Raw genomic sequence first — 57,671 nt, forward strand, 5'->3', positions numbered from 1 at the left:
GCCAACCGTAGCGACCACGGCGATGCGTTCGCGAACGTCGACTCCTTCGGCCAGCTAGAGAACCAGATCGAGGACGCCGGCGTCGACGACCGGGATATCAGGTTCGGGGCTCGACGCCGACGAAATCGACGCGGCCGCCGAGCAGTTCGACGACCGGGGCGGGAGTTCCCAGACCCGGAAGGAAACGGTTCTGAGGCATTGCGAACGCTCGACGCACCGACTGAGGACGAGGTTGTCGAGTACGCCGCAGAACGCGACGTTCCGGCGGAGTACGTGACGACGAGTCTGGAGAAACTGGCCCAGCGGGGACGTGTCTCGGAGAGTCGGGGCGTGTACCGGCTGATGCAGACGCTCGAACGTACCCGGGCGTCGTCCTGGGCCGGGACGACGAGCCGAACCGAGCCATTCAGGGAGCCACGGCTACAAACTCCGGTATGATCGAAGGAGAGCCCCGTGACGGTGGTGACCGATGAGCGCGAACAGCAATGAGGCCGATTACGGACTGGTCGCAAAGGCCATTGCCATCGTTGCGGCGGGAGTCGTAATACCCGGAATCATCGCCCGGTTTCTCAACGCCGCCGGCTACAGCATTATCGGGACGTTCGTGTTCGGGATGAGTTTCTTCGGGATGGTCGTGCTGGTCTGGTACGTCTGGATCCGACCGCTCGACCTCGCCGGCCCGATGGGATAAGAGATGACCCGCGGAGTAACGGAACTTTAATCATCCGCACGGTAGCAATATCGGATAACCAATGAACGCGCTTCCACTGCAACTGCTGGACACGTTCCTGCTCGACTACCACATCGGGCACGTGCTGGCACTGACGTTCGTTCTGGTGATGCTGGGATCGCCCCTCCGGTCGCGCAAGATACTGGCCCTGAACGCGATTCTGTTCGGCGTCATCTTCATCGCGGTCCCGTTTTCGATGACCGAGAACATTATGTACCGGCTCGTCGGCTTCGCGCTGGTCATCGTCGCACCGATCCTCTATACGACCGCAGAGTAGCTCACACCAGATCTTCGTAGCGCGCCCCGGTCTGTTTCAGCGTCTCCGTCGAGTACAGCCGTTCGTGATCGTACGGCAGGTGCTCGGCCGCCAGTTCGTCTATCTTCTCGTCGACGGCATCAGGATCCCGTCCATGAATCATCGTGAAGAGGTTGTACTCCCAGTCGAGTTCGGGACGGCGTGGACGGTGATAACACAGCGTCACGTACGGGAGTTCGCCGACTGCAACGCCGCGCTCGTCGAGTTCCTCGTCGTCGACGTCCCAGACGACCATGCAGTTGTTGTCGAAACCGGTCACGACGTGGTTGACCACGCAGCCGATCCGCTTGATACAGCCGGTCTCAGCAGGCGATTGATCGCCCTAATGACGTCCGAGACGTCGGCGTCAAGCGCCTCGGCGATGTCCGCGTACGGAGTCGCCGAGAGCGGAAAGCCCGCCTGAATCTCCAGCAGCAGTTCGCCCTCGAACTGCGAGAGGTCGCCCGCAGCATCCTCGCTGATCCGCGTCGCGCTGGCATCCGTCGAACCCTCGCTGGCCAACCCCTCGCGGGCGAACCGATCGGCGTTGACGACGGGGAACTCCAGATTGATGTAGAAGTCCGTTAGCATCGGTAGAACCAGCACGGTACAGCCAGTTCGCTCTTCGATTTCGGCGAGAATCTGGTCGCGGCGCTCCCGGGAACCGGCCGTGACGACGAACCACATGTTCCACTCGTGATCCCGGCGGTAGTTGTGGTTGATCTGCTGGTAGCCGTTGATCACGTCGGCGATCTCTCCGAACCGTTCGTCGGGAGCCTGCACCGCCGCGAGGGCCGAACTACCGATGACGGGGGTTGAGGACCGCGCCGAACCGGCGGAAAATACCCTGCTCGTACAGCCGCGTAACACGCTCTATCGCCTCCGCCTCGCTGACACCGACCGCCTCTCCGACGGCACGGAACGGCCGCGCTTCGATCGGGAAGCCGCTCTGGAAACCGTCGATAATCGACGCGTCGACGTCGTCGATAGACTCGCGCCAGTCGGTCGACCGGGAGTTCATTGTCCCGGAGTTGGACGGCGTAAACCTACGTCTTTCGGGTCGATACGGAGCAGCCGTCACTTTCGGGCAGTCCACACGTTTTTGAGTGATCCCGCGGCACGGCCCCGCATGCTCTGACCGACCGCTCCGGGGCGGTTCGCGGGTGTGCGGCACGCCGCTCCGGCGATACGACCTGCCGCCTGTTAGCTATGCAGTGGGTTGCAGTCACCTGCGGGAAACGGGACGTTTTTGCGCGTGCTCCTCTAACGCGCAGTTATGACCCAGACGTCTCAGAAGTACGGCGAGTGGCCGCTCAAACGCTTGATGACCGCAGTCGTCGGCTCCGGTCCGAAGTCGGCCGACGACATGTCCCGGGAGCAGGCCCGCGAGGCCTTTCAGCGCATCCTCGGTGGCGAACCGGACCACACGACGCTCGGTGCGTTCTGGCTGGCAAACCGCTGGAAACGCAACACGCCCGAGGAACTGGCCGCATACGTCGATGTGATGGCCGAGGAGTCGACAGTTGTCGCCGAACCGGACGCCGACCCGGTCGACTGTGGCGCGAACTACGACGGGAAACACCGGTCAGCACTGCTCGGCGTCGCCGCGGGAATCGTCGCCGCGGGAGCAGGAACGCCCATCGTCACCCACAGCGGCGACCGCGTCCCGACCCAGAAGGAGACGGCGTACAAGCACGTCCTCGACGAACTCGGCGTTCGGACCGAACTCGGCGTCGAAGAGAGCGCCGAGATGGTCGACGAGACCGGCTTTGGCTTCTACTACCAGCCCGAATTCAACCCCGAGATCGACGACCTGTTCGATCGACGGGATATGATGGGTGTCCGGACGTTCGTAAACACCATCGAGACGCTCGCGAACCCGGCCAACGCCGACGTCCACCTCGGAAGCTTCTATCATCTCTCCTTTGCCAAGAAGGTCGTCGACACGTTCCGACAGACCGAGCAGGTCTCGCCCGGGAAGGTGATCATGTTCCAGGGCATGGAAGGCTACGACGATATCCGACCCGGCTACACGAAAGTCGCCGAGTGGCAGGCGGACGGCACCGACGAGGGCGAGTTCGAGGATTACGAGATCGAGACGCCGGAGTACGGCATGGATTTCGAGGAGGAAGACCTCCACGTCGACGACGTCCGGACGGACTCGTCGACGATTACCGAGGAGGTCGTCGCAGGGGAGCGTGAGGATCACTTCGCGGACGCCGTGGCACTGAACGCTGCGTTCCGGATCTACGCCGGCGGCGACGCCGAAACCCTCGACGAAGGGCTCGAGGCCGCACGAGCGGCAATCGACGACGGCAGCGCAGCGGCAGTTCTCGACGACCTGCGAGCGTTCAGGGCTATCCAACGTTTATCGAGCTATCAACCCCGTGAGCATTATATCGCCGGCGCTCCAACATCTACCCGTATGTTCGGATCGAAACTGCGAAAGATCGGCTACGGGTGGATGGCGTTACAGGGACTGCTCTCACTACTGCTGCCGAGACAGTCGCTCAAACTAAACCTGAAGTTGCTGGGAAGTGGGTTCGAGAACCCAACCGAACTACAGCCACGGGACTGGTACGTCAGACAAACCCGAGCGCTGGGGGCGGGGCTGGTCGTCGCCGGTCTCACTGGACTGCTGTTGGAGGATCGTGGAGACGGATCGGAGAACGATAACGTCTCCGTCGAGAAAGTCGAGTAGTCCGCCCGCTATCGAACGACTGTCACTGGGACCGTGGACCGGCGCATCACCGTTTCGGCGACGCTCCCGAGCAGGATCCGGCTCATGCCAGTCCGTCCGTGACTGCCCATGACGATGTGATCGATGTCGTGTTCTTCGGCGTATCTGACGATCGTGTTCGCCGGTCGGCCGATCGCTCGCCTTTTTGAGGTCGGCTCCAGCCGATTTTGCATGTTCTTCGGCCTCTTCGAGCACGGAGTTTGCGTCCTCTTCTGCTGTCTCGTACCAGCTTGACGGGAACTCGGCGGCGGCACCCTCGACGGCGTAGCCGGCCTCGCCCGGATCGATCACGGTCAACCCGATTAGTTCAGCGTCGGGAAACTCGGCGATGGCGTGATCGAGAGCGTCGTCCGACTGTGGCGATCCGTCGATCGCGATCAGTACTGTCTTGCTCATACAATAGTTCCAGGCGGCATCCTCAAAAATCCACCCCCGGGAACGGGTGTTGGGACAGACTATCTAGTTGTGTCTGGTCAGACAGTTCGAGAGCCCGATTATTTCGACCGGTTCGGAGTTGTCCGGCGAGTAGACGACCATCTGGCCTTTCTCCATGTACGGCACCTTGCTCTCCAGGTTCGATGGGATGTTGACGCTCTTGATAGCGTCTTCGTCACCGAGGTTCAGGACGACAGTCGTGTTGATCTGCTTGAATACGGGGTCGGCGATGTCCTGTGGATCCTGCGTGATGAGGAAGAGCCCCAGTCGCTCTTTTCGACCCTGTTTGGCGGCGTCGGTGAACTTGCCGATCACTCGACGGGCCTGTGCGCTCTCGGCATCGGTCAGGAAGTTGTGTGCCTCGTCCATCCCCAGCACGACCGGCGTCTCCTTGATACGGTCGTAGTTCGGGTCATTCGAGAGCTTCTGATCGACGAGCAGGCTCGACACCGCGAGGACGATGGTCTCGGCCGCCCGTGTATCGTTGATGTGATACGTCGGCACGACCGTTAGCCCGCCGGGCCGGACGAAGCGGTTGATCTGCTCGGTGATCGGCCGGGCGTCCTGATCAAACACCGACCCGAACCCGCGAACGCGTCGGTTGACCGCGTCGAACGTCGCCTCGTGGACGCGCCCGGACTCGTTGAGTTCCTCGCGGAGCGCCGGGTCGTCCATGAACGTCTGGAACTGATCGTAGGTTCCACTGGCACCGTATTCGCGGAAGAACCGGTCGAGCAGATGGCGGAGCCCGTTGTACTGGTTGTCGTTGAGGCCACCCCCGGCGACCAGCCACTCGTTGTCCCGCACCATCGAGAAGGGGATGGTGAACTCGACCTGCTCGGCGCGGTGGTCGTCGGTGGCGTAGGTCGCGTTGCCGACTTTCGGGACGAACGCGATGGTGTCATCGTGGCCGCCGTGAACGACGCCCTCGCGCTCGTAGCGGCGGGCAGTCTCCCGATCCAGCGACTCGTTGTCGTCGTGCATCTGGGCGTACTCGTCCTGCGGGTCGAACTGGACGACCGCCGGCGTCACCGAACGCCCGTCGTCCATCCGGTAGGTGCGTTCGTCCGCGAGGAACTGCCGGAGAACGTTCTTGGCGCTGTGGGTCTTGCCTGACCCGGTGCCGCCCGCGATCAGGGTGTGCCGGAAGACGAGGGGGTCGCCGTCCTCGTAGTCGTCGTTGAGCCGGTAATCGATCGTCGGTGGCTGGGCGCTCGTCCGAACCTTCTCGCCGCCGACGGCGAGGTGGCCGAGGAAGACGCCGTCCTCGGGGATCTTGAGGCCGGTCTTGATCTCGGACGTATCGTCGGCTTCCTGATCGTGGTCTGGGGTTTGGGAACCCGGTCGGTCATTCGGCGCTTGAGGTCGCCGTCAGTACTGTACAGAACGGCCAATGGCTCCAGATCCGCGAGGAACTTGTAGTCGGCCTCGTCGATACCGTCCTGCGCCATCGCGCGCCGTGCGTGGATCTCCGTTGCGTCGTCGGCGTGGAACTCCTGGGCGTACTCCAGTCCCGCGATCCGGCAGAACAGCGTCTCGCCGTCCGGATACGGCGCGAGCAGATACTTGCCGATCCGGACCGAGGACCGGTTCCCCTTCGTGACGTAGGCCCGGACCGTCGAATCCTCCTCGTCCTCGTGGATCCGAAGCCCCTGCGAGACGGCGATAGTCCCGATGCCCTCTTCGGCCGTTGCAGGCGCCGTCTCGACGGTCTCGAACTCGTCGTCGGCATCGCTCTCGGCGGTGGACGCGCCGTCACCCGTCCCACCATCGTCCCCGCCGTACTCGTCGAAATCGTTCAGATCGGCCATGCTCAGGGAATGTAGCCCATCAGTGAAACGCGTTTCCCTGAACGTACGGACTGGAAAAAACGAAAGAGCGTCGAAAAGCGGGACCGCGCCGCGAACGAAGTGTTAGTCTGCTACCTGTTCAGCCGTCTGGGTCTCCTCCGTCTCGACGTAGATATCGGAGCCATAACGAGGACGGTTGAGCGCAATCACGCCCTGCAATGGCCTTTTCACTGCTGGCGCCCCTGGTAGAATATGCTACTGGTGCGCGGGCAGGCGGGCGGAACGGCCTGACGGGCACGCTGTACGAGCGGGGCGAATCGGCACCGACGTTCAAGGGCGCGCCCGACGAGGACGCCGCCTATGTCTGGGTCTGTGACGCGTTTTACGAGGTCGAGAGCGGCGGGGGCGAACAAAAAATCGACGGCGAACCGATCAACGTGGCCTTCGAGTCGCCGATGCCGCGCGGGTTCGACACGCGCGAGCAGGCGGTCGAAGCGGCCAAAGAACACGTCCGGACGCAGTTCGCTCGCGTCGGCGTCGCCGCCGCTGACGTCGATGTCGAACTCGAAAAGACGGAACCGGACGTTCCGGCCTAGAACTCCTCGCCGCCCCACCGGCGGTCATCGTAGCTATGCATGCGGTCAGTGTTGAACGTCGCTTCTACCTGAGCGTAGCGAATCCGTCCCCTCGGCACTGATCCGGGCGAGTTCGTCCGCTTTCTGGACCGAGAGCGGCGGGCCGCGCTCGGCGGCGACGTCTGCGAGCAACTGCATCGCGAGGCGCTCGCGGCAGTCGGCCGACTTCGTGAAGGCGTAGGGGGCCTCGATCCGGTAGAGCAGGTCGTCGCGGGGGTCGTAGATCGGAAAAAACGTAACCTCGTAATCTTCCGGATCGAGAGAGCGCTCGACGCCGAAGGCATCGCCGTCCGCACTGAGGAAGCGATCCGCACCGCCGCGCGAGCGGAACCAGTTAGTGAACGTGAGTACGTCGGTCGCGCGGGTGCGTTCACGGCTGGAGTCGCCGTTTGGCCCCTCTCGCTCGGCGAACTCGACCTGTTCGAGCACCCGAGTAAAGAAGGCGGTATCGTTGACCCACGGCGCTTCCTGACCGGTCTCTCGAAGCGTCCGGGTGATGGCTTTTGTCGTCGGGTTCTTCACGAAGCCGACCAGCGGCACCTCCCGCTCGACGAACGTCTCGACGAGTTCGACGTAGTTCGCGATGACGTCGCGAGGCTCCTGTTCGTCCTGAAGGAGGTCGGCGAGTTCGGGTGCCCGGTCGGTCCAGTTCAACATCCCTTTCGGATAGATGGGCCCGTCGAGCACGAACAGGTCGTCGACGGCGTCGGCGTGTTCGAGCGCATGGTGGCTCTCCGCGAGATACAGGCCGAGTTCGTGGACGACGCTCTCCTCGAACCGGGAGACGCGTGGGGCCTGGAGGATCCGCCGGTCGGTGTTGCCCTCGTCCCACTGTGTCCAGTCCGTCGAGACGTCTTTCGACATCTTGTCGCTGACGTGGGCCGTCACGACCACGGTGCGATCCCTGTGGAGATCGAGATCCGAGGGACTCGACGCCATCGCGGCCTGCGCGACGTCGAGAACGAGTCCGTTTTTGAACGACGTGGGGTTGATCGTCCCCGAGTCGAGTCCGTGACTGCTCTGGAACTCCGGATCCTGCAGGGCGACGTCGTCGATAGCGACCTCACAGCGGCGTTGCTCGCCGAGTGGCTCCAGAACCACCCGACCGTCGTCGGCCAGCGGATCGAGAAACTCCTCCCAGACGGTCCGGACGAACTGCTGTTGGTCGGTCTCGTCGACCGACTGATTGATCCGTCTCGCGAGTTGGGTGATCCCCTCGAACTGTACCGGATCCAGCGTCACGTGCTCACCACTCGGCGGCGGAGCGATAAAACCAGCGGGTTCTCGTGGTTCCCGGCCGTCAGGCCGCCTCGGTCTCGGCGAGCAGTTCGTCGAACAGGTCGTCGACACGCCCGGCAATCTCGTCTCTGATCTCTCGGACAGCGTCGAGACCCTGCCCGTCCGGATCGTCGAGCCCCCAGTCGCGGTTCTCGCCGTTCCAGGTCGCCGGACAGACGTCCTGGGCCGAACAGCCCATCGTAATGACGTAGTCGACTGCCTGGAGTTCGTCTGGCGTGATGTCCTTTGGCGTCTTTTCGCGCAGATCGAACCCCTCCTCGTCCATCACGGTCACGACCTCCTCGTGGACGTGCTCTGCGGGATGAGTACCCCCGGTCAGGATCTCGATCTCGTCGACGACGCCCCGGTGCTTCCGTTCGCGCTGGGCGAAGGCTGTGGCCATCTGACTCCGGCCGGCGTTCTGGACGCAGACGAAGGCGACGCGGGTCATGTCTGTAGATCCGGTCATCACTGTCGAGTTGCGGCAGTAGGGGCATAAGCGTTGTTTTCAGCAGATACGTCCGAGTATATAGCGGTACTGAGGGATGGATAGGCGACCGTAGTGGACCCCGTTCCGAACGGGCACCGCGCCCTCGTCCTGTCGAACCGGCACTGCGCTCCGCAGACTGTCGACAGGGCGGCGGATGCTCCGGCCGATCACTCCCCGTCCGTCCGATCCGGCATGGAGAGCACCGGAACGTCGGCCAGACGGGTGACCGTCTCGGTGACGCTCCCGATCAGGTACCGTTCGAGACCGGACCGGCCGTGCGTGCCCATCACGACCAGGTCAATATCGTGATCGTCGGTGTAGTCCAGAATGCTTCGGGCGGGCGACCCGCTGAGCACCGACGCCTGGACGGAGCGGACCTCCGCCCCGTTCGCCCGGTCGATGACGTCGTCGACGGCCTTTTTCCCGGCGTCCTCCAGTCCTGCGAGGACGGCGGCGCTCTCGCCCAGTGGTGAGGTCGCGGCGACGTCGACGACGTGAACGACGTGCAGTGCGGCGTCGTGACGCTCGGCGAGGCTGATCGCGTGGTCGGCGGCGGCGTTCGCGACATCGCTTCCGTCAGTCGGTACGAGGATCGTCTCGAAGTCGGGGTCGAGGACCGCTCCCTCGTGCATGGTCAGGACCGGGACAGGCGACGCGCGGAGCGTCCGTTCAGTGGTGCTCCCGAGCAATCGCTGGTCGATCCCCCTGCGGCCGCGGGTCCCCATGACGATCAGATCGGCGTCGTGGTTCTCGGCGTACTCGACGATTTCCTGGTGGACCGACCGATCCGTTTCGACGGCCTCCGTGGTCGGCGTCACCCCGACCTGATCCCCCGCGCTGACGACCGACGCCAGCAACTGATCGGCGTCCTGAGAGAGTTCTTCGGCCGCCTCGGAGGCGACCTCGGTGGGGAACTCGCCGAGTTCTATGACGTGAATAACGTGCAGTGCGGCGTCGTGACGTTCGGCGAGGGCAACCGCGCCGTCGACTGCCGCCTCCGCTACCTCGCTTCCGTCAGTCGGCACGAGAATCGTGTCGTACATATCCGTCACTACGAGTAGATACGAGCGGATGGACTGTCAACTGGGTGTCCAGCACACCTCCGGCATCCTGTCGAGGGCACCGAACTCCGCGCCGGCAAACGAAGAGTAGTTACAGGATAAGCGTCTCTGTTGAGCCATGGATGCTGCACTGGTCATCCTCGACGGCTGGGGTATCGGCGAACACGACCGCCGCGACGCAGTAAAGGCCGCCGACACACCAAATTTCGAGCGGCTGGCTGATACAGGCGCGTACGGCACGCTGGAGGTCGCTGGACGCCGCGTCGGACTCCCGGATGGACAGATGGGCAACAGCGAGGTCGGTCACCTCAACATCGGTGCGGGCCGCGTCGTCTACCAGGAGTACACCCGGATCAACGACGCCATCAACGACAGTTCGTTCCAGAGTAACGACGCGATCCAGACTGCCTTCGACCACGCCGAGGCAAACGACGGGCGGGTCCACTTCATGGGACTGGTCAGCGACGGCGGGGTCCACTCCTCGCAGGAACATCTCCACGCGCTGATCGAGATGGCCGCCGAACACGGCGTCGAAGCGACCACGCACGCCTTCATGGACGGCCGCGACACCGCACCCCACGGCGGCGAGGGCTACCTCGAAGACCTCGAAGCCGCCGTCGAACGCCACGGCACCGGCGAAATCGCCACCGTCACCGGCCGCTACTACGCGATGGATCGGGACCAGAACTGGGAGCGCACCCGCCGCGCCTACGACGCAATCGTCAACCGCGAGGGCGACCACACCGCCGAGTCCGCCGTCGAGGCCGTCAGGCAGTCCTACGACCGCGACACCACCGACGAGTTCGTCGAACCGACCACGATCGAGGGCGGCGAAGCGCTCGACGACGGCGATAGCGTCGTCTTCTTCAATTTCCGCTCGGATCGTGCCCGACAGCTTACCCGGATGCTCGCGGACATCCGCCCCGAGTGGGAGTTCGAGACATCGCCACCGGATATCACGGTCACGACGATGACCCAGTACGACAAGACGTTCGACGTCCCCGTTGCCTTCCCGCCGGACCAGCCAGAGGACGTCCTCGGCGAGGTGCTCGCGAACACCGGCAAAACGCAGTTACGACTCGCCGAATCGGAGAAGTACGCCCACGTCACCTACTTCCTCAACGGCGGCCGCGAGGTCGAGTTCGAGGGCGAGATCCGGGAGATCGTCGAGAGCCCGGACGTGCCGACCTACGACCTCCAGCCGGAGATGAGCGCGCCCGAGGTGACCGACACCGCCATCGACGTCCTCGGGAGCGACGACCCGGACGCGATGGTGCTCAACTACGCCAACGCCGACATGGTTGGCCACACGGGCGACTTCGAGGCCGCCACCGAGGCCGTCGAAGCGGTCGACGAACAGCTCGGCCGGCTCGCCGACGCGCTGGAGGAGTACGACGCCAACGTCCTCGTCACCGCCGACCATGGCAACGCCGACGACATGGGCACCGAAGACGACCCACACACCGCCCACACCTACAACCTCGTCCCCTTCCTCTACATCAGCCCCGACGGCGACGACGACGGGAAGACGATCCGCGAGGGCGGTTCGCTCTGTGACCTCGCGCCCACGATGCTCGACCTGATGGATATCGACCAGCCCGAAGTCATGACCGGCGAGAACCTGCTGGAGTAAGGTCGAGCACTTCTTGCAGTAGCTATCAGGGCGGCTTTTCCCGGGTTTTTCAGCGTCTCAGTCGGCGAGCGGGTTGCTTCGAGAGTCGTAAAAACCGCCGCAGAGGGTGCGCCCGAGGCGGAGTGTACTGAGCAAAGCGAAGTACACGCCGACTGACAGCGACAGTCGAGACTGAGCGAACGCAGGGCGTTCGCGAAGGTCGGATTGCCGCTCCGGAATTTGAACCCGTGCAAGACTCGCTCCGCTCGTCTTGCGTAGTTCAAATCCCATAGAGGGTATTTACGGCTCACGGAGTGACGAGCACACGCTGCGCGGTGCTCGTCGATGTTGTTCGCCGTGGCGCCGCCGACGCCACGAGGTGTCACTCACGGGTTCGTGAAACCGCCGCAAAAGTACGCCCGAGGCGGGATTGTGAACTGCCGGAACTTCGCTCACGATGTTCGCTCGTTCCGTCGTTCAAATTCCGCAGTACGGCGTTCTGCTCACAGACGTCCGAGCGACACGCAACGCGGTCGCTCGTGGATATTGGTTCGCAGAAAGCGCCCGAGGCGGGATTTGAACCCGCGTCACGACCGTGACAGGGTCATATGATAGGCCACTACACCACCCGGGCTGACTACACCTACGCTTTCCCGGGGACTAACTTAAGCCCCTCGCATTGGAGCCGCCCTGCGAACCGTTCTCCCGCGGCCGATCCATGCCCGGGTATAACACACAAGTTCCAAGCGGTACAAGCACCGGTATGGCCGCGATTCCATCAGAGTACCACGACCTATTCGAGCGATCGACAATCGCACACATCGCGACGAAGCTCCCCAACGGCTTCCCCCACGTCACACCGGTCTGGATCGACTACGACGTCGAGGAGGAGCTACTGCTGGTCAACACCGAGCGCGACCGCCGGAAGGAGCGGAACGTCCGGGAGGACCCGAAGGTGGGCGTTAGTATGACCGATCCCGACAATCCCTACCGGCGCGTCTCGGTGTATGGCGAAGTCGTCGAACACACGACCGAGGATGCACGCGAGCATATCGACGAACTCTCAGAGCGCTACACTGGTCAGGAGTACACCGAATCGAACGAGATCGTCACCGAACGCGTGCTGCTGAAGATCAGCCCGAATCATGTGTTTTGAGCAGTCCAAGACGGCACTCACAGGCAGGTATTTTCCTTCGTGATCCCTAGAACAGGTATGACCGAGACACCCGACGTCACCGCAGAACGGCCCGACAGCCCGATTCAGCAGCCGGCACCGACCACATCTCCGTCATCGGTAGCAACGAAGCGGACACCGTCGAGTTCTATCGCGACCTGCTCGGCATGCCGCTAGTGCTTCGCCAGCCCAACCTCGACGACCCCAACCAGACGCACCTCTTCTTCGACACCGGCGACGGCCGCATTCTCACGTTCTTCGTCACCGACGAGCGCGACTCGGATCCCCGGCCCCAGCGCCACAGCGTCGGCTCCGTCCACCATCTCTCCTTCTCGGTCGACCCCGAGCAGTTCGTCGCAACACGCGAGGCGCTCGACGACGCCGGCCACGGCTACAACGAGTTCGACCGGGGCATCTTCCACTCGCTGTACACCCGCGATCACAACGGCCTCACCATCGAACTCGCGACCGACAAGTTCGACGTGCCCGACGAGCGCCGCGGAGAGGTGCTTGCGACCGCCCAGCGTCTGCGCGTCGAAGACGGCGCGGAGTACGCCGAGGAACGTCACCTCGAAGCCGCGCTGGAAGAACTGGGTATCGAGAGCGAGACGTACGAACTGCCGGACGCCGACAGCGGCACCGGCCTCTAGAACGGGTCGATCAGTTCCAACAGATCGAGCGCACGGTCGACGTACGAGTCGTACTTTCCGCCCTCATCGTCCTCCGACTCCTCGTCCTGCTGGCGCTCGGCCATACTCGATTCGTCATTGGGGAGTCTCATGAGTGTTGTGCCAGTGACAGATAGCGCAGGAAATGCAGAACTGAGGTTTGAACCCGAGGCAAACCTCCGTCCGTTCGGTTTGCGTAGTTCAAATCCCTTAGAGGGTATTTACGGCTCACGGAGTGACGAGCACACGCTGCGCGGTGCTCGTCGATGTTGTTCGCCGTGGCGCCGCCGACGCCACGAGGTGTCACTCACGGGTTCGTGAAACCGCCGCAAAAGTACGCCCGAGGCGGGACTGAGCGAACGCAGGGCGTTCGCGAAGGTCGGAGCGGCAATGCCGCTCCGGGATTTGAACCCCGGTCACAGCAAAGCTGTTCCCTGCTTCAAATCCCTTCTATCGGCGTTTCGCTGACGCAGTGGCTCGCTGCGCTCGCCAATTTGCGTCAGCAGAAAGCGCCCGAGGCGGGATTTGAACCCGCGTCACGACCGTGACAGGGTCATATGATAGGCCACTACACCACCCGGGCTTTGAACGCATCCTATCGTTGCCCAGTCTCGTTCTTAAGGCTTTCCAAATAAAGAGCGTATGGCACCGGGAGACAGCCGTGCCACGACGCCACAAACCCTATAAACATCGCTCTTGTAGCGACAGATACTGACAGTCGACAGATCCGTGTGCGTTGACCCGAGTTTGCCCGCTCCTTCTGGGGCCCGATAGCTGTAAATCCCAACGTACTTGGTAAGCCTTAATAGCCCTGCGTCTTTACGGGCCTGTAGTATCTCGTGATAGCAGTTTCTCTCTCCGATCAGACCCACAACACATGGTAGACGTAAGCCAACACGAACTCGTCCCCGAGCACTCAGTCGTCGAGGAAGACGTTCTCGACGAACTGCTCGAGGAGTACGACATCGGACGCACAGACCTGCCGAAAATCAAACGGGCGGACCCGGCACTGCCCGATGACGCGGAGGTCGGCGACGTAATCAAGATCGTTCGGGACTCGCGGACGACCGATCGAGCCGTCACCTATCGAATGGTGGTTGAATAATGAATCAGGAAGATAGACGTACGATCTCGCGGGAGTATTTTGGAAAGGAACGACTCGCAGAACACCACTACCGTTCGTTCAACTCCTTCCTCAATCGAGGGATGCAGCAGGTCGTCGACGAGAAGGAGACGATCGACACCGACATCGGTGACAAGGAGGGCGAAGAGCCTGTCCACGTCGAACTCGGCGACGTCCGCGTCGTGACGCCGCGGGTTCGCGAGGCCGACGGTAGCGAAGAACTGCTCTACCCGCAGGAAGCGCGCCTGCGCAACATCACCTACTCCGCGCCGGTCTTCATGGAGATGGAGATCGTGAAAGGCGATCCGGAAGAGGGCGAAGAGCGCGTCGTCGACAGCACCGAGACGAAAGTCGGTCGGATGCCCGTCATGGTCGGCTCCGAGAAGTGTAACATCGCCGGCTTCAGCGACGAGGAACTGATCGAGATCGGCGAGGACCCCGCCGACCCCGGTGGCTACTTCATCGTCAACGGCTCCGAGCGCGTACTGATGACGAGCGAGGACCTCGCGCCGAACAAGATCCTCGCCGAGTACGACACCAAGTACGGCGACGAGATCCAGGTCGCCAAAACGTTCAGCCAGCGCCGTGGCTACCGCGCTCTCGTGCTCACCGAGCGTACCCGTGACGGCCTGCTCGAAGTCTCGTTCCCGTCCGTGTCGGGGAGCGTCAACTTCGTCACGCTCGTTCGCGCGCTCGGACTCGAATCCGACGAGGAGATCGTCCACCGCGTCTCCGACGACCCGGAGATCGTGAAGTTCATGCTCGAAAACCTGGAGGCCGCCGACGTCCAGACGACCGAAGGGGCAATCGAGACGCTGGGCGAGCGCGTCGCCTCCGGCCAGGGCAAGAACTACCAGCTCAAACGCGCCAACTACGTTATCGACCGCTACCTGCTTCCGCACCTCCACGAGGAGGGCGTCGAGGAGGAGGACGTCCGTATCAACAAGGCCTATTACCTCTGCCGGATGGCGGAGGCCTGCTTCGAGCTGCGCTTGGCCGCCGCGAATCCGACGACAAGGACCACTACGCCAACAAGCGTCTGAAGGTCAGCGGCGACCTGATGAAAGACCTGTTCCGGACCGCGCTGAACAAGCTCGCACGGGACGTCAAATACCAGCTCGAACGCGCCAACATGCGGAATCGTCAGCTCTCCGTGAACACGGTCGTCCGCTCTGACGTGCTGACCGAGCGGCTCGAACACCCGATTGCGACCGGGAACTGGGTCGGAGGCCGCTCCGGCGTCTCACAGTTGGTCGATCGGACCGACTTCATGGGCGTGCTCTCTCACCTCCGCCGACTGCGCTCGCCGCTCTCGCGCAGTCAGCCACACTTCGAGGCGCGGGACCTGCACGCCACGCAGTGGGGCCGTATCTGTCCCTCCGAGACCCCCGAGGGACCGAACTGTGGGCTGGTGAAGAACTTCGCGCAAGCGATGGAACTCTCACAGGACGTCGAGGACGAAAAGGAACTGAAACGAGAACTCGCCTCTATGGGTGTCGAGGGGATCCCCGGCATCGAGGGCGTCGACAGACGAGTGGAGAGTGACTGATATGAGCCAACAACAAGAACGCGAAGCGAAGGTGTACGTCAACGGAAGTCTGGTCGGAACACATCCCGAGCCCGAACGGCTCGCGGATCAGATCCGAGAGGCCCGCCGCCGCGGCGAGGTCAGCGAGATGGTCAACGTCTCGGTCGACCAGCGAACCCGGGAAGTGATCGTCAACGCGGACGCGGGCCGTGCCCGTCGCCCGCTGCTCGTCGTCACCGACGGCGACACGCTCGTCTCCGACGAGGAGATAGAGGCCCTCGAAGAGGGCGAACTCGAGTTCGAGGATCTCGTCGAGATGGGCTACGTCGAGTTCATCGACGCCGAGGAGGAAGAGGACATCTACGTCGCCGTCGACGAGGACGATGTGACCGAGGATCACACCCACATGGAGATCGACCCGCAACTGATCTTCGGGATCGGTGCAGGGATGATCCCCTACCCCGAGCACAACGCCAGCCCGCGAATTACGATGGGCGCAGGGATGATCAAGCAGTCGCTCGGTCTCCCCTCCGCGAACTACCGGATCCGACCGGACACGCGCCAGCACCTCCTGCACTACCCGCAGCTATCGATGGTCAAGACCCAGACCACCGAGCAGATCGGCTACGACGACCGACCGGCGGCACAGAACTTCGTCGTCGCCGTCATGTCGTATGAAGGGTTCAACATCGAGGACGCACTGGTGATGAATCAGGGATCGGTCGACCGCGCACTCGCCCGCTCGCACTTCTTCCGAACCTACGAGGGCGAAGAACGGCGCTATCCCGGCGGTCAGGAGGACCGCTTCGAGATTCCCGACGATGACGTCCGCGGCGCACGTGGCGAGGACGCCTACACGCATCTGGACGAGGACGGCCTCGTCAACCCCGAGACGCGCGTCGACGAGAACTCCGTGCTGCTCGGCAAGACGAGTCCACCGCGATTCCTCGAAGAGCCGGACGACATGGGCGGTCTCAGCCCGCAGAAACGCCGCGAAACCAGCGTCACCATGCGCTCGGGCGAGGATGGTGTCGTCGACACTGTCACGCTGATGGAGGGCGAGGACGGGTCCAAACTCTCGAAGGTCTCGGTTCGGGACGAGCGGATTCCCGAACTCGGCGACAAGTTCGCGAGCCGACACGGTCAGAAAGGTGTCGTCGGCCATCTCGCGCCCCAGGAGGACATGCCGTTCACCGAGGAGGGCGTCGTCCCGGACCTGCTCGTCAATCCGCACGCACTGCCGTCGCGGATGACGGTCGGGCACATCCTGGAGATGATCGGCGGCAAGGTCGGTTCGATGGAGGGCCGCCGTGTCGACGGGACGCCGTTTACCGGCGAGGACGAGAGCGAACTCCGCGGGATGCTCGAAGAACACGGCTTCCAGTCCTCTGGCAAAGAGACCATGTACTCCGGCATCTCCGGTGAGAAGATCGAGGCCGAGATCTTCGTCGGCACCATCTTCTACCAGAAACTCTACCACATGGTGTCGAACAAACTGCACGCCCGCTCGCGCGGGCCGGTGCAGGTCCTGACTCGGCAGCCAACCGAGGGACGTGCCCGCGAAGGCGGACTCCGTATCGGAGAGATGGAACGGGACGTCTTCATCGGTCACGGCGCGGCAATGACGCTCAAGGAACGACTCCTCGACGAGTCCGACCGCGAAGAGGTGTACATCTCCGCCGAGACGGGGATGGTCGCCGTCAACGACGTCAACCAGAACCGCGTATACGACCAGCTTACCGGGGACGAAAGCGACATTCACAAGATCGAGATCAGCTATGCGTTCAAACTGCTGCTCGACGAGATGATGGCGCTTGGCATCCGGCCCCGACTCAAACTGGAGGATGCAGTCTAACATGAACGTAGAAACACCAAAAGAGCTCGGCGGCATCGAGTTCGGGCTCATGGATCCGGAGACGTACCGCGATATGTCCGTCACGAAGGTCATCACGGCGGACACCTACGACGACGACGGGTTCCCCATCGACATGGGGCTGATGGACCCGCGACTCGGCGTAATCGACCCCGGACTCGAATGTCCGAGCTGTGGCCAGCATTCGGGCTCGTGCCCGGGTCACTTCGGTCACATCGAACTCGCCGCCCCGGTCATCCACGTCGGCTTCACGAAGCTCATCCGACGTCTACTGCGTGGGACCTGTCGTGACTGCTCGAAGCTACTGCTGACCGAGGACGAGAAAGAGGAGTTCCACGACGAACTGGAGACCACGAAGAAGCTGAGCAACGACGTCAACGACGTCACCAAGGCCGGGATCCGCCAGGCTCGCAAGAAGGATGTCTGCCCCCACTGTGGCGAGCAGCAGTACGACATCAACCACGAGAAACCGACGACCTACTACGAGGTCCAGCAGGTGCTCACCAGCGAGTACCCACAGCTGATCTCCGCGGCAATGCAGGGAGACGAAGAAGAGGACCGCGATCCGATGCCGCCCCAGGATCTGGCCGACAAGACCGGCATCGACCTCTCCCGAGTCAACGACATTCTCGGCGGCGAGTTCCGGCCGCGCGAAGACGACCGGAAAGCCATCGAGAAAGCACTCGACCTCGACCTGACCGAGGAGGACATGAACAAGCTAATGCCCAGCGACATCCGGGACTGGTTCGAGGCTATCCCGGACGAGGACATCGAGGTACTGGGAATCAACTCCGAGCGCTCGCGCCCGGAATGGATGATTCTCACTGTGCTGCCAGTGCCGCCGGTGACCGCACGCCCCTCGATTACCCTGGACAACGGTCAGCGTAGCGAGGACGACCTGACCCACAAACTGGTCGACATCATCCGCATCAACCAGCGGTTCATGGAGAACCGTGAGGCGGGTGCACCGCAGTTGATTATCGAGGACCTCTGGGAACTGCTCCAGTACCACGTCACCACGTTCATGGACAACGAGATCAGCGGGACGCCGCCGGCGCGACACCGCTCCGGTCGCCCGCTGAAGACGCTTTCACAGCGACTCAAAGGGAAGGAGGGTCGCTTCCGAGGCAGCCTCTCCGGGAAGCGCGTGAACTTCTCGGCCCGAACCGTCATCTCGCCGGACCCGACGCTCAGCCTCAACGAAGTCGGCGTCCCGGACCACGTCGCAAAGGAGATGACCCAGACGATGAACGTCACCGAGCGCAACCTCCGGCAGGCCCGACAGTACGTCTCGAACGGGCCCGAAGGCCACCCCGGTGCGAACTACGTCAAGCGACCTGACGGTCGCCGACTGAAGGTGACCGAGAAGAACTGCGAGGAACTCGCCGAGAAGGTCGAGTCCGGTTGGGAGGTCAACCGTCACCTGGTCGACGGCGACATCATCATCTTCAACCGACAGCCGTCGCTACACCGGATGTCCATCATGGCGCACGAAGTCGTCGTGATGCCGTACAAGACGTTCCGACTGAACACCGTTGTCTGTCCGCCGTACAACGCTGACTTTGACGGCGACGAGATGAACATGCACGCCCTCCAGAACGAGGAGGCCCGTGCGGAGGCACGCGTCCTGATGCGGGTTCAGGAACAGATCCTCAGCCCGCGCTTCGGTGAGAACATCATCGGCGCGATTCAGGACCACATCTCCGGAACGTACCTGCTGACGAACGATAACCCACACTTCAACGAGACGCAGGCACTGGACCTGCTTCGTGCGACACACGTCGACGAACTGCCGCCCGAGGACGGCGTCGAGGACGGCAAACCGTACTGGACGGGTCGACAGCTGTTCTCCGAACTGCTGCCCGATGACCTCAACCTCGAGTTCATGTCCTCGGCGGGCGACGACGTGCTCATCGAGAACGGCCAACTCGTCAAGGGAACGATCGACGAGGACGGCGTCGGCGCGTTCGGCGGCGAAATCGTCGACACCGTCACGAAGGTCCACGGCGAGACACGAGCCCGACAGCTGATCAACGAGATCGCCGCGCTCGCGATGCGCTCGATCATGCACTTCGGGTTCTCGATTGCGATCGACGACGAGACGGTCTCCTACGACGCGCGCGAGCGGATCAGCGAGACGATTGACGACGCCTACGACCGCGTCGAAGAGCTGATCGAGACCTACGAGGCGGGCGAACTCGAATCCCTGCCCGGTCGAACGGTCCACGAGACCCTCGAGATGAAGATCATGCAGACGCTGGGCAAGGCGCGTGACAACGCCGGAGACATCGCCGAAGAGCACTTCGACGACGACAATCCGGCCGTCATCATGGCCGAGTCCGGTGCGCGTGGGTCGATGCTGAACCTGACCCAGATGGCCGGCTGTGTCGGCCAGCAGGCAGTTCGTGGCGAGCGGATCAACCGCGGCTACGAGGACCGGACGCTCTCTCACTACAAGCCAAACGACCTCTCGGCGGACGCACACGGCTTCGTCGAGCACTCGTACACGGAAGGCCTGGACCCGCGGGAGTTCTTCTTCCACGCGATGGGTGGCCGTGAGGGCCTGGTCGACACGGCAGTCCGGACGTCCAAGTCCGGCTACCTCCAGCGCCGGCTGATCAACGCTCTCTCCGAACTCGAAACGCAGTACGACGGCACTGTCCGGGACACCTCGGACACCATCGTCCAGTTCGAGTTCGGCGAGGACGGCACCAGTCCGGTGAAGGTCTCCTCACACGCGGATAACGAGATCGATGTCGAGGATATCGCCGACCAGATCGTCGAGGCGGAGTTCGCCGACGACACCGAGAAAGAACAGTTCATGGGCCGCGAGGAACCGCCGACGAACCTCTCGGAACACTCCGACGCGCGGCGCATCCAGCCGCCGATGACGGAGCCGGAGAGTGAGCCTGAACCGGCAGCCACGGAGGTGGACGATGACTGAGCGACTGGAGTTCGACATCAGCAACGACGAGGAGGCGATCGTCGAGGACACCGACCTGCCCCGCCGACTCAAGAACAAGGTCTACGAGACGCTCGAAGAGCGCGACCTGAGCATCGAAGAGGCAAACGACATCGTCACCGTCGTCGAGAACCGATATCTCGACACGCGGATCGATCCGCTCGACCCCGTCGGGACCGTCAGCGCCCAGTCGATCGGGGAGCCCGGAACGCAGATGACCATGAACACGTTCCACTACGCGGGTGTCGCGGAGATCGACGTGACGCAGGGACTGCCGCGACTGATCGAACTCGTCGACGCGCGGAAAGAGCCCGATACGCCGACGATGACGGTCCACCTCGAGGACGAGTACGCGGAGGACCGCGAGAAAGCCCACGAGGTCGTCTGGAACCTCGAAGCGACGAAGATCCTCGCGCTCGGTGACGTCTCGACGAACGTCGCGGACATGCGCGTGCGGATCGACCTCAACGAGGACACGCTCGAAGAGCGAATGATCGAGCCCGAAGGCATCGCCGATACGATCGAGGCGAACCTCGGCGTCGAGACGATCCAGGACGGATCGGTCATCCAGTTCGGCCCGAAAGAGCCCAGCTATCGTGACCTGCTCCAGCTCGTCGAGGAGCTTCGCGAGATCACGTTCAAGGGGATCGAGGAGATCTCCCGGGTCGTCATCCGGAAGGAGGAAACCGAGGACGGCGAGGAGTTCGTCCTCTACACCGAGGGATCGGCCTTCGGCGACGCACTCGCCATCGAGGGCGTCGATTCCTCTCGCGTGACGACCAACAACATCCACGAAGTGAATCGGAACCTCGGCATCGAGGCCACTCGCGAGGCCATCATCAACGAGACGATGGACACGCTCGAAGAGCAGGGTCTGGACGACGTGAACGTCCGGCATCTGATGCTGGTCGCCGACATGATGACGAACCCCGGGACGGTCGAGTCGATCGGCCGACACGGCATCTCCGGCAACAAGGACAGCGTGCTCGCTCGCGCGGCGTTCGAGGTGACGGTGAACCACCTGCTCGACGCCGCGATCCATGGCGAGGTCGACGACCTCGACGGCGTCACGGAGAACGTCATCGTCGGGAAGCCGATCAAACTCGGCACCGGCGACGTCGACCTCCGGATGGGTTCGTTTAGCCCGGACGTCGAGACGAGTTCCGACTGATGACGGTCACCCTGTCGGACGCGGCGCGGCAGTATCTGGTCGCCTTCGAGGACGCGACAGGTGCCGAAGCCCGCGATTGTGTGGTCGACGAGGAGGAGGACCGACTCCTGATTCTCGTCGCCACCGGCGACATGGCCCAGGCAATCGGCCCCGGCGGGGAGAACGTCAGAAAGGCGGAAGAGCGGATCGGCAAGGACGTCAAACTGGTCGAGGACGCGCCGACCGCCGAGGAGTTCGTCGCGAACGCGCTCGCTCCCGCCGCGGTGTACAACGTAACGATCAGCGAAAACGACGGACTGGTCGCGTATGCCGAAGTCGCAGAGGAAGACACCGGCGTCGCCATCGGGGAGGGCGGATCGAACATTGACGCCGCCCGCCTGCTGGCCGAGCGACATTTCGATATCGAAGACGTGCAGTTGACGTAGCGGCACTGTTTTTCGTCTCGACGTAGCTGATCGAAGCGTTAGCTGGCGGTCACTCCGAAGACTGTGCCCAATCGTCGAGTAGCGGCGCTGAGGCGAGCTGTATCGCCGAAAACGCTGCCAGCCCCTGGGAGGTATCCCCGGCAGTCCGACGCTCGGCGTGTGCTTCGGCCATCTCGTCGGCTGCCGCGACCGGGACGTATTCGATCACCGTTCCGTTCGGCCCGATGTCGACCAGCACGTACCCCTGAGGGTAGCTGCAGGTAGCCGGGACCGTCAGTTCACGAACCGTCCCCGTCTCGGCTACCCCGGGAATGTGTAGATGGCCGCTGAGCACCAGCGGCACGTCGTGTTGCTGGAGCGTCTCGACGAGTCGGTCGGGCTCGCGCATCGTCGGCGGCATCCCCATCTCGGGATGGGCGGCCTCAGCGTACGAACGGAGCTGTTCGTACATCTGGGGCGTGTTGTGATGCATGAGGACCACCGCGGAGTCCAGTTCCGCGAGCCTGTCGTCGAGCCACTTTAGCTGCTCGGGAGAGACCGTTCCGTCGTGTGATGTCGATAGCTCGCCATCCGGCGTCGAAGCCGAGTTCAGGCCGAGCAGGTCGATGTCACCAAGTCGGAGATGAAACGGTAGCTCTCCGGTCGTATACTGTGCGACGAACCGATCGATCGGCGGGGTCTCGTGTTCGTCGCCGTGCTGGTAGACGTCAGTCGACGCTTTGGGCGCGTCGTGGTTTCCGGGAACTGAAAAGAAGGGGACGCTCAGGTCGTCGAGACACTCGTCGAACTGGGTGTATTCGTCGGGTGCACCGTCTTTCGTCAGGTCGCCGACCGAGAGCACCGCGTCGATGTCGCGGGTTTCGGCGTCGGCGAAGGCGCGTCGGAGTCGGCCGACACCCTGGTGGTAGAGCTTTGGCGTTCCCGCAGCATCAGGAGAGACGTGCGGGTCGGCGACGACGGCAAACCGGGTTCGCTTCTCGGATGTCGGGCGGTCGAGGCGGGCGAGGGTCAACAGTGCCTCGCTCGCACCGCCAGAGCGGCGTGTCCCGGCGCGTGTCGACCGCTCGAGTTCGGCTTCGATACGAGCGGAGTCGTCAGTGCTGAGACTCCGGGTGCATCAGTTCGGCAAGTTCAGACAGCGATGTGAGGTCGTAGGTCGGTTCGATTTCAGCGGTTTCGGGGGAATCCCCGTTTCGGCACAGAAGGGCGCTATCGATTCCCGCCAACTGTGCCGCGTGGATGTCTGAAAGGCTATCTCCGACGAACAACGCTGTCTCGGCGTCGAGTTCGTCGAGCATCGCTTCGATGTAACAGGGTGCTGGCTTCGCGCGACGGAGCCCCTCAACCGTCGGGTCGAGCCCCGACCAGGCGTCGAACTGGCTATCGAGACCGTTCCGGCTAACGATTGCGTCGACGGTTCGTTGCTGATTATTGCTGACGACACCGACCGCAACCTCGACCGAACGCAACGTCACGACGTCGTCGTACACCCGTTTTCCGCCCTCATCGAGGGTTGCTATCTGCCGGTCGGCGGCGATCCGTTCACGCATTCGCCAGAGGGTCTCGGTATCGACGTCGTAGGTGCGACCGACTCGGTCGACCGTCTGCGGCGTGGCGGCAGACAGCGAGCGAAGGACCTCGTACGCCTCGGGATCCGGGTCATCGACGTCGAACGCCTCGAACGTCGCAGAAACGGCACTGTCGAGAACGGGTCCGGGCGTGGGTTCGACCAGCACGCCGTCCATGTCCAGCAACAACGCGTCATACTCGGTGGGTCCGGTACTGTCCGACATCACGAATCAGCGCTCGCAATCGGCTGTTGGCGCTCCTCGTGGTTCGACCGGGTATCGGCGTGGTCCGAGTGATACACGGCGTCGCCGGCCCGGCCCCCATCGCTCTGTGTTGGGCTCTGTTCGCCCTGACCTCGGCATCCGGCCGGCCCGCCACTGGTCAGGGGCCCACCGGTTCCAGCGAGAAAGGATCGTCGACAAACCGTGCGTATCGGCCGTTCCGATGGGTTCGAGGCCATCATGACGGTAGAGAGGTCACTACCTCATGAAACTTAATAATTTTTATATATCGTATGGGGTAGATGTACGAGTCTCTATCGCGGTCACCAGACTGGAACGTACGGCTATAGTTCGAGATGGGTGGTTCGTTGCCGCTGCGGGGAGGCAAGCCGCTCGTATCTGCACGAGTTCTGATAAAGAAGCTTCGGGGCGACCTCACCCGAGCGAGATGAGCAGGATACCGAAGACGGCGAGTCCCGCCGCAGTCAGCCTGACCCGGACCCGTGATTCACCCAGCAGGAGACTCCCGAGGACCACCGCAACGACGGCCTGCGTGTTTACGACCGGCGAAACGACACTTGCCGGCAGCGTCTCGAACGCCATCGCAACGACGTGTTGTCCGACGACGAGGACCAGACCGGCGACAGCCAGTTTCCGGCGGTCTCCCCACCAGTCGACTGCGTGGCGGTTACCGACGGCCGCCGGCGAGAGCAACAGGGGGACCAGCACGAGCATGGTGAGGACGAACCCTTCGGGCGGAATACCGAGTTCCTGCATACTGACGCGCTTTCCGATGTCGACGACGCCGAACGCGGCCGCGCTCGCGAGCGCAGCAGAGCCGCCTTGCTGTGGACGAGTCGTCGAACCGGCGCAAACAGCGAGCCGCTGCGATAGTTCGCTACGTAGACTGCGAACGTTGCGACGACGACGCCCGCGACCTGCAGGACCGAAAGGTACTGCCCGAGCAACACCACCTCCAGTGGCAGAACAAACACCGGAACAATCTTGCTAATCGGTGCAACGTAGGAGACGTCGCCGAGCGTGAGCGCCCTGTAGAACGTAAATAGCGCAAGCGCGGTGAAGCCGGCCGTTCCGAGCAGGACGATGCCGCCACGTGGCCCGACAACGGGGACGACCGCAGCGACGGGGGTCGTCAGTAATACTATCGGGAGATACCACGTAACGCCGACAGCGTAGGTCGCTCCGACGAACAGCGTCGGCGGGTAGTGGTCGAAGTATCGTTTGACTGCTACGACATAGCTACCCAGTATCACGGCTCCGGCGACGGACAGCGCAAGGCCGTTGCTCACGATATCGGCCTCGGGACTATCGGGCCAGCGGCCAGCGGGTAGCAGCCTGCGTCAGTCGACAGCACAGACTACCGCAACCCCTGTGCAGCATCGAGTAACTGCTCGTGCACTGCACCGTTCGAGACGACCATACTATCACTATCCGCGGTCCACCGGTCGCCGTCGAGGTCAGTAACGACGCCGCCGGCCTGACGAACCAGGTGTGCTCCGGCGAGACTGTCCCAAGGGTTCGGTCGCTGTGGCGTTACCGCGGCGTCGAGACTCCCGTCTGCGATCAGCGCGAACGTCGCCTGCGCGCTACAGAGCCGGAGTGTCGTCCCGAACCGTTCGAAGACCGCTCCCAGCCCCTCGACGTACGTCTCGCGCTCACCGTAGGACGGAGGAATAATCGGGGCGACTGTCGCGGATCGTTCGTCCGACTGCTCGCTGACGGTGATCGGCTCGTCGTCGCGATGCGCGCCCGTTTCCTCCGCGTGATACGTCGTTCCAATCGCGGGGAGTACGCTGCAAGCGGCTACTGGCTCGCCGTCGACAGTCGCCGCGACGCTTGTCGTCCAGTAGTGGAGGCCCCGGACGAAATTGAACGTGCCATCGATCGGATCGATTACCCACGCCCGCCCCGTCGATGGGACCGTTTTGACGGCGTCGTTTTCCTCGCCGACGATGGTCGCCGCGGGATCCCGGTCGGTCAGAACCTCGACGACGTGGCGCTGTGCTTCCCGGTCGGTTTCGGTGACGACATCCGCCGGGCCGACCGGGCCCTCGCCATTACCTTTGATATCGACGTCGAGGTCGGCCTCGAAACCGGCAGCCGCGACCTGTGCGCCGGCCGCTGCCGCGGCGGTCGCCACGGCCCCGATATCGACGCGTTCAGACATCGCCGTTCCCCGTTAGGATCGGGACTGGCTTCAGATCGATCGACTGTCCGAGCAGTGGTTGGTCCATGGCGAAGGAGAGTCCCCCGCGGGTACAAATATCTTACAATGAGCTGATAGTACTCGAACGTACTCGAACGTATCGGGACTGACGGGTCAGTTCTACTACGTTACAGTTCGGGGAGGGTTACACGTCCGACCAGGGCTTCGACGCCGAAGCCACTAAGTCGCCGTAAGGCGGCCGATCCGAGACTCGCTTGTGATCGGATAGCCCCGACAGGAACCGTTTCGTTTCACGACCGAGGCGAACCGCTACGACCATACAACGGTCTCAGATCGCTTTATCACACCCTGTCGAGGCACCTCACGCCGTAACTCCGGAGATAAAAGGGGATGCTTAAGTGGTTCCATCGGGTAGTCGGGTGTACTATGGCAAACGGCAAATACGCCGCGCGGAAGATAAAGAAAGACCGCCAGAGCGCACGGTGGTCCGACTCGGAGTACGCGCGACGCGAGCGCGGCCTCGGCGAGAAGTCCGACCCACTGGAGGGCGCTCCACAGGGTCGAGGTATCGTTCTGGAGAAAGTGGGCATCGAAGCGAAACAGCCCAACTCTGCGATCCGGAAATGCGTCCGTGTCCAGCTGATCAAGAACGGCAAACAGGTCACGGCCTTCTGTCCCGGCGACGGCGCAATCTCCTTTATCGACGAACACGACGAAGTTACCATCGCCGGGATCGGCGGTGCGAAAGGTCGTGCGATGGGTGACCTCTCCGGCGTTAACTACAAGGTCGAGAAAGTCAACGGCGTCTCGATGATCGAACTCGTGCGCGGAAACGCGGAGAAACCGGTTCGATAATCATGGCGGCAGAAGACCAATCCGACGCCGACGAGTCAATCGAGACCGAGGACGAAAGCGCAGTCGCCAAACTGTTCGGCGAGTGGGACGTGACGGGGATCAGCTACTCCGACCCCAGCACCGAACGGTACATCACGGTCACGCCGGTCGCCCACACGATGGGTCGACACGCCGGCAAGCAGTTCCAGAAATCCGAGATCTCGATCGTCGAGCGACTCATCAACCGTCTGATGCAGACCGACGAGAACACGGGCAAGAAGACGCAGGCTCTCAACATCACCCGAGAGGCCTTCGAGATGATCCACGAGCGCACCGAGGAGAACCCGATCCAGGTGCTCGTGCAGGCCGTCGAGAACGCCGCCCCGCGTGAGGAGACCGTCCGCCTGAAGTACGGTGGCATCTCCGTCCCCAAGGCCGTCGACGTCGCGCCCCAGCGCCGCGTCGATCAGGCCCTGAAGGTCATCGCAGAAGGCGTCTACGGCTCCTCGTTCAAGACGACGATCGACGTCGAGGAGGCGCTCGCGAACCAGCTTATCGGCGCCGCAAACAACGACGTCAACACGTACGCAGTCAGTCAGAAAGAAGAGAAGGAACGCGTCGCCGCCGCCGCAAGGTAACTCTACTCTCGCTTCTTCGTTTTTGTTCGTTCGCTACTGGCAAGACTCAGTCGGCGGCCTGGTCGCTCCCGGCCGCGTAGGCCCGCGTGGCGTCGACGAGATGTTTCCGGTAGTCACTTGGGTCCGGGTCGTCCTGCAGGTCCTTGAATCGGCGTTTGAACCCCTCCAGTTCGATTCCGGGCGCGTCCCGGGCCGCCGCGTACGCGAGGTCGTAGAGGCGATGGTCGGCCTCGACGAGGTCGTGGCGCTCCAGCAGCGCAAGCGCGAAGGCGGCGTTGACGACGGTCATCTCCGTATCCGACGCCGCGGTGAGTCGTCGCGCTGGTTCGCGGTGACCGTCGAAGCGCACCTCGGGGGTTGCAGGGGCGGCCCCTGGCTGGTCGGCGAGCGCGGCGGCGAGTTTCGACTCGAAGAAGGCGACGAGTTTGTTCGTCGGGCCGACGGAGAGGGTGATGTCATCGGCGTAGATATCCTTCATGTGGTTGGCGATCTGATAGCAGTGCGTGAGCGTCCGCTGCTCGACGCTCTGTCCTGCGAGCGCGAGAAAGAGCACTTCCTCGGTCGATTGGACGTGAGATGGGTGGCCCTCCTCGTGGCGTAACATGTGGGAGAGTTCGTGGAGAGCGAGTTCGCGAGCCATCGTGCTCGTCGCCGCCTGCTCGGAGATGTTCAGGACGTGGTGGTCGTCGTAGTGGGAGGTCCACGTTCGCTCGTCGGGGTTCGAGCGGACGTACACCTCGACCGGTCGGGCGAGATCGTGTTCGGTCTCGAACAGGTCCTGTGCCCCGAGAAACGGGGCGGCCGAGGCGGCTCCCTGTACGTTCAGTTCCATGTCTACTTCTAGCACGGAACGGAGCGGTATGAGGCTGTTGGCGAGGTCGGAGCAGTCCGGAGCAGTAATCCGTTCGAGTACCGGAGAGACCGTGCCTGTCAGGAGCATTTACAATCGGGCGGCCCTACCCACCGAGTATGCAACCTCTATCGGGACAGTCTGTCGCCGTAATCGGAAGCGGGTTCGGCGGCCTCTCCACTGCCTGTTACCTCGCTGATGCCGGTGCGGATGTCACCGTCTTCGAGAAGAACGAGCAACTCGGGGGCCGAGCAAGCCGTATGGACCGCGACGGCTTCCACTTCGATATGGGCCCGTCGTGGTATTTGATGCCCGATGCCTTCGAGCGGTTCTTCGGCTACTTTGATCGGGAGCCAGAGGAGTTCTACGAACTCGAACGGCTCGACCCCCATTACCGGATCTTCTTCAAGGACGACGGCGAGACCTCACTCTCCGGTTCCAAGAGCGTCGAGGACGTCCCCAACCGCCACCAGCGCGAGAGCGGCGAGGTCATCGACCTCGTCCCCGACATCGAACAGAACAAGGCGCTGTTCGAGTCCTACGAACCCGGCGCTGGCGAGGCGCTGGACCGATATCTCGACCAGTCACGCGAGAACTACCGTGTCGGAATGGACGGGTTCGTCTACACCGACCGTAGCCGGTTCCGCGACTGGATCGACATGGATGTCCTGCGCAACGCGCGCGGCCTCTCGCTGATCGGATCGATGCAGGACCACGTCGAGAACTACTTCGACCATCCGAAACTGCAACAGATCGTCCAGTACACGCTCGTCTTCCTCGGCGGGTCGCCGACCAACACGCCTGCGCTGTACAACCTGATGAGCCACGTCGACTTCAACCTCGGCGTCTGGTACCCCGAAAACGGGATCGGCGGCGTCGTCGACGGGATCATCGAACTGGGTGACGACCTCGGCGTCGAGTACCGGACCGGCGAGGCAGCCACGGAGATCAAGGGCCGCGCGGGCGGCTTCCGTGTCGAGACGGAGACGGGCGGCGAAGAGGTCGACTACGTGGTCAGCGACGCCGACATGCCCTACACCGAGCAGGAGCTACTACCGCCCGAGAAGCGCCAGTACAGCGAGGAGTACTGGGAGTCGAAGACCTACGCTCCCTCCGCCTTTCTCATGTATCTCGGCGTCGAGGGCGACGTACCCGAACTCGAACACCACACGCTCGTACTGCCATCGCAGTGGGACGAGCATTTCGAGCAGATCTTCGACGAACCGGCGTGGCCCGACGACCCCGCCTACTACCTCTGTGTCCCCTCGAAGACCGACGATACCGTCGCGCCGGAGGGTCACAGCAACCTCTTTGCGCTCGTGCCCATCGCGCCCGGCCTCGACGACGACGAGGAGACTCGCGAGTGGTACCGGGACCGCATCCTCGACGATATCGCCGAGAACACCGGGACGGAACTCAGAGATCGAATCGTCGTCGAGGAGATATTCTCCGTCTCCGATTTCGCCGGGCGGTACAACAGCTACGACGGGACGGCACTGGGGATGGCCCACACGCTCACCCAGACCGCGGTCTTCCGGCCGAACCACCGTTCCAGCAAGGTCGACGGCCTCTACTTCGCGGGATCGTACACCAACCCCGGTATCGGCGTGCCGATGTGTCTGATCAGCGGCGAACACGCCGCGAACAAACTGATCGAGGATTACGGCGACGCGACTAAGTGATCCGAAACACGTGACTCAGACGACGTGATTCCGACCACGACCACTGGCGGTGCGGCGAACCAGCAGACGCCCGGCGAGCGGTTACGCTACCTGTTCGTGCTGTCGCGGCCGCGGTTCTGGCTCTATCTGGCCGGGCCGGTCGCCGTCGGCGGCGTCTACGGGGCGTCGGAACTGTCCGCACTCGTATCGCCCGTGCTGGTCGCCCTCTTTGCGTACTTTCTCGTGCCCGCGAACGTCTTCCTCTACGGCATCAACGACGTCTACGACGCCGAAATCGACGCCGAAAACCCCAAGAAAGACGATGGCGGCCGCGAGGCGCGCTGGGGCGGCCAGCGTTTCGTCGTCTACGCCGTTTTGCTCTGTGGCGTGCTGCGATTCCGACCGCCCTGCTGTTGCCAGCGGCGGCCTGGCCCTGGATCGGCCTGTTCGTCCTGCTCGGCGCGGAGTACAGCGCTCCCCGGCGAGATTCAAGACGACGCCGCTGCTCGACTCGCTCTCGAACGGGCTCTACGTCGTCCCCGCGATGGCGGCGTACGCGACGGTTGCAGGGAGCCAGCCGCCCGTAATCGCCGTTATCGGGGCGTGGCTCTGGGCGATGGCGATGCATACGTTCTCGGCGATTCCCGACATCGAACCCGATAGACGCGCCGGTATCCAGACGACGGCAACGCTACTCGGCGAGCGGACGACCTACGGCTACTGTACCGTCGTCTGGGGACTGGCCGCAGTCGCCTTTGGACTGCTGGATCCCCGACTCGGTGCCGTCTTCGCCGTCTATCCGGTGCTCGTCGCCGCTATCGGGCTTTCGTCGGTCCCCGTCGACCGCGCATACTGGTGGTATCCGGTGATCAACACTGCCGTCGGCGCGGTGCTGACGATGGGGAAACTCTGGGAAATCGCACCGCCGATGTAGGGCGCGCCGAAGCGGTTCGTTGATGTGTCATGCAACCGGAGTACGGGGTAATGGAGCGACGCGCTGTCGAAGGGAGACTGGATTCGCTGATCCGGGACAACCGTGTGACGATAGCGATCACCTTCCCCCTCGTCGGGACCGTTCTGCTGATCGCTGCGGCCGAAGGCGTGGTGCCGCGGTCGCTGGCGTTCAATCCGTTTCTCCTGCTGGGCGCGGTGATGGTGATGCGACTCCCGCTGATCGGCGGGCTTGCACCGCTGATCAATCGACGGGTCGCTACCGGGCTCTCGGGGCTGGTCGGGTTTAGCTGGGGGATCGAACTTCTCGGGGTGACTACCGGATTCCCCTACGGCGATTTCGAGTACCTGATCGAACTCGGGCCGATGCTACTGACGCCGTCCCAATCGCGCTGCCGGTGTTTTATTTCCCCATCCTGCTCAACAGCTATCTGCTCTGTACGCTGATGCTCGGCGACCGGATGGAGTCGCTACCGATCCGGTTCCTGTCGGTCCTGCTCGTCGTCATCACGATGGATCTCGTGCTCGACCCCGGTGCGGTCGCGCTCGGCTTCTGGGGCTGGGACGCCGGCGGCGCGTACTACGACGTGCCGGTGCAGAACTACGTCGGGTGGCTTATCTCCGGCATCGTCGCGGTCGGCGTGCTCACGCTATCGTTCGACGCCGACGCCCTGGACCGACGTCTCGACCGATGTGAGTACGTACTCGACGATCTGATCAGTTTCGGCATTCTCTGGGGACTGGTCAATCTCTACTTCGGCAACCTCGTTCCGGTCGCGCTGGCCGCAGCACTGCTGGTGGCACTGTTCCGCGCGGACTGGTTCGACTTTGCCGGCCTGACGAGAACGACGCCCCAACAACCGATCGAACAGTAGCTACTGCGCTGGCGTGGTGTCCGGCCGATCCGGGTCGTGTCGCGGCGTGTCGGTTGCCGAAATAGAGCTGACACGCTGGAAGACGGCTTCCGGATCACGGTTCCACTGCCAGTGCCAGCGGGTCCGCGCCGCGAGCCAGAGCTTTCGGGCCATACTCAGGTCCGGTTCGTTCGAGACCGTATCGAAGCCACACTTGCGGATGAGTCGGTGGTGGTCGGCGTACAGAACTGCCGACAGCAGGACGGGGAACTGGCAGTCCTCGGGGAGATACTTGATTCCGGCGACCCCCTCCTGATAGAGCGCCTCGGTCCGGGCCATCTCGGACTGGATCGCACTCCCGATTTCGGGCGTGAACTCCAGGTTTTCGACGTCCTCGACCGACGCGTCGTGCTCTTCGAGCGTCTCTAACGGGAGGTAGATGCGGTCCCGGTCGATCACGTCCTCGCGAACGTCCCGGAGGAAGTTCGTCAACTGGAACGCCTCCCCGAGCGCGACGGCATGCGGGAGCGCGGCCTCTGGCTGATCGAGATCCATTATCTCGGTCATCATCACGCCGACGGCGGCAGCCGACCCGCGCATGTACTCTTCGAGTTCCGCGTAGGTTTCGTAGCGACTCTTGTAGATATCCGTCTTCATCGCGTCGATGAAGTCGTCTATCTCGCTCTCGGAGATGTCGTGTTCGACGGCGATGTCACGGAACGCTTCGAGTACTGGCCCCTCCGGTTCGCTCTCGCCGAGTGCCTGTTCGCGAAACGCTTCTGCTGTGCGGCCTGCTCTTCTGCCGGTGTATCTCCGGCATCGTCGACCACTTCGTCGGCCACCCGGAAGAACGCGTAGAGGACGTACGTTGGATGTCGCGCGTGCTCGGGCAGAAATCGCGTTGCGACATGGAACGTCCGCCCGGTTCGGCGCTGGATGGCCTTCGTTCGTTCAATCTGTTTGCTATCGACCATATTACGTGGGAGACCTGACGGCTACGACGTTGAGATCATCGAGTCGGGCGAACATGTTAGATTCGTGTAACCCGCTAGGAGCGATGGCGTATAATTATTTGTGTGGCGCGACGATCAAAAATGGCCCGTTCCCGGGGAATATATCGGCGGGTTTAGGAACGAGGAGCGTGTCCCTGTCACACATGCGTTATCTTCTCGGGACGGACTCGGTACACACGACCGCAAGCGCCTGCGACTACCTCGAAGGGCGGGCCGGAGCGGGCGATACTGTCGTGGCGGTTCACGTTCAGTCGGCCGACGACGACGCGCGGGACGGCCGCGAGGCACTCAACGTCGCAACGGTCCGCCTCGGTGCCATCGCGGACGTCGAGACGGAGCAACGGACCGGCGACCCCGTCGAGGAGTTGCTCGCGAGCGCCGGGGACCACGACGTCGACGAACTGGTCATCGGCCCGCGGAGCGGCGAACCCGGTGCCGACCAGGGCATGGGTTCGGTCGCCTCTGAGTTGCTCGGCCAGTCCTCGCGGCCCGTCGTCGTGGTCCCGCTGGAGGAGTTGTAGCGTCGCGACCCACCGCCGGCGCCAGTGCCGATATCTTCTTTCCGACGCGCCCCAACTCACCCAGTATGCTTCACGTCTGTCCGGCCTGCCGGGTGCAGCGCGCCGATATGACCGTTCGATCGGACGAGTCGCTCGTCGTCTGTCCCGAGTGTGGCCACGAGCGGTCCTTCGTCCAGCCACCCCTCTGTATCGTCACCGGCGCGGCCGGGACGGGCAAGTCGACGATCCGTCGCATGCTTGCTGGGCGGGTCGATGCCGTGTTGCTGGAGGACGACGGTATCGCGCACGAGGACTGCGCGTTCGAGGAGGCCACGTTCAACGAGTACGTGCTCCGACTCTGCCGGACAGTCGCACAGTCGGGCGTTCCACCGGTGCTGTTCACAACGGGGCTTGGCGTCCCCGAGAACGTCGAGGGGTTAACCAACAGACGTTACTTCGGCGACTCTCACTATCTGGCGCTGGTCTGTGAGGATGCCGTGCAGGCCGAGCGCCTCCGAGACCGGGCAGGCTGGGAGGGCGATAGTTACTGGGCCGATGTGGACAAACAGGCCGAGTTCAACCAGTGGTTCCGGAAGAACGCGGACGAGGCGGGTATCGAGTTGGTGGATACGACCGGGGCGACGGTCGAGGAGACGGCCACGGCCGTCGAGCAGTGGCTCGACGCACGACTCGACGAGTTCGAGACGGCCAGAGCGGTCTATCCGACCAGAACGTCGGATTCGTCCCGATACCGGCTACAGCTTTCGGCGATCCACGCCCGGAGTTCGGGGGCGCGGCTTACGAGCAGCGCGCCCGGTTCGCCGGTAGCATCGAACGCACAGAGGACGGCGACGTCGTCCAGCAACAGGAGGCCGATGGGGGCGTCGCCGTCGTGACCGTAGAGCGTAACGTCCTCGCCGGCCAGGCGTGATTCGACGAGCGAGAGGGCAGGCCCGTCGAGGCGCTCGCGGGCCGCACCGGTGACGACGAGCGCGGCCCGCAGGCCGTCGAAACCGTCCGCCCCGTCGAGCAGTGACATCGGAAGGGTTGGCAGGACGCCGGTCGCCGAGTCGGCGTCGGCGACGAGCGAGAGCAGTTGCCGGCCTGGCGTCGGGTCCTGCCCCGTAACCGTCGCCGTCGCATCGAGGTCGTCGATGCTCATGTCGAGGACGCGCTCGACGAACGTCGCGAGGGCCGCCGCTGGTTTCTCGGCATCCGTTTCGGGCGATGCGTCGGTTGGGGAGTCGGCCGCGTCGGATGGCGCAGTCTCGGCAGGATCAGTAGGAGGCATTGATACCGAGTAGCCGTCCCACGCAGTTGAAGTTGTGGCGTCACGCGATTTGGCATGTCGCCGCGCTCACGGGGCAACGATATCGACCAGAAACGCGCTGACGCGATCCGCGACCGTGGTGTGCTGGCCGACGAAGAAGTGGTCCGCGGCGAGTTCGTCAGTCCGGTGATCCAGTTCCAGGGCGCGCTCGACGACCGGTTCCCAGTCGACGGTCGCGTCGCGAGCACCGTAGACGACCTGCACCGGCGCGTCGATGGCGTCGAGTGCCGGTACAGCATCGAGGTCGGGTGCAAGCGAAGCCGTGGGGGCGAGAGCGGAGACTGCCCCAGGGTTGGCTTCGACGGCCGCGAGTAGCGCGATGGTCGCGCCGAAGCTATAGCCGAACAGGCCAACGCGCTCGTAGCGCTCGCGCGCCCAGGCGACCGCGTTGTGGGCGTCTTCTCGCTCGCCGTGGCCCTCGTCCCACGCCCCGTAATCGAAGCGCAGGCAGTCGATTCCGGCACCAGTGAGCGCGTCCGAGACCGCCGTCAGTCTGGCGTCGTGACGCGTCCCCCCATGCTCGGGATGGGGTGGGCAGGCAACGACGACGGCGTCGCTTCCCGTACCGGCCTGATCGAGCGACCCGCGGACGTCGCGCTGGCCGGGAACGAGTACCGATTCTGGCATGCATTTCGGTTACGTCGGTGATGTTTTTAATCACGCGGTACACAGGAAAGGTATGGGAGTGCTCTCGCGCGCAAGTTACGTAATCCGATCGAAAGTAAACGCCCTGCTCAACAGGGCCGAAGATCCCAGCGAGACGCTGGACTACTCGTACGAGCAACTTCGTGACGAACTACAGGACGTCAAGAAGGGAATCGCCGATCTGACGACCCAGAAGAAGCGATTGGAGATGCAAAAACGCAAACTCGAGGACAACGTCGAGAAACACAACGAGCAGGCCCGACAGGCGGTCAAGCAGGACCGCGAGGACCTCGCCCGGCGTGCCCTCGAGAAGAAGAAGACGAAGATGACCCAGATCGAGGAGCTGAGGGCCAGATCGCCGATCTACAGAATACACAGGACCAACTCGTCGAGCAGAAAGAGACCCTCCAGCAACGCATCGAGGAGTTCCGAACAAAAAAGGAGACGATCAAGGCCCGCCACGAGGCCGCGGAGGCCAGCGCCCGCGTTTCCGAAGCCGTGACGGGCGCGGGCGACCAGTTCGGCGACGTCGGCCGAGCAATCGAGCGAGCCGAGGAGAACACCGAAGAACTCGAAGCGCGCTCGGCCGCCCTGGACGAACTCCAGGACGAGGGCGTCCTCGAGGATCAGCTTTCGGACAAGAACGATCTGGAGCGGGAACTGGAAGACGTCCACACGCAGGGAACCGTCGACTCGGAGCTAGAGACGCTCAAATCCGATATGGGCAAGGAGACCGAGGAGGCCGAAGAGACGACGCAGGAGGAGCCACAGTCGGTGGCGGAGCCTGATCTCGAAACCGAACTCGAAGAGGACGTCGACGTTGAGGCCGAAATCGCCGATTCCGAGATCGACGACGAACTAGAGCAACTCCGCGACGACGAGGAGTAAGCGACCTCCAGACGGGGGAGACGCCTCAACCGATCCCGTACCGACCAGTTCCTACATCGGTTCGATAGAAGTCCCGGCCAGTACGGCGGCGCAGTCGGTCGGGGCGTGCACGAGTCGTCTGGTCGAACGGCCACTCCGTTCCGAGTTCGCCCACAAACATTTATAACTATTAATAATAAATTTGCAGCCATGGGTGGACACGATCAGACATTGTCGCCGTTCCTGTGGCGTGCCGAGCACATCTATCCGGACCACGAAATAGTCGCTCGAACCCCGGAGGGCGTGACCCGATACACGTACGACGAGTACGCCGACCGGACGAAACAACTGGCGAACGCACTCGACGAGTTTGGCATCTCGAAGGGTGACCGGGTCGGGACCTTCTGCTGGAACACGGCGAGACACTTCGAGACGTACTTCGGCGTCCCGAACATGGGGGCACAGCTCCACACGATCAACCCCCTGCTTCCGGACGGTCACATCCAGCATATCGTCGAGGATGCCGACGACAGAATCCTCTTCGTGGACCCGTCACTCGCGGAGAAACTCGCCGGGGCGTACGACCCCGAGGCCTTCGAGAGCGTCGAGCAGTTCGTGATCATGGGCGAGGCGGTGCCGGACGTCGACCTCGGCCCGATGGTCGATTACGAGTCGTTCGTTGGGGACCAGCCCGCGGCCTACGAGTGGCCCGACCTCGACGGCGAGCGCCGTGCTGGGATGTGTTATACCTCCGGGACGACCGGTATGCCGAAAGGCGTCGAGTACACCCAGCAGATGATGTGGTCACACACGATGGCGATGTTGACGCCCCAGGCGCTGGGCGTCGACGATTCGGACGTCATCATGCCGGTCGTACCGATGTTCCACGTCAACGCCTGGGGGATGCCCTACGCGGCGGCCGCCGCCGGCGCGAAACAGGTGTTCCCCGGTCCGGCACCCGAGCCCGCGGATCTGGCAGGGCTCATCGAGGAGGAAGGGGTGACGATGGCAGCGGGAGTGCCGACGGTCTGGCTCGATCTGCTGGAGTACGTCGAGGACAACGACGTGGACCTCTCGACGCTCGAGTACATCATCATCGGCGGTGCGGCCCCACCGAAGGCGGTCATCGAGCAGTTCGGCGAACTCGGCGTCGACGTCCTCCACGCCTGGGGGATGACCGAGATGTCGCCGGTCGGGACCGTCGCGACCATCAAGCACGACCTGGCGGACGCGTCGGCCGAGACCAAACTCGAGAAACGGGCGAAACAGGGACTCATCGTCCCCGGCCTGGAGTTCAGAGTCGTCGGCGACGACGGCGAGGAGATCGTGTGGGACGGCGAGGCCTTCGGCGAGTTGTACGTGCGCGGCCCGTGGATCACGACCGAATACTACAACCGACCCAGAGCGAACGAGACGGACTTCGAGGGCGAGTGGCTGCGAACCGGGGATATCGTAACCGTCGACGAGGACGGGTACATCGAGATCGTCGATCGGGCCGACGACGTGATCAAATCCGGCGGGGAGTGGATCTCCTCGCAGGAACTCGAAAACGCGATCATGGCGCACGACGACGTGAGCGAAGCCGCCGTCATCGGCGTGCCACACGAGCGCTGGCAGGAGCGTCCCGTCGCGATGGTCGTCACCGCGTCGGACGTCTCGCGTGATCGTCTCGTCGAAGAGCTACGATCGATGCTCGAAGCGGAGTATCCGAAGTGGTGGCTCCCGGACGGGTTCAAGTTCATCGACGAGATTCCGAAGACTGCGACCGGAAAGTTCTCGAAGAAAGACCTCCGCGAGGGGTTCGAGAGCGAGGAACTCCTCGAAGGAGAGCCGCCCGAGGAGGCCGCCCCCGACCAGGACGACTGACGCCCGCCGAGAACGGGGCCGTTTCCGCTGCAGGTTCCGCCATCTCTCAAAGCGCCACACAGACTTACTACTGCGGGCGTCGTGGTTTGCGCATGGGCCATGGTCAGGTTTTCAACGATACTCATCGGTCTTGGACTCGTCCTCGCAATTGTTCCGCTGCCATTTCCGTTCCCCGGCGCCGGTGTCGTCGCTGGAATCCTGTTGATACTGATCGGACTGGTGATACGACTGTTCGGTGGGTGACTCGAACCGGGACGGCCGAATGCTTCTCGCACTGTCCATTTTTGGATTCAGCAACCGACACTCACCACGATAGATGAGTTCGGAACCAAGCGACACGATGCACGAGCGAGTCAGTGGCAGCGGTGTCGGGTTCTGGATCCTCCTCAGGGTACAGCGGTGGGCGCTGGTCGGTGCGATCCTGGTGATCGTCTACGTCGCACTGGTCGCGCTGAGTACTATCGGATTCAGCCCGCTCCGGACGGTCGTAGCGAGCGCCAACGCGAACCACTGGATCTTCTCGGCGTTCATCGGAGCGATCATCACCGGGACGTCGATCGTCGTCACGATCAACCAACTCGTGCTTTCACAGGAACTGGGCGCAGTCGGCGATCAGCGCGAGCGCATGAGCGAGGCAATGGCGTTTCGTCAGGACGTCGAAGCGGCGATCCAGGACGGCACGAGTCCGGCGGAGCCGTCCGCGTTCCTCTACGTGTTACTCGACAGTATCGAGGAGCGGGCAAACGGACTCAAAGAGCAGATCGAAGACGAGCGCGACGAGACACTCGAAGAAACGATCGACGAGTACGCAGACAACGTCATTCGGAACGCCCAGTCCGTGAAAGCGAACCTCAAGGGGGCAGAGTTCGGTACCTTCGAGGTGATCTGGAGCGCGCTCGATTTTAACTACTCCTGGAAGATCAGCAGAGCACGACAGCTCCGTTCCAAGCACGCCGAATCGCTGTCTGACGAGGCGACCGAGGAAATGGACGAGATGATCGAGGTGCTGAAGTTCTTCGGGCCGGCCCGCGAGCACTTCAAGACGTTGTACTTCCAGTGGGAACTGATCAACCTCTCGCGCGCGCTGCTGTACATCGCGATTCCCGCACTGACCGTGATGGGGACGATGCTCATGTACGTCGATGCGAGCACGCTACCCGGAGCCACGCTCGGTATCGACAATCTCGTCTGGCTCATCAGTGCGGGCTTCGTCGTCGGTATCGCCCCGTTCGTCGTGTTCATCGCCTTCGTCCTCCGGATCACGACCGTCGCAAAGCGAACACTAGCCATCGGGACGTTCATCCTCCGGGAGACCGATCGCGAGTACGAGTTCGACGAGTGACGTCACGAAGAGCGACGCCGACCTGATCGGTCAGTCCGGTTCCGGGGATCCGATGCCGAGGGGCTCCGGCAAACCGCGGGGGACTGCTGTGCCCGGAGGATCCGGGCGCTTTTTTCCGGCGGTCCCATACACGCTGACGTGTCAACTACGTACCCGGACGAACTCGATGACCGGCTCGACGGCGACGAACCGTTCGTCCTCGACATCCGCCCTCGCGACGCTTACCAATCGGGCTCGATAGCGGGCAGTTATAACGTGCCGGTGTACAACGACCTCCGGAGCGGCGACGAGTCGTCGTTCCGCGCGGAGTTGGACGAACTACCGGACGACGAGGAGATAGTCGTCGTCTGCAAGATGGGCATCGTCGCCAAGCGGGCGACGGGGCTCCTGAACGACGAGGGGTACTCGGCAAGCACGCTTGCCGGTGGAATGAGCGGCTGGAACGGCTATCAGACGGGCTCTATCGGCTACAAGCTACGGTCGCTGCTCTGGCGACTGCGCCGATAGCGGGTCGGCACGCTTTTTCCTCGACAGCCGAGCTATCGGTATGCGACTGCTCGCCGTCCACGTCGAATCGCTCTCCTCTGTGCCGGTCCACTCGCGGGCGGACACCGAGCCCGACGAGCATCCCGAGCGCCTGACCGTCGAGCAGTGCGTCGGCGCGTTCGTCGGCGTCGAGGCGAGCGATAGCGCGCGACTCGAGTCAGTCGTCGCGGCGGCGGCAGAGGAGCTACGCGCGGCGAGCGAGCAACTCAACACCGACCGGATCGCACTCGTCCCGACACCGCATCTGGTCGACGATCCGGCCGATCCCGCCATCGTCGAGGACGTCTTCGACGGTATCGCGGCAGCGGTCGCTGGACTCGACGTCCAGCGCGTGCCTGCGGGCTGGCATCTCGAACTCGACGTCCGGACGAAGGGGCATCCGTACTCGGTTCGCTCCCGACGGCTCACCGGCGAGGAGCGGGCGGCAGCGACGGCGTGCGAGAGCGAGTGGTTCGTCGTCGACGGGGGGCGGACGGTGGAGACGTGCTGCATCCGATGGCCGATGACACCGACATCCCACCACGACTCGAACCGATCGTCGCGGACGGGAGACGGGGGCACGGCGCGGCAGTCGGGTCGAGCGCGTCCTGGTCGAGCAGGAAGTGGCAGCCGAGGACGGCATCGCCGCGAACGGCGAACTCCGGTGGAACCAGCGCGGTGTGACGATGCGTGCGTGCGTCCGGGCGCTGCTCGACGACCAGTTCGAGGGGGTGGGAGCGACGCCGATCCGGACGCCGGAGAGCTACGATCCGGCAGTGAAAGCGGTTCGCGAGCATCTCGCGGCGGAGGGCTGGAGGACGGGCGGGGAGACGGTGCGCCGACGAGCGCTCTGTCCCGGCCATCTCTGGGCGTTCGCGGACACCTCGCTCGATGCCGACGCACTACCGGCGACCCTCTGGGAGGTCGGGACGTGTACGCGAGACGGGCCGTCGGGACCGCGAACCGCGACGCTCCCGGAGGCCCACACTGCGGTCGGTGATATCGACGCCGCGCTCTCGACCGTGGAGGACCGACTCTCGCTCGTCGACGCGCTCGATTCGACGCTCGGACTCGACCGGGTGCCGGTCGTGCGCGTCACCGGCGCGTTCTACGACCAGCACGGCACCTGGGTCGACGCCGTCGTCGAGGGGCTGACGCGCCGGTCGCCGTCGAGCGCGGTGCCGTCGGCTCTCCGTTCACCGTCGAGTTCGTGACGGACGCGGGAGACGGCATCGTCGACGCTGGCTGGGTGCGACTCGACGTTGACGGCCCGGCGCGGTTCGGCGTCGAGAGCCGCGGGGAGACGCCCGTCGTCGTCCACACCGCGCCGGTCGGGACGGTCGAGGCACTGTTGGCGGCACTTCTCGGCGGGGACGCGCCGGTTCCGACCTGGCTTGTGCCGACGCAGGTCAGACTCGTACCGGTCGCCGACCGGCATCTCGACCGCTGTCGGTCAGTCGCGGCGACGCTGGCAGAGCGCGGCGTTCGCGTCGATGTCGACGACAGGAAGCGGACGGTCGGCGAGCGCATCGACGCGGCTGGCGACGACTTCGTCGCCCAGTATGCCATCGTGGGCGACCGGGGCGACGAGCGCGACGAACTACGGCTGACCGACGCGCGGGACGGGACGACGCGAGAGACGACCGCCGAGGACGTCGCCGACCGGATCCGCTCGTCGACACCGCTTTCGCGGGCAGTTCCGCGCCGCGGCCCGTTACTACTGAGCGAACGACTGGCCATCGGCCGGATAGACGACTAGCGTACGGCGGGACGCGAGCGGCGGCCTACCAGCGGTGGTGGACGTGGTCGTGGACGTACTCCTCGTAGACGTCCCGGACGGCACCGTGCTGGGTGTTCGTGAGCGGGTCAGCCTCCGAGACGGCGGCGTTCTGCTGGACGTGGTCGGCCGAGGTCGACCCTGGAATCACTGCGGAGACGGCGTCGTGGTCGATGATCCAGCGGAGCGTGAACTGTGCCATCGTCAGGTCCTCGGAGACGTACGGGCGGAGCGCATCGACGGCCTCGAGGCCCGTCTCGTAGGGAACGCCGGCGAACGTCTCGCCGACGTCGAAGGCGTCGCCCTCGCGGTTGTAGTTTCGGTGGTCGTCCTCCGGGAACTCGGTGTCGCGGTCGAGTTTGCCGGTCAGCAGTCCCGAGGCGAGCGGGACGCGGACGATGACGCCGATGTCGCGGCGTTTCGCCTCGCGGAAGAACAGTTCCGCCGGGCGCTGGCGGAAGGGGTTGAAGATGATCTGGATCGTCTCGACGCCGGGATACTCGATAGCTTTGAGCGCTTCCTCGACGCGCTCGACGCTGACGCCGTAGTGATCGATCTTGCCCGCGTCTTCGAGGGCGGCCAGTGCGTCCCAGGGTTCGGGCCGATAGTACGCGTCAGTCGGCGGGCAGTGCAGTTGCAGGAGGTCGAGCGTCTCCCTGCCGAGGTTCTCACGGCTCCGGTCGACAAAGTCTTCCAGATGCTCGTGGTCGTAGTCCTCGGCGACGTGCGGGTCGAGTCGCCGCCCGGCCTTGGTTGCGACGGTCACCTCGTCGTGAGCGTCTCGCTCGTCGAGCACCTCGCGGATCAGGCGCTCGCTCCGGCCGTCGCCGTAGACGTCGGCGGTGTCGATGAAGTCGACCCCGGAGTCGAGCGCCGTTCGGATAGCCTCGCGGCCTTCTTCTGCCGGAACCTCGCCCCAATCAGAGCCGATGTTCCAGGTGCCGAGACCGATCTCAGAGACGTGAAAGCCAGTGCTGCCGAGTCGTCGATTGTTCATACTCACGAGTATCGTCGCCACCCACCTAACGGTTCGTCCGGCGGCAGACTGGACGGTCGGGATCGGATTCGCCGACACCGGGGCAAGATTCACGTACAATTGTGGAGAATATCGACAGGAGATGTACGACGACATCCTCGTGCCGACCGACGGAAGCGACGGGACCGAGCAGACCCTCGATCACGCCATCGAGATCGCACAGAACCACGACGCCACCGTGCACGCGATCTCTGTGATGGACCAGCGGGTCTATCTGGCGGCCGAGGACGACGAACGACCGGAGATCAAGGAACGACTGGAGGGCGACGCGAAGGAGGCAATCGAGGAACTCACCGAGCGACTCGCGGATACAGGTCTGGAACTCGAAACCGCTATCGTCGATGGCACGCCGTACAAGGAGATCCTGAACTACGCCGACGGCCACGACATCGACCTGGTCACGATCGGAACCCACGGCCGGACGGGCCGTGATCGGCTAGAGAACCTCGGGAGCGTCACCGAGCGAGTCGTGAGAGAAGCCGACCGGACGGTGCTGGTCGTGAGCATCGGCGAGTAATCGCGGAGAAAACGTTTCCTGACCGGAGTCCAAAACGGTGCCATGACCGAGACGACGCTGTACGGGCGACTCGGCGGCGAGGAAGCGATCGGTGCGGTCGTCGAGGAGTTCTACGACCGCGTGCTCGCGGACGACCAGTTGGCACCGTACTTCGAGGAGGTCGACATGGAACGCCAGCGCGCACACCAGACTGCGTTCATCTCCGCCGTAGCTGGCGGTCCTGACAGGTACGAGGGTGAAAACATGCGTCGGGCCCACGAGCATCTCGCAATCGACGAGGGGGAGTTCGCGGCGGTGGCGGGCCATCTCGACGATGCACTGGGCGAGTTCGACATCGCCGACGAGGACCGAAAAGCGGTGATGGCGGCCGTCGCCGAAACGAAAGGCGACATTCTGGGAAAATAACCTACGGATCGTCCGAGCGAAGCGCCGACTGGAGACCCGTCTCGGCGATGTTCGCGCCGTACTCGGCGATCCGCTCGATACTGTCGAGGACACTCGCGAGCAGTTGTGGCTCCGGAACTTCCTCGTCGTAGAGCGAGCGGTCCAGCGTTCGTACGTCCTCGACGACCGTATCGCGGTCGACCAGTACCTCCTGTAAATCCGATATCGAACCGCCATCCAGCGTGGCGTCTAGCGAGGCCCGCAGCAGGTCGCGCGACTGATCGCCGAGCGCCACGAGTTCCTCGTGGAATCGCTCGGGCGGGGCGTCGTGTTGGCGCGTCGCCACGACCGCGGTTTTCTCGGCGTGATCGCCAACCCGCTCCAGTTGTCTGGCGATCCGATAGTGAGCAAACGCTGTCTGTCGGTCCACGTCGAGTTGGGCGATCTCGCGGAACTCCGCGAGGCCGCGGTGGAACTGACGACTCACCAGGGCGAACAGGCGGTCGACATCGTCGTCCTGGTCGACGACGCGGCGTGCCAGTTCTGCGTCGTCTTCGACGATTGCCAGGATCGCATCCTCGTGCATCGAGAGCGCGGTCAGTTGCATCTGTACGACGGTCTGGCGGAGCGATACCTCCGTACTGTCGAGCAGGCTGTGGACGAGCAGGGACTCCTCGGTGACCGACTGGATCTCGACGCCGACGAGGCCGTTGACGGCCGATCGGGCCGCGCGGCGCTGCTCGGGCGTGAGCGAGGTGGACGACTGGAGCGTGATCTCGTCGTAGCCCGTGACGTAGGCGGTTTCGAGGGTCTTCTTCAGCGCCTCGGGGTCGACGTCGCGGATGTCGATAGTAATCGCATCAGCCCCGGTCTGTGCCGTCCGTTTGAGCGCCACGAGACGGTCGTCGCTCGGATACAGGACGAGCGGCGTGCCCGTCTCGACGTTGTTCGTGGTCGCCCACTCTTTGGGCAGCGAAATCGTGTAGGTCGAACCACCGGTAAGTTGCACCTTCCGCTCGACCGGTTCGGCGTTCCCGTTCGCGTTCGCCGTCATCGGCCGGCACCCGGTGTAGTTGGGGACATGATCAGTAGATCAACTCGTCGTCGTTCTCGACCATGTACAGCGTCCGGGCGGCGATGTTAACCGCGTGGTCGCCGACGCGTTCGAGGTCCCGGATCGTCAGCAGATGCGTCGAGACGTCGTCGAGCATCGACTCGACCGGGCCATCGACCGGGCGTTCGCTCTCGAGCAGGTCCCGGACGATCCGGCTGCTCGCCTGCTCGCAGTAGTCGTCGACCGCGTCGTCTCGCTCCGCGACGTCGTAGGCCGCATCGGTATCGTCGCGAGCGTACGCGTCCATCGCCGTCTCGACCATCTCGGTTGTGGCCTCGCCGATCTCTCGCAGTTCGGACCGTGTGGTCTGATCGTGCGCGACCGTACCGGCGTATTCGGCCAGGTTCGTCGCCAGATCGGCGATCCGCTCCAGATCGGTGATAATCTTGAACGAGGCGGCGATAAACCGGAGATCGGTCGCGACTGGCTGCTGGAGCGCCAGCAGGTCGACGCACTCACCCTCCAGATCGAGATAGAGCCGATTGATCTCGTCGTCACCGGCGACGACACGCTCGGCGAGTGTCTCATCCCCTGTATCCAGCGCTTCGAGCGCAGTATCGAGGCGCCCGACGACGAGGTCACTCATGTCGAGGACGTCCTCGCGAAGCGATTCGAGCTGTCGTTGGTAGTCGTTTCGTGGCATGGTTATCCGAATTTGCCGGTGATGTAATCCTCGACGCGCTGGTGCTCGGGGTTCTCGAAGATCTTGCTGGTGTCGTCGAACTCGACGAGTTTGCCGCCGGTCAGGAAGACAGCGGTTTTGTCGGAGATGCGGGCCGCCTGCTGCATGTTGTGCGTGACGATGATGACGGTGTACTCCTCGACCAGGTCGGAGATGAGATCCTCGATCTTCGAGGCGGCAACCGGGTCGAGTGCCGAGGTCGGTTCGTCCATCAGGATCACTTCTGGATCGGTCGCGATAGCACGAGCGATACAGAGCCGCTGTTGCTGGCCGCCCGAGAGAGCCAGTCCAGACGAGTCCAACTGGTCTTTGACTTCGTCCCAGAGGGCCGCGCCACGAAGCGCCTCCTCGACGGCGTCGTCGAGGTCGACCTCGTCCGCTTTCCCCTGTACGTGGAGACCGTAGGCGACGTTGTCGTAGATCGATTTCGGGAACGGGTTCGGCTTCTGGAACACCATCCCGATCTTCCGGCGAAGCGCAACGGGGTCGACGTCGTCATCGTAGATGCCCTTCTCGCGGAAACTGAGGTTCCCCTCGACGTTGCAGGCGTCGATCAGATCGTTCATTCGGTTGACACAGCGCAGGAACGTCGATTTCCCACAGCCGGAAGGGCCGATAATCGCCGTTACCTTGTGTTCCGGAATCTCGATTGAGACGTCGCTGAGGGCACATTCGTCGCCGTAGTAGACGTCGAGGGCCTCCGACGAGACGATAGTCCGGTCGGGCTGATCGGCCCGCTCAGTCGGTTCGTCGACCGATACGTTCGTCGTGATGAGTGATTCGTTCGTTGTCATAGATCTCGTTCGGACCGGTTACGCATGATGATTGCCGTCGCGTTCATACCCAGCAGGACGACCAGTAGTGTGACGACACCGGCCGCCACGACGCCGTAGCGGAAGTCTTCTTGCGGGAAGTCGGACCAGGCGAAGATCTGCATCGGCATCGCACTGGCACGGCTCCAGAGGCCGTCCGGCGCATTGAACACCGTCGTCGGGGCGCCGATCATGATCAGGGGAGCCGTCTCACCGATTGCCCGACCGAGTGCGAGAATCGTCCCGGTCAGGATGCCCGAGAAGGACTCGGGCAGGACGACGTTTTTCGTCGTCTGCCATCGGGTTGCCCCCATCGCGTACGACCCCTGTCTGAGGTCGTCGGGCACTGACCGGATCGCCTCCTGTGCCGAGATGATCGTGATCGGTAGGATCAGTAGCGAGAGAGTCGCCGCGGCGGTCACCACGGTCCCGAAACCAAAGCCGAGCGCGTTGGCGAAGAGGCCGAGTCCCAGTAGACCGTAGACGACCGACGGGACGGCCGCGAGGTTCGCGATATTGATCTGGATCACTCGCGTGATTCCGCCGACGATACCGCTACCAGCAGTGTACTCCTCCAGGAAGACTGCCGATCCGATCCCGAGGACGAACGAGAGCACTGCAACGAGTGCGATGATCATAACCGATCCGACGATTGCGGGATACAGACCGGCCTGACTCGGCGTTCTCGACGGACTGTTCGTCACGTAGGATGGGTCGATCCACGGATCCGGTGCCGGGAAACCGAAGGTGCTGACCAGCGTCGCGCCGGCAAGCGTCCCCACGACGAGTACTACCGGAAAGAGCAGGCCGATCCGACCGGCAGTAGTATCGACCACCGTCCCGGCGTAAACGGTCGTCGGAACGATGGTCGTCACCAGGACCAGCGCCGCATTGCCCTGGGGTATCCCCATCACACCCGCGAGGAGACTACCGACGACGACTGACACGAGAACGAAGCCTCCGATTGCGAGACCGGCCCGCCGGCCGCGTCGGCGGGAGTACAGTAGCCCAGTCGCCGCTGCGACCGGGATCACGACGGTCCAGATGTAGATCGGCCAGGCCGTCGGATACACCGAAATGCTCTGGTTGACGAACACGGCGGCGGCGGTCCCCGCAATCGCGACTGGGAGCGTCAGGGCGGAAAGTCGGGAGCCGGAAATCCGTCCCCACGCGTACAATCCAAGGGCCGGCAGGAGTGCAATCGTGTACGTCAGGAACCAGAGTCGGGCGTCGAAGACGTCGAACAGGATCACGAAGGCACCGCCGAGGCCAGCGCCCCCGAGCAGTCGGCCGAGGACGCCGAATCCGACCTGCCCCATCTGCTCTCGAGTCCCGGCAACCGCCACGTAGCCCGTGGTCGGGATAACGACGACGAACAGATATGTGAGTTGCCAGGAGAGCCGCGGGATCGGTCTGATCAGTAGCTCGAAGGCATAGAAAAGGACTGCCGTCGCGACGAGGCCGCCGCCGAGCGCGACGACGATCTGTCTGGTCAACGTCCTGTCGTTCGCGCTGTACAGCGAGAAGGCGACAAAGGGCAGGACGAGCGTAATGAAGAACGTCAGCAGCCATTCCGGCGACGCGGCGGTGAGATCGAACGCGTCGATGACGACGTAGATCAGCAACACGGCGAGCGCAACGATTCCGAAGACGGACGCGCCCAGCGACAGTTTCTCGAAGACGACACCTCGCAGTCGACTCACCGGTTCGAAGTCGGTCGTAGAGTCAGTAACAGCCATATTAGTACTCCTCGCGATAGCGTTCCGCGATTATATCGCTGATAATGTTCATCGTCAGCGTGACGACGAACAGTGAAAGCCCAGCGCGAACATCGCGTCGTAGGGGAGCGATCCGCCGGTGAGGTCGCCACCGACGATCTGTACCATCGCCACAGTGATCGTCATGCCCGGTTCGAGCAGGACGTCGCCGGGGTGGATGAAGGGAATACCACCCAGGCCGCTCCGGATCGCCGGCAGGTTGGCCTGGGCCCCCATCGCGACCACGACGACCATCGTCTCACCGATCGCACGCGAGACCGCGAGAATGTACGAGGAGACGATTCCGGAGATCGACGCCGGGACGACGATTCCGGTCGAGACCTCGAACTTCGTCGCTCCGAGGCCGTAGCCGGCCTGTCGAAGGCTGTCGGGAACCGCACTCATCGCGTCCTCGCTGATCGAGGAGACCATCGGGATGGTCATGATGCCGACCATCAGCGACGCCGAGAGCGCGTTGAACGTGCTCATCGACGGGAACAGCGTCGCCTTGAGCGCGGGTGTGACGTACACCAGTGCGAAGTAGCCGTAGACGACCGTCGGGATGCCCGCCAGGATTTCGAGCATCGGTTTGAGGACCGAACGTGCGCGGGGTGTGGCGTACTCGCTGAGGTAGATTGCCGTCAGCGTTCCAATCGGTAGGGCGACAAACGCCGCAGTGATCGTCACGACGATAGTTCCGATCAGTAGGGGGATGATACCGAACGCGACACTACCACCGGCCGGATTCGGACTCCAGCTGAGACCGAACAGAAAGTCTCTGATCGGATACTCGAGGAAAAACGCGACGGAGTCGGATAGCAGTGTCAGAAAGATCCCAACGGTCGTAAAGATCGTTAGCGCCGCACAGGCCATAAACAGCCCCGCATACGTGCTCTCGCGGATCCGTTCGATACCGCGAGAGCCGGAGAGATCCGGAGACGCGGACGCGTCGCTCATCGTCCCTCGCCTCGCGACGGGTTCGCGTCACTCGGGGCGGTGCCGTCGAGTCGGACCCTTCGCCCCGAGCCAGCATCGAAGTGACGGGGGAGACAGTTGCCGACGCCACTTCGGGTAGTACACCGTTTCATTGTCAGCGGGTTATCCCTGAGCCTCTTCGATAGCGTTTTCGAGTGTCTCCATCTGGGCCTCTTTGGTCTCTTCGGTACTCGGCACGTAGCCGACGTCTCCGGCGACCAGTTCCTCGTTGGTGGTCTGTTCGAGGAAATACCGGGAGAACTCGGCGATGTGTTCCTTGCCGAGAGACTCCATCGAGGGGTAGGTGTACAGCTTCCGCGAAAGCGGCGTGTACTCGCCTGCAGAGGCAGTTTCGAGGCTGGGTTCGACGGGACCGTCGCCGTCGTCGATTGCGACCGCAGTCACCGTGTCGGGGTTCTGGTAGTAGTACGCGAATCCGAAGTAGCCGATGGCGTACTCGCTTCCCGAGACACCTTCGACGATAGTGTTGTCCTGCTCGGTGGCCTGATAGTCGTCGGTGTGGCCACGGTCTTCGCCCTGAACGTTGCTGATGAAGTAGTCGTAGGTACCGGAGGTGTCGGCGGCACCGTACCGCTCGATCGGTTCCTCGGGCCAGTCGGAGTTGACCTCGTTCCACGTCGACGCCGCGTCGGACTCCCAGATCTGGGCGAGTTCCTCGACGGTCATCTCCGTCGCGAAGTCGTTGTCGTTGTTGACGACGACTGTCAGGGCGTCCGTCGCGGCGACCAGTTCGATGTATTCGACGCCGTTGTCCGCACACAGCTGCTCTTCCTCCTCTTTGATCGGGCGGCTCGCGTTGTTAAAGTCCGTGTTTCCGGGACAGAAGTGATCCGCGAACCCACCGCCCGAGCCTGTACTGCTGATGTTGGTTTCGACTTCAGCGTCGGGGTACTCCTCCGGGAGGTACTCCTTTTCGAACTTCTCAGGACGGCGCTCATCAGGGGAAACACCGTACTCGATCCGGCGACATCGATCGTTCCTGAGAGGCTTGCTTCTTCGTCGGCCTCACTTTCGAGGCAGCCAGCCATCGCCAGTCCACCGACGACACCCGCAGATGCGAGGAAACTTCGTCGCGTGCTGTCAGTTCGTCCGGCGCTGTGCTCCGTTCCCGAGTGGTTCTGTGCCATCGACTATTGCTATGAAAGAGTGTAATAAGTAGGCTGCTATGAGCTATATATTTAATGTCATAACGATATGTTCTTCACAATAGTACTATATTCTGCTATATATTTGTGGCAGTAGCGCCCCCAGCAGTGAGGACAGGTTTATATCGATTACCCGCCGACCTACGACCGTTGTGGGAGTCAACGCGCCGACGGGACCGATCGACGCAGCGAGACGAGCACTGCAACGGGAGCGCAGACAGTTGCGCGACGAACGCGAAGCGCTCAAAGCGTTCAAAGAGCGCGTCACGGAGATCGACACGACGAGTCCGGGGGCGGGGCACCAGCAGTTCCCGCTCACTGGCGCGGGGTCGACAGGCCTGCAATCCGTGCGTGACGCCTACGCCGACACCGTGATGGACGTCCCACACTACGAACTGGCCTACAACGAGTCGCTACCAGAGCACATGGCCGGCGAGCTGGGCGAGGAACTCGCCGCCGCAGTGACGGGTGAGGGCGGGCTGTATCCCCCACTGAAGCGGAATCTCGTCGTCACGACGAACGAGGCCATCAGGGCTCGTGGTGAGATACTCCGGCTGATCGACGACGAGGAAGCCCGCCTCGACGAGGCCGAAGAGACCGTCATGAAGATGATCCAGCAGATCGACTCGATCCTCGACCAGCCGATCGAGCGGATGGAGTTCAACAGCCTTCGGCTGACCCGAACCCGCCTGCTCGAACTCCGCGAGCAGTGTGACGACATCGTCGACGAGCGACAGGCGTTTCTCGAACGACAGCGCCGCGACCTGCCCGACCCGATGACCGGTCTCGCGGAGTATCTCTACCAGCACTGCGAGACGACGTTTCCGTTGCTCGCGGTGTACGCACGACTCGCCGAAGTGATCGACCGATCCGTCGACCGCGCGGAAACGCGTCTCAGCGAGGCCTCCAGAACTCCGCGGACGGCTAAACGCCGGTGATCTCGAAGCGAGCGCCGCCAGTCTCGCTCTCTATGATATCGATCGACCAGCCGTGGGCGTCGACGATGTCGTCGACGATAGAGAGGCCAAAGCCGGAGCCTCCGTCGTCGATGGTGTAGTTCGTATCGAAGACGCAGTCACGCTCGTCGCTCGGGATGCCCGGGCCGTCGTCCTCGATAGCGAATCCGATCGTCCGACCCGAGGGGTCGTACAGCGCCTCGACGATGATCGAAACGTCGTCACTGCAGTGGTCGAGTGCGTTTCTGAAGAGGTTCTCGAAGATGCGCAAAAGCTGTGAGCGGTCGGCCACGAACTCCGCGTCTTCCTCCCGAATCGAGAGCGAGGCACTCGAAGAAACGACGTTTTTCCACGCCGTCCGACAGACCTCTGCAAGCGAGACCGTCTCGGTATCCAGGTCGACGTAGCCGGTTCGTGACAGTGTCAGGACGTCGTCGATAATCTCGTCGATCCGCTCGAGCGACTGGGCGACCTCCTGTAAGTGTTGCTCGTCCCCGTCGGCTTCGAGCGCGAGGTCGACGTATCCGCGGGCGATCGAGAGGGGGTTTGTGATGTCGTGTGTGACGGTATCGACGAACTCCTCTAGCCGCTCCGTTTTCAGTCGTAGCTCCCGTTCCGTACGCTTGTGCTCGGTGATCCGCCGTGAGACGCCGATTAGTCCGGCGACTTCGCCATCGACGTACAGCGGCACTTTCGAGGTGAGGTTCCACTGATCGATGCTGGGCAGATACTCCTCAGTATCGGTGATCGATTCGCCCTCCTCGATGACCTGCATATCGGCCTCGTGAGCCTGATGGGCATGCTGTTCCGAGACGATGTCGAGGTCGCTATCGGTGTTTCCGACTGGTTTGTCGGCGATACCGAGATGCTCACTGACTCGCTGGTGTCGTCCCTCTTGATCTTTCACGTAGGTGTGGACGGGGATTGACTCGAAGACGGCGTCGAGAAGCTTCGCGTCGGCCTGTAGCTCCTGTCGGTCGGTCATCTGCTCGGTGACGTCGACGACGAACCCCTCGACCTGTCGGCCGTCACTGGTCGAGTGGAAGCGGTCGCGGACCCAGCGCTCTCGGCCGCCGGCAGTCCGGATCCGGTAGGTGTGTTCGGTCGCAGGCGTCGTCGGAACGCCCGCGACGGCCTCGACGAGCGCCGTGCGGTCGTCCCCGTGGACGATGTCGAGCCACCCCCGGTCGTCCCCAGCGAGTTCCTCGGGCGCGTAGCCGGTCAGGTCGCGGACGCCGGCGCTGGCGCTCTCGACGGCGTGCGAATCGCCGGGTCGACGGCAGTAGACGGTGCCAGGCGTCGAATCGACGACTGACTGTACCGTCGCGTCCGGGTCGAATGTGATAGAGACCTGTACTGGTCGAACCGTACTAAACGTTTCCACATGTTCATCATTTACTAGATGAGACCGCCAGTAGGGAGGAATCATGTGATGTCACACCCTATCGTGACGGCCGCCGTCCGAAATCATTTTGACCCGCGCTCGCGGAAAGTCGGTATGCCGACCGAACCGGACACAGAATACGACCCCTCCCTCGGGAACAAGTTCATTTTCGTTACCGGAGGCGTGATGTCGGGACTCGGAAAGGGAATCACGGCCGCCAGCACCGGCCGACTCCTGAAAAACGCCGGGTTCGACGTTACGGCAGTGAAGATCGATCCGTATCTCAACGTGGATGCCGGAACGATGAACCCCTACCAGCACGGCGAAGTGTACGTGTTAAAAGACGGCGGCGAGGTCGACCTCGACCTGGGGAACTACGAACGGTTCCTCGACATCGACATGACCTTCGACCACAACGTCACGACGGGGAAGACGTACAAACACGTCATCGAGAAAGAGCGCGCGGGCGATTACCTCGGGAAGACCGTCCAGATCATCCCCCACATCACGAACGACATCAAGCGGCGGATCCGTGAGGCCGCCGCGGGGACCGACGTCTGTCTCATCGAGGTCGGCGGCACCGTCGGCGACATCGAGGGGATGCCGTATCTCGAAGCCCTTCGGCAGTTCGCCCACGAGGAAGACGACGAGGACATTCTCTTTACCCACGTCACCCTCGTTCCGTACTCGAAAAACGGCGAACAGAAGACCAAGCCGACCCAGCACAGCGTCAAGGAACTGCGCTCGATCGGTCTCCAGCCTGACATTCTCGTCGGGCGCTGCGAGAACAAACTCGATCCCCAGACCAAAGAGAAAATCGCGCTGTTCTGTGACGTCCCGACTGACGCCGTCTTCTCGAACCCGGACGTCAAGGACATCTATCACGTGCCGCTGATGGTCGAGGAGGAAGGTCTCGACGAGTACGTCATGGAGCGACTGAATATCGCGGACATCGCACTGCCGAAAGCCGAACGCGACAACCAGTGGCGAGAGCTAGTCACCCAGGAGACGACCGGCGAGGTGGAAGTCGGACTGGTCGGCAAGTACGGTCTCGAAGACGCCTACATGTCGATCCACGAAGCGCTGAAACATGCCGGCCTCGAAGCCGGCGTCGACGTGAACGTCACGTGGATCCACTCCGAGGATCTCGCTGACGGCGACGGCGGCGAACTAGACGACCTTGACGGAATCGTCGTCCCCGGCGGCTTTGGCTCCCGCGGGACCGAAGGGAAGATCGAGGCTGTCAGGTACGCCCGAGAGAACGACGTTCCCTACCTCGGCCTCTGTCTGGGCTTCCAGATGGCCGTCGTCGAGTACGCCCGGAACGTCCTCGGACTGGAGGGTGCCCACTCCGCCGAGATCGAGGAGGAGACGCCCTACCCGATTATCGACATCCTGCCCGAGCAGTACGAGGTCGAGGACATGGGCGGGACGATGCGTCTGGGCGCACACGAGACCGACATCGAGAGCGGGACACTCGCCCACGAGGTGTACGACGCGACGTCCTGTACCGAACGGCATCGTCACCGCTACGAGGTCAATCCCGAGTATATCGACCGGCTAGAAGAGGCCGGCCTCGTCTTCTCGGGCACGTCGAACAACCGGATGGAGATCGTCGAACTCGACGACCATCCGTACTTCTTCGGCACGCAGTTCCATCCCGAGTTCCGCTCGCGGCCGACCCGTGCGAGTCCGCCCTTTGTCGGACTGCTCGACGCGATGATCGCGGCTGCGGACGATGCCGACACACAGACCGAGGTCGAACTCTAATGGTAGACGTAGATTCATTCATCACGGAAAAGATAGCAGAGATAGAGAGCGCAGTCGGCGAGAAGAACGCCGTCATCGCGCTGTCGGGCGGGGTCGACTCCTCGACCGCGGCCGCGCTGGCCTACGAGGCCATCGGCGACCAGTTAACGCCGGTGTACGTCGATACCGGACTGATGCGGAAAGGCGAGACCGAGCAGATCCGCGAGACCTTCTCGTACATGGACTCGCTGCAGATCGTCGACGCACAGGAGCGCTTCCTCGACGCGCTCGGCGACACGACCGACCCCGAGGAGAAGCGCCACATCATCGGCGAGCAGTTCATCCGGGAGTTCGAGACGGTCGCCACGGAGGTCGACGCCGACTACCTCGTGCAGGGGACGATCTACCCCGACCGGATCGAGTCCGAAGGGACGATCAAGTCCCACCACAACGTCGGTGGGCTCCCCGAAGTCGTCGATTTCGAGGGGATCGTCGAACCGATGCGGGACCTCTACAAGGACGAGGTCCGCGAGGTCGCGCGCGAACTCGATCTGGACGAACTCGTCGCCGAGCGGATGCCGTTCCCCGGCCCTGGCCTCGCCGTGCGGATCATCGGCGAAGTGACCGCGGAGAAACTCGAAGTCGCCCGCGAGGCCAACCACGTCGTCGAGGAAGAGCTGAGGAGTACGACCCGTGGCAGGCCCTCGCCGCGGTGATTGGCAAGGCGACCGGTGTCAAAGGTGACAACCGGGTCCACGGCTGGGTCGTCTCGGTCCGGTCGGTCGAGTCCCGCGACGGGATGACCGCGCGCGCACAGGAAATCGACTGGGAGACGCTCCAGCGCATCCAGAGCCGGATCACCGGCTCTCACGAGAACGTCGCCCGCGTCGTCTACGACGTCACCCACAAACCGCCCGCAACGATCGAGTACGAGTAATGTACGCAATCCTTGCAGGTCCCGATCCGGACGAGTTGGGCGAACAACTACGCGAGCAGGGCGTCGAGGTCGCACACGTCGACGGGATGGCGACCCGACCGGAACTGGAGGAGGCAGGCGTCCACCGGGCCGCCCTGTTCGTCCTCACGGACGTCGAGCAGGCGACGGCCATCCCCATCGCGAAAGACATCAACGAGGACGTCCGCGCCGTCGTCTACGACCGGCAGTCGCTCCCGGAGTTCGTTAGCGCGCAGGCAGATCTGGCGGTCGATCCCGAACTGCTGATCCCGAAGCCGTCGCCGAGGAGTTGGCCGCCGAGTAGTCTTCTTTTTCGACTCATCGGAAAGAGATCGGACCCCCGCAGATTCATCACAATGGCACCGGTACCGAACAGTATGACACTCGATCAGTTACCAGAACTCGATCCGGCGGACGGAGAAGTCCTCGACACGGAAGTCGTCGTGACCGACGACGTGCTCGTCAAAGCGTTCGCGCTCGCCCCCGGCGCGGAACTATCGCCCCACGAGCACGCCGACGCGACGAACGTCTTTCACGTCATCGAGGGGGAAGTGACAGTGGTACAGGGCGATAGTGAGGAGACCATCAGTGCGCCCGGCGTTGTGCTCCACGAGCGCGGTGTCAGCCACGGCGCGCGAAACGAGGGCGAGGAGGTGGCGGTGCTCACGGCGAGTCTCTGTCCGCTGCCCGCGTAGCTCAGCGCCCCGCCAGTCCCGCGAGGTGGCCAGCCTCCTCGACGATGATCTCTTCTGCGCCCAACCGTGCGGCGTTCTCGCTACCCGGCAGGCAGAAGACTGGCGTCTCGTCCACGATCCCGGCCGTCGCGCGCGTGCCGACGATCCGGGTGCCGATCTCGTCGTAGGAGAGCATCCGGAACAGTTCGCCGAAGCCGGGCAACTCCTGATCGAATAGGTCGGAGACCGCCTCGATCGTTACGTCGTCGGGCGTGACGCCGGTGCCGCCGGTGGTGACGACCGTGTCGACGTCCGTACTCGCCGCGAGCGCGTCGACGGCGTCCCGGATCGCACCGTGGGCGTCCCCGACCAGTTCGCGGGCGACGACGTCGTGGCCCTCGCGCTCGAACGCCGCGGTGATGGCGTCGCCAGCCGGGTCGTCGTCGAGCGTGCGCGAGGAGGAGACGGTGACGACCGCCGCACCGAGCGACTCGACGTCGTGATGATGGTGCTCGTCGTCGTGGCCGTGATGGCTCTCGTCGTGAGCGTGCTCGTCTCCCTCGCCGTGGTGGTGTGACTCGTCGTCTTCAGGAGATTGCTCGTCGTCCGATTCGTCCGCTTCGGAGTCGTCGCCGCCGAGACCCCGCGAGGTATCGCGTTGCTGGAAATCGACCATATGGCTCGTTCGGACGCCGGTAGTAAAATCCCTGCTGGGGACAGTCGGGCAAGCGCTTTTGTCAACACGCTGTGAGTGACGAACTATGCCCTCCGAAGACACGACAACTGGAGAGACAGCGTATCTCGAAGGCCCGGTCGCGACGACTGCGCTCGCGATCAGCTTCGTACTGGTCGGTGTCGGACTCCTTGTTGCCCTGACCACCGGATCGATGGACCTGCTCGTGGCCGTCCTGGTCGGCATCGTCGTGCTCGTCGTCGCCGGGATCTACATCACGATCCGGCGCGAGGGGATCGTGACGCGGGAGAACGGGATCATCGGCGGCTGTGTACTGCTCGCGATGGTGTTGCTGTTCGCACTGTACGAGTTCACCGCACTCCCCTCGGAGGCCGTCTTCGCGGTCGTCGGGTTCGTCGGCGTCATTGTCCCGCATCTGGTGCTCGAACAGACTCGATACGGGGACGACGAGCACGAGCGGCGGTAGGGCTTTTCACCGTTCGCTCGGACGCCCTGCCATGCAGGCTGTTCAGTTCACCGATCACGGCGACAGGAACGTCATCGAGTACGGCGAGTATCCCGATCCCGACCCGGGCGAGGACGAGGTGCTGTTCGACGTCAAGGCGGGGGCGCTGAACCATCTCGACATCTGGACCCGGCGCGGACTGCCGGGCGTCGGCCTCGACCTGCCCCACGTTCCCGGAAGTGACGCTGCAGGGGTCGTCGAAGCGGTGGGCGAAAACGTCTCGCGGTTCGTCCCAGGTGACCGGGTCGCGCTCGCGGCGGGCCAGTACTGTGGCGAGTGTGAGTTCTGCCGGCACGGCGAACAGTCGATGTGTGTGAACTACCGGGTCATCGGCGAGCATCTCCCCGGTGTGCACTCCGAACGCGCCGCCGTCCCGGCCGAGAACCTCGTCCCAGTACCCGAGGGCGTCGACTGGGAGACGGCCGCCGCCGCGCCGCTCGTGTTCCAGACGGCCTGGCGGATGCTGATGACGCGGGCCGACGTCTCGCCGGGCGAAGACGTGCTGGTGCTTGGTGCGAGCGGGGGCGTCGGCCACGCCGCCGTACAGATCGCCGATTATGCGGGGGCAACGGTGTACGCCACCGGCGGAAGCGACGAGAAGTGCGCGTACGCCGAGGAGATCGGCGCGGAGGCCGCGATCAACTACGAGCGCGACGACTTCGCCGGGGAGATTCGATCAGTGACTGGCAA

43 protein-coding genes, 2 tRNA genes and 16 pseudogenes (1 of these 61 running past the window's edge) are annotated in these 57,671 nt (G+C 63.4%); 36 read left to right on the forward strand and 25 right to left on the reverse strand.

Annotated elements, in window-relative coordinates; translation table 11 throughout:
* From ACFQH2_RS00005 to ACFQH2_RS00015, 3 genes are all read left to right on the forward strand, one after another.
* On the forward strand, positions 1-438 hold a 438-nt coding region (locus ACFQH2_RS00005), incomplete at its 5' end, for a DUF5817 family protein (protein WP_377076303.1).
* 31 nt (positions 439-469) lie between these two features.
* Complete coding sequence (locus ACFQH2_RS00010; protein ID WP_377055618.1) at positions 470-691, forward strand: hypothetical protein; 222 nt, start codon at positions 470-472, stop codon at positions 689-691.
* A 61-nt stretch (positions 692-752) separates the two neighbouring features.
* Positions 753-1,007 carry a hypothetical protein gene (locus ACFQH2_RS00015; protein WP_377076304.1) on the forward strand — a complete coding sequence of 85 codons (255 nt, stop codon included), beginning with the start codon at positions 753-755 and terminating at the stop codon, positions 1,005-1,007.
* Between the two features lies 1 nt (position 1,008).
* On the opposite strand, the pseudogene ACFQH2_RS00020 reads toward ACFQH2_RS00015, so the two are convergent.
* Positions 1,009-2,046 (reverse strand): annotated as a pseudogene (locus ACFQH2_RS00020) (Lrp/AsnC family transcriptional regulator).
* Between the two features lie 255 nt (positions 2,047-2,301).
* Here ACFQH2_RS00020 and ACFQH2_RS00025 point away from each other — a divergent pair.
* Positions 2,302-3,378, forward strand: a pseudogene (locus ACFQH2_RS00025) (anthranilate phosphoribosyltransferase); the annotation flags it as partial.
* 356 nt (positions 3,379-3,734) lie between these two features.
* Here the strand turns inward: ACFQH2_RS00025 and ACFQH2_RS00030 are convergent.
* A pseudogene (locus tag ACFQH2_RS00030) lies at positions 3,735-4,161 on the reverse strand (universal stress protein).
* Between the two features lie 63 nt (positions 4,162-4,224).
* A pseudogene (locus tag ACFQH2_RS00035) lies at positions 4,225-6,011 on the reverse strand (ATP-binding protein).
* A 231-nt stretch (positions 6,012-6,242) separates the two neighbouring features.
* On the opposite strand from ACFQH2_RS00035, the pseudogene ACFQH2_RS00040 reads away from it, so the two are divergent.
* A pseudogene (locus tag ACFQH2_RS00040) lies at positions 6,243-6,586 on the forward strand (hypothetical protein).
* 45 nt (positions 6,587-6,631) lie between these two features.
* Here ACFQH2_RS00040 and ACFQH2_RS00045 read toward each other — a convergent pair.
* The 3 genes from ACFQH2_RS00045 to ACFQH2_RS00055 all read right to left on the reverse strand — a co-directional run bounded on the left by ACFQH2_RS00045 (position 6,632) and on the right by ACFQH2_RS00055 (position 9,436).
* Positions 6,632-7,867 (reverse strand): DNA double-strand break repair nuclease NurA, encoded by a 1,236-nt coding sequence (locus ACFQH2_RS00045; RefSeq protein ID WP_377076305.1) that lies wholly within the window; start codon positions 7,865-7,867, stop codon positions 6,632-6,634.
* Between the two features lie 58 nt (positions 7,868-7,925).
* A complete protein-coding gene (locus ACFQH2_RS00050) occupies positions 7,926-8,372 on the reverse strand; it encodes an arsenate reductase ArsC (protein ID WP_377055636.1) in 447 nt (148 codons plus the stop codon).
* A 188-nt stretch (positions 8,373-8,560) separates the two neighbouring features.
* Positions 8,561-9,436 carry a universal stress protein gene (locus ACFQH2_RS00055; protein ID WP_377055638.1) on the reverse strand — a complete coding sequence of 292 codons (876 nt, stop codon included), beginning with the start codon at positions 9,434-9,436 and terminating at the stop codon, positions 8,561-8,563.
* A gap of 136 nt (positions 9,437-9,572) precedes the next feature.
* Between ACFQH2_RS00055 and gpmI the strand changes: the two genes are divergently transcribed.
* Positions 9,573-11,087 (forward strand): 2,3-bisphosphoglycerate-independent phosphoglycerate mutase, encoded by a 1,515-nt coding sequence (gpmI, locus tag ACFQH2_RS00060; protein WP_377055640.1) that lies wholly within the window; start codon positions 9,573-9,575, stop codon positions 11,085-11,087.
* Positions 11,088-11,627: 540 nt separating this feature from the next.
* Here gpmI and ACFQH2_RS00065 read toward each other — a convergent pair.
* A tRNA-Asp gene (locus ACFQH2_RS00065) sits at positions 11,628-11,700 on the reverse strand.
* A 129-nt stretch (positions 11,701-11,829) separates the two neighbouring features.
* On the opposite strand from ACFQH2_RS00065, the gene ACFQH2_RS00070 reads away from it, so the two are divergent.
* Positions 11,830-12,222, forward strand: a complete 393-nt coding sequence (locus tag ACFQH2_RS00070; protein ID WP_377055642.1) for a PPOX class F420-dependent oxidoreductase — start codon at positions 11,830-11,832, stop codon at positions 12,220-12,222.
* Between the two features lie 57 nt (positions 12,223-12,279).
* Positions 12,280-12,890: pseudogene (locus tag ACFQH2_RS00075) on the forward strand (VOC family protein).
* A gap of 528 nt (positions 12,891-13,418) precedes the next feature.
* On the opposite strand, the gene ACFQH2_RS00080 reads toward ACFQH2_RS00075, so the two are convergent.
* Positions 13,419-13,491, reverse strand: a tRNA-Asp gene (locus ACFQH2_RS00080).
* 294 nt (positions 13,492-13,785) lie between these two features.
* Between ACFQH2_RS00080 and ACFQH2_RS00085 the strand changes: the two genes are divergently transcribed.
* From ACFQH2_RS00085 to ACFQH2_RS00110, 6 genes and pseudogenes are all read left to right on the forward strand, one after another.
* A complete protein-coding gene (locus ACFQH2_RS00085; protein ID WP_377055646.1) occupies positions 13,786-14,013 on the forward strand; it encodes a DNA-directed RNA polymerase subunit H in 228 nt (75 codons plus the stop codon).
* A pseudogene (locus ACFQH2_RS00090) lies at positions 14,013-15,580 on the forward strand (DNA-directed RNA polymerase subunit B''). The gene ACFQH2_RS00085 and the pseudogene ACFQH2_RS00090 overlap by 1 nt, the downstream one beginning before the upstream one ends.
* 1 nt (position 15,581) lies before the next feature.
* The gene (gene rpoB / locus ACFQH2_RS00095; protein ID WP_377055651.1) at positions 15,582-17,414 is read left to right on the forward strand and encodes a DNA-directed RNA polymerase subunit B; all 1,833 of its coding nucleotides are present in this window, start codon (positions 15,582-15,584) and stop codon (positions 17,412-17,414) included.
* Between the two features lies 1 nt (position 17,415).
* Positions 17,416-20,376, forward strand: coding sequence for a DNA-directed RNA polymerase subunit A' (locus ACFQH2_RS00100; protein ID WP_377055654.1), 2,961 nt, complete (start codon positions 17,416-17,418; stop codon positions 20,374-20,376).
* Positions 20,369-21,565, forward strand: coding sequence for a DNA-directed RNA polymerase subunit A'' (gene rpoA2 / locus ACFQH2_RS00105; protein ID WP_377055656.1), 1,197 nt, complete (start codon positions 20,369-20,371; stop codon positions 21,563-21,565). The genes ACFQH2_RS00100 and rpoA2 overlap by 8 nt, the downstream gene beginning before the upstream one ends.
* Positions 21,565-21,990, forward strand: coding sequence for a NusA-like transcription termination signal-binding factor (locus ACFQH2_RS00110; protein ID WP_377055658.1), 426 nt, complete (start codon positions 21,565-21,567; stop codon positions 21,988-21,990). The genes rpoA2 and ACFQH2_RS00110 overlap by 1 nt, the downstream gene beginning before the upstream one ends.
* Positions 21,991-22,039: 49 nt before the next feature.
* On the opposite strand, the gene ACFQH2_RS00115 is transcribed toward ACFQH2_RS00110, so the two are convergent.
* The 5 genes and pseudogenes from ACFQH2_RS00115 to ACFQH2_RS00135 all read right to left on the reverse strand — a co-directional run bounded on the left by ACFQH2_RS00115 (position 22,040) and on the right by ACFQH2_RS00135 (position 25,968).
* On the reverse strand, positions 22,040-23,002 hold the full coding sequence (locus tag ACFQH2_RS00115) for a metallophosphoesterase family protein (RefSeq protein ID WP_377076306.1): 963 nt from the start codon (positions 23,000-23,002) through the stop codon (positions 22,040-22,042).
* 82 nt (positions 23,003-23,084) lie between these two features.
* Entirely contained in the window at positions 23,085-23,783 is a 699-nt protein-coding gene (locus tag ACFQH2_RS00120; protein ID WP_377076307.1) for an HAD family hydrolase, read from the reverse strand.
* A 432-nt stretch (positions 23,784-24,215) separates the two neighbouring features.
* Positions 24,216-24,557 (reverse strand): EamA family transporter, encoded by a 342-nt coding sequence (locus ACFQH2_RS00125; RefSeq protein WP_377076308.1) that lies wholly within the window; start codon positions 24,555-24,557, stop codon positions 24,216-24,218.
* Positions 24,558-24,733: 176 nt separating this feature from the next.
* Positions 24,734-25,090, reverse strand: a pseudogene (locus ACFQH2_RS00130) (EamA family transporter); the annotation flags it as partial.
* A gap of 68 nt (positions 25,091-25,158) precedes the next feature.
* The gene (locus ACFQH2_RS00135; RefSeq protein ID WP_377055664.1) at positions 25,159-25,968 is read right to left on the reverse strand and encodes an inositol monophosphatase family protein; all 810 of its coding nucleotides are present in this window, start codon (positions 25,966-25,968) and stop codon (positions 25,159-25,161) included.
* Between the two features lie 426 nt (positions 25,969-26,394).
* Between ACFQH2_RS00135 and ACFQH2_RS00140 the strand changes: the two genes are divergently transcribed.
* Positions 26,395-26,823: a 30S ribosomal protein S12 gene (locus ACFQH2_RS00140; protein WP_238478078.1), complete on the forward strand. Its 429-nt coding sequence runs from the start codon at positions 26,395-26,397 to the stop codon at positions 26,821-26,823.
* Positions 26,824-26,825: 2 nt separating this feature from the next.
* On the forward strand, positions 26,826-27,440 hold the full coding sequence (locus ACFQH2_RS00145) for a 30S ribosomal protein S7 (protein WP_377055667.1): 615 nt from the start codon (positions 26,826-26,828) through the stop codon (positions 27,438-27,440).
* Between the two features lie 46 nt (positions 27,441-27,486).
* Here ACFQH2_RS00145 and ACFQH2_RS00150 read toward each other — a convergent pair whose 3' ends face one another.
* A complete protein-coding gene (locus ACFQH2_RS00150) occupies positions 27,487-28,272 on the reverse strand; it encodes a DUF5781 family protein (RefSeq protein WP_377055669.1) in 786 nt (261 codons plus the stop codon).
* Between the two features lie 137 nt (positions 28,273-28,409).
* Here ACFQH2_RS00150 and ACFQH2_RS00155 point away from each other — a divergent pair, with 137 nt between their 5' ends.
* From ACFQH2_RS00155 to ACFQH2_RS00165, 3 genes and pseudogenes are all read left to right on the forward strand, one after another.
* A complete protein-coding gene (locus ACFQH2_RS00155) occupies positions 28,410-29,972 on the forward strand; it encodes a phytoene desaturase family protein (RefSeq protein ID WP_377055671.1) in 1,563 nt (520 codons plus the stop codon).
* A 24-nt stretch (positions 29,973-29,996) separates the two neighbouring features.
* Positions 29,997-30,885 (forward strand): annotated as a pseudogene (locus ACFQH2_RS00160) (prenyltransferase).
* A gap of 224 nt (positions 30,886-31,109) precedes the next feature.
* Positions 31,110-31,777 (forward strand): annotated as a pseudogene (locus tag ACFQH2_RS00165) (carotenoid biosynthesis protein).
* Here ACFQH2_RS00165 and ACFQH2_RS00170 read toward each other — a convergent pair.
* A pseudogene (locus ACFQH2_RS00170) lies at positions 31,778-32,730 on the reverse strand (phytoene/squalene synthase family protein).
* 182 nt (positions 32,731-32,912) lie between these two features.
* Between ACFQH2_RS00170 and ACFQH2_RS00175 the strand changes: the two are divergent.
* Together ACFQH2_RS00175 and ACFQH2_RS00180 are read left to right on the forward strand one after the other, a co-directional pair.
* A complete protein-coding gene (locus ACFQH2_RS00175; RefSeq protein ID WP_377055679.1) occupies positions 32,913-33,290 on the forward strand; it encodes a universal stress protein in 378 nt (125 codons plus the stop codon).
* Positions 33,291-33,397: 107 nt separating this feature from the next.
* Positions 33,398-34,165 carry a hypothetical protein gene (locus tag ACFQH2_RS00180; RefSeq protein ID WP_377076309.1) on the forward strand — a complete coding sequence of 256 codons (768 nt, stop codon included), beginning with the start codon at positions 33,398-33,400 and terminating at the stop codon, positions 34,163-34,165.
* Between the two features lie 461 nt (positions 34,166-34,626).
* Here ACFQH2_RS00180 and ACFQH2_RS00185 read toward each other — a convergent pair whose 3' ends face one another.
* Positions 34,627-35,226, reverse strand: coding sequence for an alpha/beta hydrolase (locus ACFQH2_RS00185; protein WP_377055685.1), 600 nt, complete (start codon positions 35,224-35,226; stop codon positions 34,627-34,629).
* A 52-nt stretch (positions 35,227-35,278) separates the two neighbouring features.
* Between ACFQH2_RS00185 and ACFQH2_RS00190 the strand changes: the two are divergent.
* The 7 genes and pseudogenes from ACFQH2_RS00190 (at position 35,279) to ACFQH2_RS00220 (ending at position 41,603) form a co-directional block, all read left to right on the forward strand.
* A pseudogene (locus ACFQH2_RS00190) lies at positions 35,279-36,132 on the forward strand (PspA/IM30 family protein).
* A gap of 189 nt (positions 36,133-36,321) precedes the next feature.
* Complete coding sequence (locus ACFQH2_RS00195; protein ID WP_377055689.1) at positions 36,322-37,977, forward strand: long-chain fatty acid--CoA ligase; 1,656 nt, start codon at positions 36,322-36,324, stop codon at positions 37,975-37,977.
* A 316-nt stretch (positions 37,978-38,293) separates the two neighbouring features.
* Positions 38,294-39,319, forward strand: a complete 1,026-nt coding sequence (locus ACFQH2_RS00200; protein ID WP_377055691.1) for a hypothetical protein — start codon at positions 38,294-38,296, stop codon at positions 39,317-39,319.
* 138 nt (positions 39,320-39,457) lie between these two features.
* Positions 39,458-39,826, forward strand: a complete 369-nt coding sequence (locus ACFQH2_RS00205; protein ID WP_377055693.1) for a rhodanese-like domain-containing protein — start codon at positions 39,458-39,460, stop codon at positions 39,824-39,826.
* 40 nt (positions 39,827-39,866) lie between these two features.
* Positions 39,867-40,208, forward strand: a pseudogene (locus ACFQH2_RS00210) (threonyl-tRNA synthetase editing domain-containing protein); the annotation flags it as partial.
* Between the two features lie 259 nt (positions 40,209-40,467).
* Positions 40,468-41,058 carry a hypothetical protein gene (locus ACFQH2_RS00215; RefSeq protein WP_377077014.1) on the forward strand — a complete coding sequence of 197 codons (591 nt, stop codon included), beginning with the start codon at positions 40,468-40,470 and terminating at the stop codon, positions 41,056-41,058.
* Entirely contained in the window at positions 41,055-41,603 is a 549-nt protein-coding gene (locus ACFQH2_RS00220; RefSeq protein WP_377076310.1) for a His/Gly/Thr/Pro-type tRNA ligase C-terminal domain-containing protein, read from the forward strand. Before ACFQH2_RS00215 ends, ACFQH2_RS00220 begins: the two co-directional genes overlap by 4 nt.
* A gap of 25 nt (positions 41,604-41,628) precedes the next feature.
* Here the strand turns inward: ACFQH2_RS00220 and ACFQH2_RS00225 are convergent, their stop codons facing one another.
* Complete coding sequence (locus ACFQH2_RS00225; protein WP_377055697.1) at positions 41,629-42,618, reverse strand: aldo/keto reductase; 990 nt, start codon at positions 42,616-42,618, stop codon at positions 41,629-41,631.
* A gap of 121 nt (positions 42,619-42,739) precedes the next feature.
* Here ACFQH2_RS00225 and ACFQH2_RS00230 point away from each other — a divergent pair, with 121 nt between their 5' ends.
* Both ACFQH2_RS00230 and ACFQH2_RS00235 read left to right on the forward strand, forming a co-directional pair.
* Complete coding sequence (locus ACFQH2_RS00230) at positions 42,740-43,174, forward strand: universal stress protein (protein WP_377055699.1); 435 nt, start codon at positions 42,740-42,742, stop codon at positions 43,172-43,174.
* Positions 43,175-43,216: 42 nt separating this feature from the next.
* Positions 43,217-43,579 carry a group I truncated hemoglobin gene (locus ACFQH2_RS00235; RefSeq protein ID WP_377055701.1) on the forward strand — a complete coding sequence of 121 codons (363 nt, stop codon included), beginning with the start codon at positions 43,217-43,219 and terminating at the stop codon, positions 43,577-43,579.
* A 1-nt stretch (position 43,580) separates the two neighbouring features.
* Here ACFQH2_RS00235 and ACFQH2_RS00240 read toward each other — a convergent pair whose 3' ends face one another.
* The 6 genes and pseudogenes from ACFQH2_RS00240 to ACFQH2_RS00265 form a co-directional block, all read right to left on the reverse strand.
* On the reverse strand, positions 43,581-44,612 hold the full coding sequence (locus ACFQH2_RS00240; protein ID WP_377055703.1) for a PhoU domain-containing protein: 1,032 nt from the start codon (positions 44,610-44,612) through the stop codon (positions 43,581-43,583).
* A 31-nt stretch (positions 44,613-44,643) separates the two neighbouring features.
* Positions 44,644-45,315, reverse strand: a complete 672-nt coding sequence (gene phoU / locus ACFQH2_RS00245) for a phosphate signaling complex protein PhoU (protein ID WP_377055705.1) — start codon at positions 45,313-45,315, stop codon at positions 44,644-44,646.
* Positions 45,316-45,317: 2 nt separating this feature from the next.
* Positions 45,318-46,148: a phosphate ABC transporter ATP-binding protein PstB gene (gene pstB, locus ACFQH2_RS00250; protein ID WP_377055707.1), complete on the reverse strand. Its 831-nt coding sequence runs from the start codon at positions 46,146-46,148 to the stop codon at positions 45,318-45,320.
* Positions 46,145-47,905 (reverse strand): phosphate ABC transporter permease PstA, encoded by a 1,761-nt coding sequence (gene pstA / locus ACFQH2_RS00255; RefSeq protein ID WP_377055709.1) that lies wholly within the window; start codon positions 47,903-47,905, stop codon positions 46,145-46,147. Before pstA ends, pstB begins: the two co-directional genes overlap by 4 nt.
* Before the next feature lies 1 nt (position 47,906).
* Positions 47,907-48,880 (reverse strand): annotated as a pseudogene (gene pstC / locus ACFQH2_RS00260) (phosphate ABC transporter permease subunit PstC).
* Between the two features lie 141 nt (positions 48,881-49,021).
* Positions 49,022-50,046, reverse strand: a pseudogene (locus tag ACFQH2_RS00265) (PstS family phosphate ABC transporter substrate-binding protein).
* Positions 50,047-50,216: 170 nt separating this feature from the next.
* On the opposite strand from ACFQH2_RS00265, the gene ACFQH2_RS00270 reads away from it, so the two are divergent.
* Positions 50,217-51,002 (forward strand): DUF7260 family protein, encoded by a 786-nt coding sequence (locus tag ACFQH2_RS00270; protein ID WP_377076311.1) that lies wholly within the window; start codon positions 50,217-50,219, stop codon positions 51,000-51,002.
* Here the strand turns inward: ACFQH2_RS00270 and ACFQH2_RS00275 are convergent.
* Positions 50,989-52,404, reverse strand: coding sequence for a PAS domain-containing sensor histidine kinase (locus tag ACFQH2_RS00275; RefSeq protein ID WP_377076312.1), 1,416 nt, complete (start codon positions 52,402-52,404; stop codon positions 50,989-50,991). The genes ACFQH2_RS00270 and ACFQH2_RS00275 overlap by 14 nt on opposite strands.
* 114 nt (positions 52,405-52,518) lie before the next feature.
* Here ACFQH2_RS00275 and pyrG point away from each other — a divergent pair, with 114 nt between their 5' ends.
* From pyrG to ACFQH2_RS00290, 3 genes and pseudogenes are all read left to right on the forward strand, one after another.
* On the forward strand, positions 52,519-54,174 hold the full coding sequence (gene pyrG, locus ACFQH2_RS00280) for a glutamine hydrolyzing CTP synthase (RefSeq protein ID WP_377055719.1): 1,656 nt from the start codon (positions 52,519-52,521) through the stop codon (positions 54,172-54,174).
* A pseudogene (guaA, locus tag ACFQH2_RS00285) lies at positions 54,174-55,090 on the forward strand (glutamine-hydrolyzing GMP synthase). The gene pyrG and the pseudogene guaA overlap by 1 nt, the downstream one beginning before the upstream one ends.
* Before the next feature lie 395 nt (positions 55,091-55,485).
* Positions 55,486-55,803: a cupin domain-containing protein gene (locus tag ACFQH2_RS00290; RefSeq protein WP_377055725.1), complete on the forward strand. Its 318-nt coding sequence runs from the start codon at positions 55,486-55,488 to the stop codon at positions 55,801-55,803.
* A 1-nt stretch (position 55,804) separates the two neighbouring features.
* On the opposite strand, the gene ACFQH2_RS00295 is transcribed toward ACFQH2_RS00290, so the two are convergent.
* On the reverse strand, positions 55,805-56,458 hold the full coding sequence (locus tag ACFQH2_RS00295; RefSeq protein ID WP_377055727.1) for a MogA/MoaB family molybdenum cofactor biosynthesis protein: 654 nt from the start codon (positions 56,456-56,458) through the stop codon (positions 55,805-55,807).
* A gap of 85 nt (positions 56,459-56,543) precedes the next feature.
* Here ACFQH2_RS00295 and ACFQH2_RS00300 point away from each other — a divergent pair, with 85 nt between their 5' ends.
* Both ACFQH2_RS00300 and ACFQH2_RS00305 read left to right on the forward strand, forming a co-directional pair.
* The gene (locus ACFQH2_RS00300) at positions 56,544-56,942 is read left to right on the forward strand and encodes a hypothetical protein (RefSeq protein ID WP_377055729.1); all 399 of its coding nucleotides are present in this window, start codon (positions 56,544-56,546) and stop codon (positions 56,940-56,942) included.
* Positions 56,943-56,973: 31 nt separating this feature from the next.
* Positions 56,974-57,671: the 5' portion of a zinc-binding dehydrogenase gene (locus ACFQH2_RS00305; RefSeq protein ID WP_377055731.1), read on the forward strand. It continues 349 nt past the right edge of the window; only the first 698 of its 1,047 coding nucleotides appear in the window; the start codon lies at positions 56,974-56,976; its stop codon lies off the right edge, out of view.

The organism is Natronoarchaeum sp. GCM10025703 (assembly GCF_042661985.1).
Taxonomy (GTDB): Archaea; Halobacteriota; Halobacteria; order Halobacteriales; family Natronoarchaeaceae; genus Natranaeroarchaeum.

What these genes read in the sequence shown, in the direction of transcription:
- ACFQH2_RS00070 (WP_377055642.1), top strand. Translation starts at nt 11,830, where the DNA reads ATGGCCGCGATTCCATCAGAGTACCACGACCTATTCGAGCGATCGACA.
- ACFQH2_RS00200 (WP_377055691.1), top strand. Translation starts at nt 38,294, where the DNA reads ATGAGTTCGGAACCAAGCGACACGATGCACGAGCGAGTCAGTGGCAGC.
- ACFQH2_RS00155 (WP_377055671.1), top strand. Translation starts at nt 28,410, where the DNA reads ATGCAACCTCTATCGGGACAGTCTGTCGCCGTAATCGGAAGCGGGTTC.
- ACFQH2_RS00230 (WP_377055699.1), top strand. Translation starts at nt 42,740, where the DNA reads ATGTACGACGACATCCTCGTGCCGACCGACGGAAGCGACGGGACCGAG.
- ACFQH2_RS00150 (WP_377055669.1), bottom strand. Translation starts at nt 28,272, where the DNA reads ATGGAACTGAACGTACAGGGAGCCGCCTCGGCCGCCCCGTTTCTCGGG.
- ACFQH2_RS00145 (WP_377055667.1), top strand. Translation starts at nt 26,826, where the DNA reads ATGGCGGCAGAAGACCAATCCGACGCCGACGAGTCAATCGAGACCGAG.
- ACFQH2_RS00085 (WP_377055646.1), top strand. Translation starts at nt 13,786, where the DNA reads ATGGTAGACGTAAGCCAACACGAACTCGTCCCCGAGCACTCAGTCGTC.
- ACFQH2_RS00195 (WP_377055689.1), top strand. Translation starts at nt 36,322, where the DNA reads ATGGGTGGACACGATCAGACATTGTCGCCGTTCCTGTGGCGTGCCGAG.
- rpoA2 (WP_377055656.1), top strand. Translation starts at nt 20,369, where the DNA reads ATGACTGAGCGACTGGAGTTCGACATCAGCAACGACGAGGAGGCGATC.
- ACFQH2_RS00175 (WP_377055679.1), top strand. Translation starts at nt 32,913, where the DNA reads ATGCGTTATCTTCTCGGGACGGACTCGGTACACACGACCGCAAGCGCC.
- pyrG (WP_377055719.1), top strand. Translation starts at nt 52,519, where the DNA reads ATGCCGACCGAACCGGACACAGAATACGACCCCTCCCTCGGGAACAAG.
- ACFQH2_RS00180 (WP_377076309.1), top strand. Translation starts at nt 33,398, where the DNA reads ATGACCGTTCGATCGGACGAGTCGCTCGTCGTCTGTCCCGAGTGTGGC.
- ACFQH2_RS00140 (WP_238478078.1), top strand. Translation starts at nt 26,395, where the DNA reads ATGGCAAACGGCAAATACGCCGCGCGGAAGATAAAGAAAGACCGCCAG.
- ACFQH2_RS00300 (WP_377055729.1), top strand. Translation starts at nt 56,544, where the DNA reads ATGCCCTCCGAAGACACGACAACTGGAGAGACAGCGTATCTCGAAGGC.
- ACFQH2_RS00120 (WP_377076307.1), bottom strand. Translation starts at nt 23,783, where the DNA reads ATGTCGGACAGTACCGGACCCACCGAGTATGACGCGTTGTTGCTGGAC.
- ACFQH2_RS00135 (WP_377055664.1), bottom strand. Translation starts at nt 25,968, where the DNA reads ATGTCTGAACGCGTCGATATCGGGGCCGTGGCGACCGCCGCGGCAGCG.
- ACFQH2_RS00010 (WP_377055618.1), top strand. Translation starts at nt 470, where the DNA reads ATGAGCGCGAACAGCAATGAGGCCGATTACGGACTGGTCGCAAAGGCC.
- ACFQH2_RS00235 (WP_377055701.1), top strand. Translation starts at nt 43,217, where the DNA reads ATGACCGAGACGACGCTGTACGGGCGACTCGGCGGCGAGGAAGCGATC.
- ACFQH2_RS00125 (WP_377076308.1), bottom strand. Translation starts at nt 24,557, where the DNA reads ATGCAGGAACTCGGTATTCCGCCCGAAGGGTTCGTCCTCACCATGCTC.
- ACFQH2_RS00185 (WP_377055685.1), bottom strand. Translation starts at nt 35,226, where the DNA reads ATGCCAGAATCGGTACTCGTTCCCGGCCAGCGCGACGTCCGCGGGTCG.
- ACFQH2_RS00050 (WP_377055636.1), bottom strand. Translation starts at nt 8,372, where the DNA reads ATGACCGGATCTACAGACATGACCCGCGTCGCCTTCGTCTGCGTCCAG.
- ACFQH2_RS00290 (WP_377055725.1), top strand. Translation starts at nt 55,486, where the DNA reads ATGACACTCGATCAGTTACCAGAACTCGATCCGGCGGACGGAGAAGTC.
- ACFQH2_RS00015 (WP_377076304.1), top strand. Translation starts at nt 753, where the DNA reads ATGAACGCGCTTCCACTGCAACTGCTGGACACGTTCCTGCTCGACTAC.
- pstA (WP_377055709.1), bottom strand. Translation starts at nt 47,905, where the DNA reads ATGGCTGTTACTGACTCTACGACCGACTTCGAACCGGTGAGTCGACTG.
- rpoB (WP_377055651.1), top strand. Translation starts at nt 15,582, where the DNA reads ATGAGCCAACAACAAGAACGCGAAGCGAAGGTGTACGTCAACGGAAGT.
- ACFQH2_RS00240 (WP_377055703.1), bottom strand. Translation starts at nt 44,612, where the DNA reads ATGACGGCGAACGCGAACGGGAACGCCGAACCGGTCGAGCGGAAGGTG.
- gpmI (WP_377055640.1), top strand. Translation starts at nt 9,573, where the DNA reads ATGGATGCTGCACTGGTCATCCTCGACGGCTGGGGTATCGGCGAACAC.
- ACFQH2_RS00225 (WP_377055697.1), bottom strand. Translation starts at nt 42,618, where the DNA reads ATGAACAATCGACGACTCGGCAGCACTGGCTTTCACGTCTCTGAGATC.
- pstB (WP_377055707.1), bottom strand. Translation starts at nt 46,148, where the DNA reads ATGACAACGAACGAATCACTCATCACGACGAACGTATCGGTCGACGAA.
- ACFQH2_RS00100 (WP_377055654.1), top strand. Translation starts at nt 17,416, where the DNA reads ATGAACGTAGAAACACCAAAAGAGCTCGGCGGCATCGAGTTCGGGCTC.
- ACFQH2_RS00110 (WP_377055658.1), top strand. Translation starts at nt 21,565, where the DNA reads ATGACGGTCACCCTGTCGGACGCGGCGCGGCAGTATCTGGTCGCCTTC.
- phoU (WP_377055705.1), bottom strand. Translation starts at nt 45,315, where the DNA reads ATGCCACGAAACGACTACCAACGACAGCTCGAATCGCTTCGCGAGGAC.
- ACFQH2_RS00055 (WP_377055638.1), bottom strand. Translation starts at nt 9,436, where the DNA reads ATGTACGACACGATTCTCGTGCCGACTGACGGAAGCGAGGTAGCGGAG.
- ACFQH2_RS00295 (WP_377055727.1), bottom strand. Translation starts at nt 56,458, where the DNA reads ATGGTCGATTTCCAGCAACGCGATACCTCGCGGGGTCTCGGCGGCGAC.